This window comes from Halomonas urmiana (genome assembly GCF_005780185.1).
GTDB lineage: Bacteria > Pseudomonadota > Gammaproteobacteria > Pseudomonadales > Halomonadaceae > Halomonas > Halomonas urmiana.
Genome location: NZ_VBUI01000023.1, coordinates 1 through 55,418 on the forward strand (window position 1 = coordinate 1; position 55,418 = coordinate 55,418).

52 protein-coding genes and 1 pseudogene (1 of these 53 running past the window's edge) are annotated in these 55,418 nt (G+C 67.2%); 42 read left to right on the forward strand and 11 right to left on the reverse strand.

Features of this window, described 5'->3' with window-relative positions; translation table 11 throughout:
- Window positions 1–80: 80 nt before the first annotated feature.
- A complete protein-coding gene (locus FEI13_RS14330; protein ID WP_138182205.1) occupies window positions 81–914 on the reverse strand; it encodes a sulfurtransferase in 834 nt (277 codons plus the stop codon).
- A 77-nt stretch (window positions 915–991) separates the two neighbouring features.
- On the reverse strand, window positions 992–2,038 hold the full coding sequence (rsgA, locus tag FEI13_RS14335; RefSeq protein WP_138182206.1) for a small ribosomal subunit biogenesis GTPase RsgA: 1,047 nt from the start codon (window positions 2,036–2,038) through the stop codon (window positions 992–994).
- Between the two features lie 86 nt (window positions 2,039–2,124).
- Between rsgA and orn the strand changes: the two genes are divergently transcribed.
- Window positions 2,125–2,727: an oligoribonuclease gene (gene orn, locus FEI13_RS14340; RefSeq protein WP_138182207.1), complete on the forward strand. Its 603-nt coding sequence runs from the start codon at window positions 2,125–2,127 to the stop codon at window positions 2,725–2,727.
- A 109-nt stretch (window positions 2,728–2,836) separates the two neighbouring features.
- Here orn and queG read toward each other — a convergent pair whose 3' ends face one another.
- Window positions 2,837–3,940: a tRNA epoxyqueuosine(34) reductase QueG gene (gene queG / locus FEI13_RS14345; RefSeq protein WP_138182208.1), complete on the reverse strand. Its 1,104-nt coding sequence runs from the start codon at window positions 3,938–3,940 to the stop codon at window positions 2,837–2,839.
- A gap of 99 nt (window positions 3,941–4,039) precedes the next feature.
- On the opposite strand from queG, the gene FEI13_RS14350 reads away from it, so the two are divergent.
- The 11 genes from FEI13_RS14350 (at window position 4,040) to FEI13_RS14400 (ending at window position 17,426) form a co-directional block, all read left to right on the forward strand.
- Window positions 4,040–5,575: an NAD(P)H-hydrate dehydratase gene (locus FEI13_RS14350; protein WP_138182209.1), complete on the forward strand. Its 1,536-nt coding sequence runs from the start codon at window positions 4,040–4,042 to the stop codon at window positions 5,573–5,575.
- A complete protein-coding gene (tsaE, locus tag FEI13_RS14355; RefSeq protein ID WP_138182210.1) occupies window positions 5,556–6,059 on the forward strand; it encodes a tRNA (adenosine(37)-N6)-threonylcarbamoyltransferase complex ATPase subunit type 1 TsaE in 504 nt (167 codons plus the stop codon). The genes FEI13_RS14350 and tsaE overlap by 20 nt, the downstream gene beginning before the upstream one ends.
- Window positions 6,056–7,516: an N-acetylmuramoyl-L-alanine amidase gene (locus tag FEI13_RS14360; RefSeq protein WP_138182211.1), complete on the forward strand. Its 1,461-nt coding sequence runs from the start codon at window positions 6,056–6,058 to the stop codon at window positions 7,514–7,516. Before tsaE ends, FEI13_RS14360 begins: the two co-directional genes overlap by 4 nt.
- 139 nt (window positions 7,517–7,655) lie before the next feature.
- Window positions 7,656–9,644: a DNA mismatch repair endonuclease MutL gene (mutL, locus tag FEI13_RS14365; RefSeq protein ID WP_138182212.1), complete on the forward strand. Its 1,989-nt coding sequence runs from the start codon at window positions 7,656–7,658 to the stop codon at window positions 9,642–9,644.
- A 155-nt stretch (window positions 9,645–9,799) separates the two neighbouring features.
- The gene (miaA, locus tag FEI13_RS14370; RefSeq protein ID WP_138182213.1) at window positions 9,800–10,738 is read left to right on the forward strand and encodes a tRNA (adenosine(37)-N6)-dimethylallyltransferase MiaA; all 939 of its coding nucleotides are present in this window, start codon (window positions 9,800–9,802) and stop codon (window positions 10,736–10,738) included.
- A 123-nt stretch (window positions 10,739–10,861) separates the two neighbouring features.
- Window positions 10,862–11,113 carry an RNA chaperone Hfq gene (gene hfq / locus FEI13_RS14375; RefSeq protein WP_089847152.1) on the forward strand — a complete coding sequence of 84 codons (252 nt, stop codon included), beginning with the start codon at window positions 10,862–10,864 and terminating at the stop codon, window positions 11,111–11,113.
- An 8-nt stretch (window positions 11,114–11,121) separates the two neighbouring features.
- Window positions 11,122–12,438: a ribosome rescue GTPase HflX gene (gene hflX, locus FEI13_RS14380; RefSeq protein ID WP_138182214.1), complete on the forward strand. Its 1,317-nt coding sequence runs from the start codon at window positions 11,122–11,124 to the stop codon at window positions 12,436–12,438.
- A 144-nt stretch (window positions 12,439–12,582) separates the two neighbouring features.
- Window positions 12,583–13,794, forward strand: a complete 1,212-nt coding sequence (gene hflK, locus FEI13_RS14385) for an FtsH protease activity modulator HflK (protein ID WP_138182215.1) — start codon at window positions 12,583–12,585, stop codon at window positions 13,792–13,794.
- 2 nt (window positions 13,795–13,796) lie between these two features.
- Complete coding sequence (gene hflC / locus FEI13_RS14390; protein WP_138182264.1) at window positions 13,797–14,678, forward strand: protease modulator HflC; 882 nt, start codon at window positions 13,797–13,799, stop codon at window positions 14,676–14,678.
- 183 nt (window positions 14,679–14,861) lie between these two features.
- On the forward strand, window positions 14,862–16,058 hold the full coding sequence (locus FEI13_RS14395) for an ATP phosphoribosyltransferase regulatory subunit (protein ID WP_138182216.1): 1,197 nt from the start codon (window positions 14,862–14,864) through the stop codon (window positions 16,056–16,058).
- A 72-nt stretch (window positions 16,059–16,130) separates the two neighbouring features.
- A complete protein-coding gene (locus FEI13_RS14400; protein ID WP_138182217.1) occupies window positions 16,131–17,426 on the forward strand; it encodes an adenylosuccinate synthase in 1,296 nt (431 codons plus the stop codon).
- Window positions 17,427–17,507: 81 nt separating this feature from the next.
- On the opposite strand, the gene cobO is transcribed toward FEI13_RS14400, so the two are convergent.
- Together cobO and FEI13_RS14410 are read right to left on the reverse strand one after the other, a co-directional pair.
- Window positions 17,508–18,107 (reverse strand): cob(I)yrinic acid a,c-diamide adenosyltransferase, encoded by a 600-nt coding sequence (cobO, locus tag FEI13_RS14405; RefSeq protein WP_138182218.1) that lies wholly within the window; start codon window positions 18,105–18,107, stop codon window positions 17,508–17,510.
- A 65-nt stretch (window positions 18,108–18,172) separates the two neighbouring features.
- Window positions 18,173–19,681 carry a RimK family protein gene (locus FEI13_RS14410; protein WP_138182219.1) on the reverse strand — a complete coding sequence of 503 codons (1,509 nt, stop codon included), beginning with the start codon at window positions 19,679–19,681 and terminating at the stop codon, window positions 18,173–18,175.
- Window positions 19,682–19,849: 168 nt separating this feature from the next.
- On the opposite strand from FEI13_RS14410, the gene FEI13_RS14415 reads away from it, so the two are divergent.
- From FEI13_RS14415 to pepN, 4 genes are all read left to right on the forward strand, one after another.
- Window positions 19,850–20,350, forward strand: coding sequence for a GNAT family N-acetyltransferase (locus FEI13_RS14415; RefSeq protein WP_138182220.1), 501 nt, complete (start codon window positions 19,850–19,852; stop codon window positions 20,348–20,350).
- Window positions 20,351–20,398: 48 nt separating this feature from the next.
- The gene (locus tag FEI13_RS14420; protein WP_138182221.1) at window positions 20,399–20,884 is read left to right on the forward strand and encodes a YajQ family cyclic di-GMP-binding protein; all 486 of its coding nucleotides are present in this window, start codon (window positions 20,399–20,401) and stop codon (window positions 20,882–20,884) included.
- 130 nt (window positions 20,885–21,014) lie between these two features.
- A complete protein-coding gene (locus tag FEI13_RS14425; protein ID WP_338035089.1) occupies window positions 21,015–21,413 on the forward strand; it encodes a YbaN family protein in 399 nt (132 codons plus the stop codon).
- Window positions 21,414–21,485: 72 nt separating this feature from the next.
- The gene (pepN, locus tag FEI13_RS14430) at window positions 21,486–24,119 is read left to right on the forward strand and encodes an aminopeptidase N (protein ID WP_138182222.1); all 2,634 of its coding nucleotides are present in this window, start codon (window positions 21,486–21,488) and stop codon (window positions 24,117–24,119) included.
- A gap of 131 nt (window positions 24,120–24,250) precedes the next feature.
- Here pepN and FEI13_RS14435 read toward each other — a convergent pair whose 3' ends face one another.
- Entirely contained in the window at window positions 24,251–24,538 is a 288-nt protein-coding gene (locus FEI13_RS14435) for a hypothetical protein (protein WP_138182223.1), read from the reverse strand.
- A 109-nt stretch (window positions 24,539–24,647) separates the two neighbouring features.
- Entirely contained in the window at window positions 24,648–26,246 is a 1,599-nt protein-coding gene (locus FEI13_RS14440; protein WP_193555745.1) for a cation:proton antiporter family protein, read from the reverse strand.
- Between the two features lie 204 nt (window positions 26,247–26,450).
- On the opposite strand from FEI13_RS14440, the gene yegS reads away from it, so the two are divergent.
- From yegS to FEI13_RS14460, 4 genes and pseudogenes are all read left to right on the forward strand, one after another.
- A complete protein-coding gene (yegS, locus tag FEI13_RS14445) occupies window positions 26,451–27,353 on the forward strand; it encodes a lipid kinase YegS (RefSeq protein WP_138182224.1) in 903 nt (300 codons plus the stop codon).
- Window positions 27,354–27,435: 82 nt separating this feature from the next.
- Window positions 27,436–27,708, forward strand: a pseudogene (locus FEI13_RS14450) (LemA family protein); the annotation flags it as partial.
- Between the two features lie 279 nt (window positions 27,709–27,987).
- Window positions 27,988–28,416: a VOC family protein gene (locus FEI13_RS14455; RefSeq protein WP_138182226.1), complete on the forward strand. Its 429-nt coding sequence runs from the start codon at window positions 27,988–27,990 to the stop codon at window positions 28,414–28,416.
- 70 nt (window positions 28,417–28,486) lie between these two features.
- A complete protein-coding gene (locus FEI13_RS14460; RefSeq protein WP_138182227.1) occupies window positions 28,487–29,221 on the forward strand; it encodes a putative sodium/potassium/calcium exchanger in 735 nt (244 codons plus the stop codon).
- 113 nt (window positions 29,222–29,334) lie between these two features.
- On the opposite strand, the gene FEI13_RS14465 is transcribed toward FEI13_RS14460, so the two are convergent.
- Entirely contained in the window at window positions 29,335–29,541 is a 207-nt protein-coding gene (locus tag FEI13_RS14465; RefSeq protein WP_040187864.1) for a cold-shock protein, read from the reverse strand.
- Between the two features lie 302 nt (window positions 29,542–29,843).
- Between FEI13_RS14465 and FEI13_RS14470 the strand changes: the two genes are divergently transcribed.
- Window positions 29,844–30,269: an NINE protein gene (locus FEI13_RS14470; protein WP_138182228.1), complete on the forward strand. Its 426-nt coding sequence runs from the start codon at window positions 29,844–29,846 to the stop codon at window positions 30,267–30,269.
- A 63-nt stretch (window positions 30,270–30,332) separates the two neighbouring features.
- Complete coding sequence (locus tag FEI13_RS14475) at window positions 30,333–30,977, forward strand: LysE family translocator (RefSeq protein WP_138182229.1); 645 nt, start codon at window positions 30,333–30,335, stop codon at window positions 30,975–30,977.
- A gap of 161 nt (window positions 30,978–31,138) precedes the next feature.
- Here FEI13_RS14475 and FEI13_RS14485 read toward each other — a convergent pair whose 3' ends face one another.
- Window positions 31,139–33,079, reverse strand: a complete 1,941-nt coding sequence (locus FEI13_RS14485) for a transglycosylase SLT domain-containing protein (RefSeq protein WP_138182230.1) — start codon at window positions 33,077–33,079, stop codon at window positions 31,139–31,141.
- A 158-nt stretch (window positions 33,080–33,237) separates the two neighbouring features.
- Here FEI13_RS14485 and FEI13_RS14490 point away from each other — a divergent pair, with 158 nt between their 5' ends.
- The 4 genes from FEI13_RS14490 (at window position 33,238) to htpG (ending at window position 36,644) form a co-directional block, all read left to right on the forward strand.
- The gene (locus tag FEI13_RS14490; RefSeq protein WP_138182231.1) at window positions 33,238–33,606 is read left to right on the forward strand and encodes a YkvA family protein; all 369 of its coding nucleotides are present in this window, start codon (window positions 33,238–33,240) and stop codon (window positions 33,604–33,606) included.
- Window positions 33,607–33,651: 45 nt separating this feature from the next.
- The gene (locus FEI13_RS14495) at window positions 33,652–34,176 is read left to right on the forward strand and encodes a PaaI family thioesterase (RefSeq protein WP_138182232.1); all 525 of its coding nucleotides are present in this window, start codon (window positions 33,652–33,654) and stop codon (window positions 34,174–34,176) included.
- The gene (locus FEI13_RS14500; protein ID WP_138182233.1) at window positions 34,169–34,651 is read left to right on the forward strand and encodes a PaaI family thioesterase; all 483 of its coding nucleotides are present in this window, start codon (window positions 34,169–34,171) and stop codon (window positions 34,649–34,651) included. Before FEI13_RS14495 ends, FEI13_RS14500 begins: the two co-directional genes overlap by 8 nt.
- 88 nt (window positions 34,652–34,739) lie before the next feature.
- Window positions 34,740–36,644: a molecular chaperone HtpG gene (htpG, locus tag FEI13_RS14505; RefSeq protein ID WP_138182234.1), complete on the forward strand. Its 1,905-nt coding sequence runs from the start codon at window positions 34,740–34,742 to the stop codon at window positions 36,642–36,644.
- Window positions 36,645–36,722: 78 nt separating this feature from the next.
- Here htpG and FEI13_RS14510 read toward each other — a convergent pair whose 3' ends face one another.
- Window positions 36,723–37,448: a GntR family transcriptional regulator gene (locus FEI13_RS14510; RefSeq protein ID WP_138182235.1), complete on the reverse strand. Its 726-nt coding sequence runs from the start codon at window positions 37,446–37,448 to the stop codon at window positions 36,723–36,725.
- Between the two features lie 219 nt (window positions 37,449–37,667).
- Between FEI13_RS14510 and FEI13_RS14515 the strand changes: the two genes are divergently transcribed.
- The 7 genes from FEI13_RS14515 to FEI13_RS14545 all read left to right on the forward strand — a co-directional run bounded on the left by FEI13_RS14515 (window position 37,668) and on the right by FEI13_RS14545 (window position 44,306).
- On the forward strand, window positions 37,668–37,952 hold the full coding sequence (locus FEI13_RS14515) for a UxaA family hydrolase (protein WP_138182236.1): 285 nt from the start codon (window positions 37,668–37,670) through the stop codon (window positions 37,950–37,952).
- 3 nt (window positions 37,953–37,955) lie between these two features.
- Window positions 37,956–39,125, forward strand: coding sequence for a UxaA family hydrolase (locus FEI13_RS14520; RefSeq protein ID WP_138182237.1), 1,170 nt, complete (start codon window positions 37,956–37,958; stop codon window positions 39,123–39,125).
- Window positions 39,126–39,285: 160 nt separating this feature from the next.
- Window positions 39,286–40,251 (forward strand): tripartite tricarboxylate transporter substrate binding protein, encoded by a 966-nt coding sequence (locus tag FEI13_RS14525; protein WP_138182238.1) that lies wholly within the window; start codon window positions 39,286–39,288, stop codon window positions 40,249–40,251.
- 17 nt (window positions 40,252–40,268) lie between these two features.
- The gene (locus tag FEI13_RS14530) at window positions 40,269–41,798 is read left to right on the forward strand and encodes a tripartite tricarboxylate transporter permease (RefSeq protein ID WP_138182239.1); all 1,530 of its coding nucleotides are present in this window, start codon (window positions 40,269–40,271) and stop codon (window positions 41,796–41,798) included.
- Window positions 41,795–42,280 carry a tripartite tricarboxylate transporter TctB family protein gene (locus FEI13_RS14535; RefSeq protein WP_138182240.1) on the forward strand — a complete coding sequence of 162 codons (486 nt, stop codon included), beginning with the start codon at window positions 41,795–41,797 and terminating at the stop codon, window positions 42,278–42,280. The genes FEI13_RS14530 and FEI13_RS14535 overlap by 4 nt, the downstream gene beginning before the upstream one ends.
- A 77-nt stretch (window positions 42,281–42,357) precedes the next feature.
- Window positions 42,358–43,305, forward strand: coding sequence for a hydroxyacid dehydrogenase (locus FEI13_RS14540; RefSeq protein ID WP_138182241.1), 948 nt, complete (start codon window positions 42,358–42,360; stop codon window positions 43,303–43,305).
- The gene (locus FEI13_RS14545) at window positions 43,302–44,306 is read left to right on the forward strand and encodes an Ldh family oxidoreductase (protein ID WP_240036536.1); all 1,005 of its coding nucleotides are present in this window, start codon (window positions 43,302–43,304) and stop codon (window positions 44,304–44,306) included. The genes FEI13_RS14540 and FEI13_RS14545 overlap by 4 nt, the downstream gene beginning before the upstream one ends.
- Before the next feature lie 4 nt (window positions 44,307–44,310).
- Here FEI13_RS14545 and FEI13_RS14550 read toward each other — a convergent pair whose 3' ends face one another.
- Entirely contained in the window at window positions 44,311–45,339 is a 1,029-nt protein-coding gene (locus FEI13_RS14550) for a LacI family DNA-binding transcriptional regulator (protein WP_158294554.1), read from the reverse strand.
- A gap of 242 nt (window positions 45,340–45,581) precedes the next feature.
- On the opposite strand from FEI13_RS14550, the gene FEI13_RS14555 reads away from it, so the two are divergent.
- The 9 genes from FEI13_RS14555 to FEI13_RS14595 form a co-directional block, all read left to right on the forward strand.
- Window positions 45,582–45,803, forward strand: coding sequence for a hypothetical protein (locus tag FEI13_RS14555; RefSeq protein WP_138182243.1), 222 nt, complete (start codon window positions 45,582–45,584; stop codon window positions 45,801–45,803).
- 46 nt (window positions 45,804–45,849) lie between these two features.
- Window positions 45,850–47,034: a TRAP transporter substrate-binding protein gene (locus FEI13_RS14560; RefSeq protein WP_138182244.1), complete on the forward strand. Its 1,185-nt coding sequence runs from the start codon at window positions 45,850–45,852 to the stop codon at window positions 47,032–47,034.
- Window positions 47,006–47,569 (forward strand): TRAP transporter small permease, encoded by a 564-nt coding sequence (locus FEI13_RS14565; protein ID WP_138182245.1) that lies wholly within the window; start codon window positions 47,006–47,008, stop codon window positions 47,567–47,569. Before FEI13_RS14560 ends, FEI13_RS14565 begins: the two co-directional genes overlap by 29 nt.
- 11 nt (window positions 47,570–47,580) lie before the next feature.
- A complete protein-coding gene (locus FEI13_RS14570) occupies window positions 47,581–48,888 on the forward strand; it encodes a TRAP transporter large permease (RefSeq protein ID WP_166462138.1) in 1,308 nt (435 codons plus the stop codon).
- Window positions 48,889–49,136: 248 nt separating this feature from the next.
- The gene (gene hisD / locus FEI13_RS14575; RefSeq protein WP_138182246.1) at window positions 49,137–50,450 is read left to right on the forward strand and encodes a histidinol dehydrogenase; all 1,314 of its coding nucleotides are present in this window, start codon (window positions 49,137–49,139) and stop codon (window positions 50,448–50,450) included.
- Window position 50,451: 1 nt separating this feature from the next.
- Window positions 50,452–51,213: an SDR family NAD(P)-dependent oxidoreductase gene (locus FEI13_RS14580; protein ID WP_138182247.1), complete on the forward strand. Its 762-nt coding sequence runs from the start codon at window positions 50,452–50,454 to the stop codon at window positions 51,211–51,213.
- A 21-nt stretch (window positions 51,214–51,234) separates the two neighbouring features.
- Window positions 51,235–52,221, forward strand: a complete 987-nt coding sequence (locus FEI13_RS14585; RefSeq protein ID WP_138182248.1) for an alcohol dehydrogenase catalytic domain-containing protein — start codon at window positions 51,235–51,237, stop codon at window positions 52,219–52,221.
- 676 nt (window positions 52,222–52,897) lie between these two features.
- A complete protein-coding gene (locus tag FEI13_RS14590; RefSeq protein WP_138182249.1) occupies window positions 52,898–54,469 on the forward strand; it encodes a Re/Si-specific NAD(P)(+) transhydrogenase subunit alpha in 1,572 nt (523 codons plus the stop codon).
- 16 nt (window positions 54,470–54,485) lie between these two features.
- Window positions 54,486–55,418, forward strand: the 5' portion of a protein-coding gene (locus FEI13_RS14595; RefSeq protein WP_138182250.1) for an NAD(P)(+) transhydrogenase (Re/Si-specific) subunit beta. The gene runs 510 nt beyond the window's last position; the window shows 933 of its 1,443 coding nt (coding positions 1–933); the start codon lies at window positions 54,486–54,488; its stop codon lies beyond the right edge, outside the window.

Genomic DNA, 55,418 nt, shown 5'->3' on the forward strand with positions numbered 1-55,418 from the left:
AGCTTCCAGCTTCCAGCTTCCAGCTTCCAGCTTCCAGCTTCCAGCTTCCAGCTTCCAGCTTCCAGCTTCCAGCTTACGGCCTACGGCTTCTCAATCGGGGTGTCGTCGCGGTTGCCCCACTCCTGCCAGGAGCCGGCGTAGCCGCGAATCTTCTCGAAGCCCAGCGCCTTGCCCACGAGCCAGGTGAAGCCGCTGCGGTGGTGGCTCTGGCAGTGGGTGACCACCTCCATGTCCGGGGTCAGCCCCAGGGTCTCGAGTTCGGTGATGAGTTCGGCATAGTCGCGGATGCGCAGCCCGCGCTCCCGGTCCATGGCGTCGGTCCACTCCATGTTGACCGCCCCGGGCATGTGGCCCAGGCGACGGTTGTTGCCCTTCTCGCCGTCGTACTCGGCCCGCGAGCGGGCATCCCAGATCGCGAAGCCCTTCTCGCCGAGGCGCTCCTCGAGCGCGACGCGGTCGATGGCCACCTCGGGATGTAGGATCTCGGCCTGGTAGTCGCTGGGCTCGGGCGCTCGCGTCTGGGTGGAGAGGGGCTGGCCGGCCTCGCGCCAGGCGTGGAGGCCGCCATTGAGGTAGGAGTAGCGGGTATGGCCGATCAGCTCCAGGGTCCACAGCAGGCGCCCGGCCCAGCCGCCGCCCTCGTCGTCGTAGGCCACCACGTGGGTGTCGCGGGTCAGGCCGAGAGACGAGAACAGCCGCGAGAGCGCCTCGATCGAGGGCACCTCGTTGGGCACTTCGCCTTCGCCGCGCATCAGCAGGCGATGGTCCAGGAAGATGGCGCCGGGTACATGCCCCTCGCCATGGCTCTCGGCCCGCAGGGGTACGTCGATGATCAGCAGCGACGGCTCGTCGAGTTGTGCGGCCAGCTGGTCGGGCTCGACGATCAGCGGGAGCAGGTTGTCTTCGGAACTCATGGCACACTCTCCTTGAGGTTGGCTCCTCGATGCAGGCGCCTGCGTCTCTCGGCAGTCGCCAGAACTTGCCTCTGGCGTCAGCTTGCTTCGAGGCTTTCGAGGATGCGTCGGTAGCTGGCGAAGCGTTCGGGATGGATCTCGCCCCGCTCCACGGCGGCGAGCAGGGCGCAACCCGGCTCCTGGCGGTGGCGGCAGTCGCGAAAGCGACAGCGCCCCAGCACGTCGCGAAACTCGATGAAGCCCTCGGTGACCTGCTGTTCGTCCAGGTGGGTCAGGCCGAACTCGCGGATCCCCGGCGAATCGATCAGCTCGCCGCGCCCGGCCTCGGCAGATGTCCCGTCATCCGGAGCGGGCAGGGCGTAGAGGCGCGCAGTGGTGGTGGTGTGGGTGCCCTTGCGCGTGTCCTTGGACAGCGCGCCGATGCGCAACTCCTCATCCGGCAGCAGGCGGTCGATCAGCGACGACTTGCCCACGCCGCTCTGGCCGACGAATACCGAGGTGCGCCCTGCCAGCCGCGCGTACAGATCCGAGAGGCCGTCCTCGCGCGCGGTGGTGGAGGTGACCACCGGGTAGCCCAGCGCCTCGTAGCGCGACAGCAGTGCCCGTAGCTCGCCGCCGTGTTCCGGCAGCAGGTCGATCTTGTTGAGCACCAGCACCGGGGCGATGCCGGTGGCCTCGGCGGCCACCAGGTAGCGATCGATCAGGTTGGCATGGGGCGCCGGTTCCACCGCGAAGACGACCAGGATCTGATCGATGTTGGCGGCCACCGGCTTCAACTGGCCGCGGGGGTCGGGGCGTTCCAGCACGCTCGACCGCTCGCCGCGGGCCACCACCACGCCGTCGCGGGCGTCGTGGGCGGCGCGCCAGATCACCCGGTCGCCGGTGACCAGCCCCTCGAGGTTGGCGCGCAGGTGGCAGCGCACGGCCTCGCCGCCCTCGTCGGGGCGCACGTCCAGGGTGCGGCCGAAGTGGGCGATCACGCGGCCGTTCTGTTCTGGTCCGTACTCGCCGGCGGCCAGCTTGTCGCTGTCCTGGGCGTCGCGGCGATCGGCGCGAAGGGCGCGCTCGGCCTGGACCTTCTCGATGCGCCAGCGCTGCTGGCGGCTCAACTTGCGTTTGCTCATGGGGGCCCGAAGCTCGCTACAATAGGGCGCATTGTACTCACCCAAGGCGCCCGCTGTCGTCAGCCAACGCCCCGCAAGGATGTCCCATGACCGAGCATGCCACGCCCACCACCGCCGATGCGCGCCGCCAGCGCCTGATCTGGATCGACCTGGAGATGACCGGGCTCGACCCGAACCGCGAGCGGATCATCGAGATCGCCACCCTGGTCACCGATGCGGACCTCAATACGGTCGCCGAGGGCCCGGTGATCGCAGTGCACCAGCCCGACGCGCTGCTGGACGCCATGGACGAGTGGAACACCCGCACCCACGGCGCCTCGGGGCTGGTGCAGCGGGTCAAGGAGAGCCGGGTCGACACCGCCGAGGCCGAGCGGCGCACCCTCGAGTTCCTCGCCGCCCAAGTCGAGGCCGGTGCCTCGCCGATGTGCGGCAACAGCATCCACCAGGATCGCCGCTTCCTGGAGCGGGAGATGCCCGAGCTGCTGGCCTTCTTCCACTATCGCAACCTCGACGTCTCCACCCTCAAGGAGATCGCCAAGCGCTGGAATCCGGGCGCCCTGGCGGGCTTCCAGAAGCGCAACGTGCATCTCGCCATGGACGATATCCGCGAGTCCATCGCCGAACTGGCGCATTACCGCGAGACCTTCCTGCGCCTGGCGGAGGACGACCGGACTTCGTCCGGAGCTTGAAGCTATAAGCTGTAAGCTTTAAGAAAACCCCCTGCGAAGAGCGAACAAGGGGGCAGCGTCCTGGCTTACGGCTTACGGCTTACGGCTTACGGCTTACGGCTTACGGCTTTCAGCTTGCGGCGATCAGCCGCTGGCGCTTCTCGCGCTGGCGGGCCAGGGCCCAGCGGACGTGCTCGCGGACCAGGTCGGAGGGGTAGGGCAGGCGGGCCATCAGCGCGGCCTCCACCGCCCGGCTCCAGGGCGCGTTGCCGAGCCCCACGGCCAAGTTGCGTAGCCAGCGCTCGTAGCCGATGCGCCGGATCGGGTTGCCGGCGGTCTTCTCCAGGAACTCCTCCTCGCTCCAGGCGAACAGCGAGACGAGGCTCGCCCGATCCAGGTCGTGACGGGGCGCGAAGTCCGGCTCCTGGCTGACCCGGGCGAAGCGGGTGAAGGGGCAGACCAGCTGGCAGTCGTCGCAGCCGAACACCCGATTGCCCATGGCCTCGCGGTAGCGCTCCGGGATGGCCCCGAAGAGCTCGATGGTGAGATAGGAGATGCAGGCCCGGGCATCGACGACCTTGTCCTCGACGATGGCCCCGGTAGGACAGGCGGTGCGACAGGCGCTGCAGCTGCCGCAGTGATCGGCCTCGAAGGGCGCATCCACCGGCAGCGGCAGGTCGGTGTAGAGCTCGCCGAGGAAGAACAGCGAGCCGGCCCGCGGGTTGAGCAGCATGGCGTTCTTGCCGAACCAGCCGAGACCGGCCTTGCGCGCCAGGGCGCGCTCCATGACCGGGGCAGAGTCGACGAAGGCGCGGTAGCCGAAGGCGCCGACCTCGGCCTCGATCCACTTGGCGAGCGTCGCCAGCCGCTTGCGCATCAGCTTGTGATAGTCGCGTCCGGTGGCGTAGCGGGAGACATAGGCCAGCGACGGTCGACCGAGCACCTTGGTGGTCTCCACCTCGGCGGGCAGGTAGTCCAGGCGCACGCTGATCACCCGCCGGGTGCCGGGCACCAGCTCCGCCGGGCGGGTGCGCTTGGTGCCGTGTTTGGCCATGAAGCCCATCTCGCCGTGGTGGCCGGCGGCCAGCCAGGCCTCGAGATGGGCCTCGTCTTCGGCCAGGTCGACGTCGGTGATGCCCAGCTGCTGGAAGCCGAGCTCGCGGCCCCAGGTCTTGATCCTCTCGGCGAGGGCGGCCATGTCGGGGTCGTCACCCGCGGGGGACACTGGGCTCATGATCGAGAAAACACCATGCAGATCGGCCCCGCGACTTGGCGTGGGGCACAGAGAATTTACACTCGGTATGGTAAAGCATCCCGAACGAGGAGACACCGCATGACCGGGTCAGCCGAACCTCCCATGCCGACGCTGCGGCCGCTCTATCGCGCCGAGCAAGTCCGCGAGCTCGATCGGCGCACCATCGAGGGGGGCATCGCGGGCTTCGCCCTGATGCAGCGCGCGGCCGCGGCCGCTTGGCAGGAGCTGCGGGCGCGCTGGCCCGCCGCGCGCTCGCTCAGCGTGCTGTGCGGCGGTGGCAACAACGGCGGCGACGGCCACGTGCTGGCGGCGCTGGCCGCCGCCGAGGGGCTCGCCGTGCAGCGTATTCTGCTCAAGCCGGTGGAGGCGTTGACCGGCGACGCCCGCCGCGCCGCCGACATGGCCACGGAGGCCGGGGTGGCGGCCGCGCCCTGGCAGGCGGATATTCCCCTCGAGGGCGAGGTGGTGGTCGATGCCCTGCTCGGCACCGGGCTCGGCGGCGAGGTGCGCGGGGCGGCTCGCGAGGCGATCGAGGCCGTGAACGCCAGCGGCCTACCGGTGCTGGCCATCGACATCCCCTCGGGGCTCGACGCCGACACCGGGGCGCGGCTCGGGGTCGCGATTCGGGCGACGCGCACCGTGACCTTCATCGCCGACAAGCTCGGGCTCTATACCGGCGCGGCCCCGGCGCATGTCGGCGAGCCGGTGTTCTGCGCCCTCGGCGTGGACGCCGAGGGCGCGGCCGATCTCGTCCCCGCCGCTCGCCGGCTGGAGGCCGGGCTGATCGCGGCCTGGCTGCCGCCTCGGCCGCGCGACGCCCACAAGGGCGACTGCGGCCATGCCCTGGTACTTGGCGGGGCACCGGGCTTCGGCGGGGCGGCGCTACTCGCCGCCGAGGCCTGCGCACGGCTGGGGGCCGGCAAGGTGAGCCTGGCCACTGCGCCCGAGCACGTCACCGCGAGCCTGGTGCGCCGCCCCGAGGTGATGGTCCACGGCGTGCGCGGCGGCGGTGATCTCGCCACCCTGCCGGAGCGTGCCGACGTGCTGGTGGTCGGGCCGGGCTTGGGGCAGGGCAGCTGGGGGCAGGGCATGCTGCAGGCGGCCCTGGCGGCGTCGCGGCCGCTGGTGGTGGATGCCGATGGCCTCAACCTGCTGGCCACGCGGTTCAGTGGCCGGCAGCGTGACGACTGGATCCTCACCCCGCACCCCGGCGAGGCGGCACGCCTGCTCGGCCGTTCTGCCGGCGAGGTGGAGGCCGACCGGCCCGCCGCGGCCAGGGCGTTGCAGCACCGCTACGGTGGCGTGGTGGTGCTCAAGGGCGCCGGCACCCTGGTCGCCGGCCCTGCGGGGCTCGCCGTCTGTCCCTACGGCAACCCGGGCATGGCCAGCGGCGGCATGGGCGATGCGCTCTCCGGCATCCTCGGGGCGCTGCTGGCCCAGGGACTCGATCTCGAGGTGGCGGCACGGCTGGGCGTGCTGGTGCATGCCCTGGCCGCCGACAGGGCGGCGCGAACGGGTGGCGAGCGTGGCCTGCTGGCCGGCGATCTGGCATCCTGTGCGCGAATTCTGGTCAACCCGACGATGGGCGAGAACGATGCTGCTGCGACTCGATGACGAAGACCGCCAGGTCGCCTTCGGCGCCTGCCTGGGGCGAGCCCTCGAAGGCCACGGTCGCGTGCACCTGACCGGCGAACTGGGCGCCGGCAAGACGACCCTGACCCGCGGCATCCTGCGCGCCTATGGACACGTCGGCGCGGTCAAGAGCCCGACCTACACCCTGGTGGAGCCCTATGAGCTCAAGGGTGTGCTCGTGCATCACTTCGACCTCTATCGCCTGGGCGACCCCGAGGAGCTGGAGTTCATCGGCGGCCGCGACCTGCTCGCCGAAGACGCGCTCTGTGTGATCGAATGGCCGGAGCGCGGCGAGGGCTGGCTGCCCACGCCGGACCTGGAGGTGCGCCTGCGCCTGGCCGACGAGGGGCGCGAGGCGATCCTCGAGGCGCGCAGCCCCCATGGCCGGGCGGTCCTCGAGCGGCTGGCGGGCATGTCCGAACTGGCGAGCGATCTAATGAACAGGGAAGGCAACACGGCATCATGAGGCCCACGATACCCGCAAGGCGGCTGCTGGTCGGCCTCGGCATGCTGGGGCTCGGCCTGGCCGGAGGCCTGGCCCAGGCCGCCAGCATTGACAACCTGCGCCTGTGGGCGGCACCCGACCATGCGCGCCTGGTCTTCGATCTCTCCTCCCCGGCCGAGGCCAACGTCTTCAGTCTCGACAATCCGCGGCGCCTGGTGATCGACCTGGACGACAGCCGGCTCAATACCCGCGTCGACGCGCTGGATCTCGAGGGAAGCGCCATCAGCACCCTGCGTACCGGCGTGCGCGATGGCAATGGCCTGAGGGTGGTGCTGGAGCTCGAGCGGGAGATCGAGCCGCGGCACTTCACCTTGGCCCCAAATGATCAGTACGGCCACCGCCTGGTGGTCGACCTGGAGTACCCCGGCGAGAGCGCCGTGGAGGATCCCATCGATCCCATCGAGACGATGATCCGTGAGCAGGAGATCGCCGCCCAGCGCGCGCGCAGCAAGGCGGTGGTCGAGGGCAGGAACCCCGCCGAGGTCGCCGCGCCCGACGTGCTCGAGCCGGCTGCGCCGCATCCCCGGCGCGATATCATCATCGCCGTCGACGCCGGCCACGGCGGCGAGGACCCCGGGGCGATCGGCCCCTCGGGTACCCGCGAGAAGGACATCGTGCTGGAGATGGCCCAGCGTCTCGCTCGCAAGGTCAACGCCACCGAGGGCTTCCGCGCGGTGATGATCCGCGACGGCGATTACTACGTCGGGCTGCGTCAGCGCACCCGTATCGCCCGCGAGCAGAAGGCCGACCTCTTCGTCTCGATCCACGCCGACGCCTTCAACAGCCCGCGGCCCAACGGCAGCTCCGTCTATGCGCTGTCGCAGCGCGGCGCCACCTCCGAGACCGCCCAGTGGCTGGCCGCCAGTGAGAACGAGGCCGACCTGATCGGCGGCGTCGACGGCAGCCTCTCGCTGGACGACAAGGACGAGGTGTTGCGGGGCGTGCTGCTCGACCTGACCATGACCGCGACCCTCAACGACTCGCTGACCATCGGCGGCCAGGTGCTGGATCGCCTGGAGCGAGTCAACCGGCTGCACAAGTCGCGGGTGGAGCAGGCCGGCTTCGTGGTCCTCAAGTCGCCGGATATTCCCTCGCTGCTGGTCGAGACCGGTTTCATCTCCAATCCGGACGAGGAGCGCCGGCTGCGCGACGGGGGCTATCAGCAGCGGATGGTCGACGCCATCTTCGGCGGCGTCCGTGGCCACTTCCAGCGCAACCCGCCGCCGGCCAGCCTGCTGGCCTGGCAGCGGGATAATGGCCGCAGCACCGCGGGCAATGAGTACCGCATCCAGCCCGGCGACACCCTCTCGGAGATCGCCGCACGACACGGCGTGCCGGTGGCCCAGATCCGCCAGGCCAACGAGCTCAATGGCGACGTGATCCGGGTCGGGCAGGTACTGCGCATCCCCCGATCCTGACCCCTTCGGGGAGCTGTAAGCTATAAGCGCTAAGCTGTAAGAAGAGCCCTTGCATTCAGCAAGGTTAATGGCAGCGTTTGGGCTTACGGCTTACGGCTTACGGCTTACGGCTTACGGCTTACGGCTTTCATGGAGTGACATGTCAGAGAAGCGACACATCCAGATCCTCGCCCCCCGCCTGGCGAACCAGATCGCCGCCGGCGAGGTGGTCGAACGCCCCGCCTCGGTGGTCAAGGAGCTGGTGGAGAACGCCATCGATGCCGGTAGCCGCCGCGTCGAGGTCGAGCTCGAGAGCGGCGGCGCCCGGCTGATCCGGGTGCGCGACGACGGCAGCGGCATCGCCGAGGATGACCTGCCGCTGGCGCTGTCGCGGCATGCCACCAGCAAGATCCTCTCCCTGGAGGAGCTCGAGGGGGTGGCGAGCCTGGGCTTTCGCGGCGAGGCGCTGGCCTCCATCAGCTCGGTCTCGCGCCTGGAGCTGGTCTCCAACGTCGACGAGGACCCCCGCGGCGGCTGGCGCGTGGTCGCCGAGGGGCGCCGCATGGAGCCTCGTGTCTCCCCGGCGCCGCATCCGCGCGGCACCTCGGTGACGGTGCGCGATCTCTTCTTCAACACGCCGGCGCGGCGCAATTTCCTGCGCACCGAGAAGACCGAGTTCGGCCACGTCGAGGAGGCCTTCCGGCGCCAGGCGCTGTCGCGCTTCGATATCGGCTGGATGCTGCGCCACAACCAGAAGACGCTCCACCAGCTGCCGCCGGGCGACGACCCGGTCACCCGGGAGCGGCGCCTCGGCGCCCTGCTCGGCAAGGGCTTCCTGGAGAACGCCCTGCATCTCGATCTCGAGGTCGGCGGGCTACGGCTGTGGGGCTGGGTCGGCCTGCCGACCCACTCGCGTGCCCAGGCCGACCAACAGTACTTCTTCGTCAACGGCCGCGTGGTGCGCGACCGCCTGGTGGCTCACGCCATCCGCCAGGCCTATCGCGACGTGCTCTTCCACGGCCGCCATCCGGTATTCGTGCTCTACCTGGAGGTCGACCCGCGGGTGGTGGACGTCAACGTCCATCCGACCAAGCACGAGGTGCGCTTCCGCGATGGGCGCATGGTTCACGACTTCCTGTTCTCGAGCCTGCATCGGGCGCTGGCCGAGGCGAGGCCCGGCGAGCGCGACGAGGCGCACGGCGTGGAAGCGGAGCCGGGCCAGAGCGGATCAGCGGGTGCAGATGCCGCTCGCGGCGTGCGCGAGGCCGCGCCGGCCTGGCAGCAGCAGCCCATGGCGCTGCCCGGTCACGGCGCCGGTAGGGGGGACAGCAGCGGTGACGGGCGAGAGGGCGTGACGCCCGCCCGCGTCCGGGCCTTCATGGAGGGCTACCGCGCGCTGCATCCCGAGCACGAGGAGACCCTGCTGACCCCGCAGCCCACCGCGCCGGCTCCCGGCGGCAGCGCCGCCGACGTGGCCCTCGACGAGCGCCGCGCCGCCCAGGCGGAGCGTGCTCCGCGGCCGGCGATGCCCGAGGAGGACACCACCCGGGCGCCGCCGCTGGGCTACGCCGTGGCCCAGCTGCACGGCGTCTACATCCTCTCCCAGACCGAGCGCGGCCTGGTGGTGGTGGATATGCACGCCGCCCACGAGCGCATCGTCTACGAGCGCATGAAGTCGCAGGTGCACGGCGAGGCCGGCGACGGCGTCGGGCTGCAGGCCCAGCCGCTGCTGGTGCCGGTGTCGCTGGCCGCGACCCCGGCAGAAGTCGCGACCGCCGAGGCCGAGCGGGAGGCCTTCTCGCGCCTCGGCGTGGAGCTCGATGCGGCCGGCCCCGAGACCCTGCTGGTGCGCCAGGTGCCGGTGCTGCTGGCCGATGCCGACGTGGAGCCGTTGGTGCGCGATATGCTCGCCGATCTGGAGCGCTACGGGCGTTCCGACCGGGTCGAGGCGCGTATCAACGAGCTGCTGGCGACCATGGCCTGCCACGGCAGCGTGCGCGCCAATCGCCAGCTCGGCCTCGAGGAGATGAATGCGCTGCTGCGCGACATGGAGCGCACCGAGCGCAGCGGCCAGTGCAATCACGGCCGCCCCACCTGGACCGAGATGAGCATGAAGGAACTCGACCGCCTCTTCCTGAGGGGGCAGTGAACTTCGATGTACTGAACCGGACTGTTTTATGAGAGACGCCGGGGACAGGTCGTAGAGGAGGTCCGATTCCAGGGATGGAATCGGTAGCGTCCAAGGAGGGATTCACAGCGCCTCCTCGCAGACCTGTCGCCGGATTCGTCTCTTCTGGAGCCCGAATGCCTGACGACCGCCCCCCCGCCATCCTGCTGATGGGCCCCACCGCCGCCGGCAAGACCGACCTCGCCATCGAGCTTCACGAGCGGCTCGGCTGCGAGCTGATCAGCGTCGACTCGGCGATGGTCTATCGCGGCCTCGACATTGGCAGCGCCAAGCCCGAGTCCGAGGAGCTTTCGCGCGCGCCGCACCGGCTGATCGACATCCGCGATCCGGCCGAGCCCTACTCGGCAGCCGATTTCCGTGAGGATGCCCTGCGCGAGATGCATGCCATCACCGCCGCCGGCCGGATGCCGCTGCTGGTCGGCGGCACCATGATGTACTTCAAGCACCTGCTCGAGGGCGTGGCCAACCTGCCGGCCGCCGATCCGGCGGTGCGTGCCGAGCTCGAGCGTCAGGTGGCCGAGCGGGGCCTGGCATCGCTTCACGAGGAGCTCGCCCGGGTCGATCCGGTCTCGGCGGCGCGCATCCACCCCAACGACCCCCAGCGCCTGACGCGGGCGCTGGAGGTCCATCGTCTCGCCGGACGCTCGCTCAGCGCGCTGTGGGATGAGCAGCATCAGGAAACCTTTCCCTTTCGTACGTTGTCGATAGGCCTCGCGCCGGGCGATCGCGGCATACTGCATGAGCGGATCGCCCAGCGCTTCAGGGCCATGCTCGACGCTGGGCTGATCGAGGAGGTCGCCGCGCTGAAGGGGCGCGGCGATCTCGCGGCCTCGCTGCCGTCGATGAAGAGCGTGGGCTATCGTCAGGTATGGTCCTATCTCGAGGGCGAGATCGACCGCGCCGAGCTCGAGCGGCTCGGCATCATCGCGACCCGCCAGCTGGCCAAGCGCCAGCTGACCTGGATGCGCAGCTGGCCGGGGCTCGAGTGGGTCGACAGCCTGGGCCCCGACCCGCTGGGCGAGGTGCTGAAACTGGTGCGCGAATTCGGCACTTAGCGTAAGATGGCGCTCTCGGTGGCCGGGTAAACAGGCCCCTCAGGGTATTCAGCGTTGCCCCCTGGCCGGAGCGACCATGACAGACATAACATCAACCCCCAGAGACACTTCAGGGAGAGCAACATGTCCAAAGGGCAGTCCCTTCAAGATCCGTACCTGAACATCCTGCGCAAGGAGCGCATTCCGGTATCGATTTTCCTGGTCAACGGCATCAAGCTGCAGGGCCAGATCGAGTCCTTCGATCAGTTCGTCATCCTGCTGCGCAACACGGTCAGCCAGATGGTCTACAAGCATGCTATTTCCACCGTGGTGCCGTCGCGCAACGTGCGCCTGCCGGCCCCGGACGCCGGCGCGCCGTCGGACACTGATGCGTGAGGTACTGATTGTTTTTTGAACGCCCCGACGCCGGTGAGATGGCGGTCCTCGTCCATGTGGATTTCCAGGACGAGCAGGAGCGCGAGGACGCGGGAGAGTTCCTCGAGCTGGTTCGCTCGGCCGGCGCCACGCCGGCCACGCTGCTCACCGGCAGCCGCAAGCGCCCCGACTCGCGTACCTTCGTCGGGTCGGGCAAGCTCGAGGAGCTGCGCGAGGCGAAGGCCGTCCATCAGGCCGAACTGGTGATCTTCAATCACGCGCTCAGCCCCTCCCAGGAACGCAACCTCGAGCGCGAGCTCAAGTGCCGGGTGATCGACCGTACCGGCCTGATTCTCGATATCTTCGCCCAGCGCGCCCGCACCCATGAGGGCAAGCTGCAGGTGGAGCTGGCCCAGCTCGAGTACATGTCGACCCGGCTGGTGCGCGGCTGGACCCACCTGGAGCGCCAGAAGGGCGGCATCGGCCTGCGCGGGCCGGGCGAGACCCAGCTCGAGACCGACCGCCGCCTGCTGCGGGCGCGCATCAAGGCGATCCACAAGCGGCTCGACAAGGTGCGTAGCCAGCGCAGCCAGAATCGTCGGGCCCGCTCCCGGGCCGAGATCCCCAGCGTGTCGCTGGTCGGCTATACCAATGCCGGCAAGTCCACGCTCTTCAACGCCCTGACCACCGCCGAGGTCTATGCGGCCGACCAGCTCTTCGCTACCCTCGACCCGACGCTCAGGCGCGTGGAGATCGAGGACGTCGGCCCGGTGGTGCTCGCCGATACCGTGGGCTTCATCCGTCACCTGCCCCACAAGCTGGTCGAGGCCTTCCGCGCGACCCTGCAGGAGGCCGCGGAGGCGAGCCTGCTGGTCCACGTGATCGATGCCGCCGACCCCGACCGCGAGCTCAACGTCGGCCAGGTCGAGGCGGTGCTCGAGGAGATCGGGGCTCGTGATTTGCCGACGCTCAAGGTGATGAACAAGATCGACCTGCTCGACAGTGCCCCGCGCATCGAGCGCGACGGCGAGGGGCACCCCGAGGTGGTGTGGGTTTCGGCACAGCAGGGCAAGGGACTCGAGCTCCTGGAGCAGGCGCTCTCCGAGTGCCTGGCCGAGGACATCATCGAGCTCGAACTGGCCCTGGCCCCCGAGCAGGGCAAGTTGCGTGCCGGGCTACATGAGCTGGGGGCGGTGCGCGAGGAGCGTTTCGACGACCAGGGACACAGCCTGCTGACGGTGCGCCTGCCGCGGCGCGACTTCCTGCAGCTGATGGCGCGCCTGGGCGAGCGGGCCGACGACTACCTGCCGACGACCCTGCAGGAGAAGCCGGTCTGGGAAGCGTGAGGCAGGCGGGGCAGGACACCTCGCCGCGACCACAACATCATAACAGGGACGCCGGGCACGGCCGGGCGGCACCCGAAGGATCGCAACGGACGCCCGTCGCCAGTTGTCTTGTCGACGGGACGCAACGCAGAGTGGAGACGACGAATGGCCTGGAATGAGCCTGGTGGTGGCAACCAGCACGACCCCTGGAGCGGTGGGGGACGTGGTGGCAACGGAGGCGGCAAGGGCGGCGGCAATCAGGGGCCGCCCGACCTCGATGAGGCCCTGAAGAAGTTTCAGGACAAACTCAACAACATGCTGGGCGGCCGCGGCGGAAAGCGCGGCGGCGCCGGAGGCAAGGGCGGCGGTGGCAAGCCACGCAACGCCTTCACCCTGCCTGGCCTGCTGATCGTGGTGGTACTGGCCATCTGGGCGGCCTCCGGGTTCTACCTGGTCGATCAGTCCGAGCGCGGCGTGGTGCTGCGCTTCGGCAAGTTCCAGGAAGTGGTCACTCCGGGTCTGCAGTGGAACCCGCCGCTGATCGATGACGTGCGGATGGTCAACGTGACTCGCGTGCGCTCGCTGACCCAGACCCAGTCGATGCTGACCCAGGACGAGAACATCGTCTCGGTCGAGATCTCGGCCCAGTACCAGGTCGCCGATCCCCGCTCCTACGTGCTCAACGTGCGCAACCCCGAGCTCAGCCTCGAGAACGCCCTGGACAGCGCGCTGCGCCACGTGGTCGGCGGTACCGACATGATCGATATCCTGACCTCCGGGCGTGAGATTCTCGGCAGCTCCGTGGCGAGCCGCCTGCAGTCCTACCTGGACAGCTACGGAACGGGCATCTTGCTGCAGACTCTCAACGTCGAGTCCACCGCGCCGCCCGATCCGGTGCAGGACGCCTTCGACGACGTCATCCGCGCCCGCGAAGACCGTCAGCGCACCATCAACCAGGCGCTGGCCTACGCCAATGCCGTGATCCCGGCGGCTCAGGGGCAGGCCCAGCGCCTGGTCGAGCAGGGTCAGGGCTATCGCGAATCGGTAGTCGCCGAGGCCGAGGGCCAGGCCAGCCGCTTCAGCGCCCTCCTGACCCAGTACCAGGATGATCCCGCGATCATGCGCGAGCGCCTCTACCTCGACACCATGTCCGAGGTCTACGGCGAGACCGCCAAGGTGATGGTGGATGTGTCCGAGAACAGCCCGCTGATGGTGCTGCCGCTCGACCGTCTCGGCAGCGCCGGCAGCTCGGGCGCCAGCGCCCAGGGCAGCGATGAGGGGCTGGATCCGCGGGTCCTCGAGCGCCTCGGTAGTAGCCAGTCGTCGAGCAGCAGCAACAGCAGCAACAGCAATGGCATCCGCAGGGAGGGCCGTTAATGATGATCAATAATCGATCCCTGCTCGTCGTGGGCGGCCTGGCCGCCATCGCCTGGCTGGCCAGCAACAGCCTCTACGTGGTGGACGAGACCGAGCGTGCGGTGAAGCTGCGCTTCGGCGAGATCATCGAGGAGGACATCCAGCCCGGCCTGCACGTCAAGGTGCCGATCACCCAGACCGTGCGCACCTTCGATACCCGGGTGCTGACGCTGGATACCGATCCCAGCCGTTACCTGACCCTCGAGCAGAAGGCGGTGATCGTCGATTCCTACGTCCAGTGGCAGGTGATCAATCCGACGCGCTACTACGAGGCGACCTCCGGCGACGAGCTGCAGGCGGTGCGCCTGATCCAGCCGCGGGTCGACGAGAGCCTGCGTAACGAGTTCGGTCGCCTGAACCTGCAGCAGATCATCTCGGAGAAGCGTGATGACCTGATGACGGGGCCCACTGAGGAACTGAACGCGCTGATGCGCGACGAACTCGGCGTGGCGATCCTCGATATTCGCGTCAAGCGCATCGACCTGCCCGAGGACGTCTCCTCGGCGGTCTATGACCGCATGCGCTCCGAGCGTGAGCGCCAGGCCAGCGAATGGCGGGCCCAGGGTCGGGAGGAGTCCGAGCGGATCCGCGCCAATGCCGATCGCCGGCGCTCGGTGCTGCTCGCCCAGGCGCGTGCTCGCTCCGAGACGCTGCGCGGTGAGGGCGATGCCGAGGCGGCGGCCATCTTCTCCGAGGCCTACGGCAAGGACGAGGAGTTCTTCAGCTTCTGGCGCAGCCTCGATGCCTATCGCCAGAGCTTCGAGGGCGACGGCAACATGCTGGTGCTGGACCCCTCCAGCGACTTCTTCCAGTACCTCAAGAGTCCGGCCGCGACGGACCAGTGAGCCGGGCGGCGGGCGGTGCGCCGCCCGCCGGTCGGGGTTCAACCGGCCTGCAAACGTGATAGAATCCATCAACCGGGCGTGGCCCGGTTTTTTTGTGGCCTCTCCCCGGCGCCCACTCGCCGATCCGCCTCGCGCGACCCGGGAATCGCCGAAGGCCCACCATCGTCTAGCAGGATGAACGACATGACCATCGCTGACCGCTGGCTGCTCCCCGACGGCATGGACGAGGTACTGCCGCCCCAGGCCAGTCGCATGGAGGAGCTGCGCCGAGCGCTGCTCGACCTCTATCACCGCTGGGGCTACGATCAGGTGATGCCCCCCCCCGTGGAGTTCCTGGATTCCCTGCTGACCGGCACCGGGACCGACCTCGATCTGCAGACCTTCAAGCTCACCGATCAGATGACCGGCCGCATGATGGGCGTCAGCGCCGACGTCACGCCCCAGGTCGCGCGCATGGACGCCCACTCCCTGCGTCGCCAGGGGCCGGTCCGGCTCTGCTACTGCACCAACGTGCTGCGCGCCAAGGCCGACCAGTACCAGGGTGGCCGCAGCCCGGTGCAGGTCGGCGTGGAGCTGTTTGGTCATGCGGGCCTCGAGGCCGACCTGGAGATCCTGCGCCTGGCCCTGGCGAGCCTCGAGACGGCCGGCGCCAAGGAGATCCACCTGGCCTTGGGTCACATCGGGATCTATCGCAGCCTGGTCGAGGCCGCCGGCCTCGACGCCGACCAGGAACGTGCGCTGTTCGATGCCCTGGCGCTGAAATCGCCGGGCGAGCTCGCGGCGCGCGTCGAGGAGAGCGTGCACGACCCGGGCCTCGCGGCGATGTTCCTCGCCCTGGGCGACCTGCACGGCGGACGCGAGGTGCTGGAGGCGGCCCGCGAGGCCTTCGAGGAGGCGCCCCAGCCCGTGGGCGCGGCCCTGGATCAGCTGCGGGCCCTGGTCGATGGCGTGTTCGCCGAGTACCCCGGGGTCGAGCCCTACTTCGACCTGGCCGAGCTGCGTGGCTATCAGTACCACACCGGCATGATGTTCGCCGCCTACGTGCCGCACTATGGCCAGGCGCTGGCCAAGGGCGGGCGCTACGACGATACCGGCCGCGCCTTCGGTCGGGCCCGGCCGGCCACCGGCTTCTCCATGGACCTGAAGCTGCTGGCCACCCTGGCCCCCGGTGCGCCTGAGCCCGACGGCATCTGGGCGCCGGCCGAAGGGGAGGGGCTCGCCGACGCCCTGCAGGCGCTGCGCCAGCAGGGCGAGCGGGTCGTCCAGGCGCTGCCCGGGCAGCGCACCGGTCCGGCGGAGCACCGCTGCGATCGCCGGCTGGAGCGTATCGACGGTCGCTGGGAGCCACGCTTCCTCGAGACCCCACAGGACCGCGCCTGACGGCCAGCGGTCAATGACCTCGGCCCTGGGCCTTTTCAAGGGCGCGGTGCCGCAACGAGAGACGAGAGCACAATGGGCAAGAATGTAGTCGTACTGGGTACCCAGTGGGGTGACGAAGGCAAGGGCAAGGTGGTCGACCTGCTCACCGAATCCGCGTCGGCGGTGGTGCGCTTCCAGGGCGGTCACAACGCCGGGCACACCCTGGTGATCGACGGCGAGAAGACCGTGCTGCACCTGATCCCCTCCGGGATCCTGCGCGAGGACAAGCTCTGCGTGATCGGCAACGGCGTGGTGCTGTCGCCCGAGGCGCTGATGAAGGAGATCCGCGAGCTCGAGGACAAGGGAGTGCCGGTGCGCGAGCGCCTGCGCCTGTCGCCCTCCTGCCCGCTGATCCTGCCCTACCACGTGCGCCTGGATCAGGCTCGCGAGAAGGATCGCGGCATCGCCAAGATCGGCACCACCGGTCGCGGCATCGGGCCGGCCTACGAGGACAAGGTCGCGCGTCGCGGCCTGCGCCTGGGCGACATGCTGCACCGCGAGCGCTTCGCCTCCAAGCTGGGCGAGGTGCTGCAGTATCACAACTTCGTGCTCAAGGAGTACCACCGCGAGGAGCCGGTGGACTTCCAGCAGGTCTTCGACGAGGCCATGGCCATGGCCGAGGAACTGCGCCCGATGGTCTGCGACGCCGTCTCGCTGGTCCACGACATGCGCCGCGCCGGCGAGAACATCCTCTTCGAGGGCGCCCAGGGCTCGCTGCTGGACATCGACCACGGCACCTACCCCTACGTGACCAGCTCCAACACCACCGCCGGCGGCACCGCCACCGGTTCCGGCGTGGGGCCGCTCTATCTGGACTACGTGCTGGGCATCACCAAGGCCTACACCACTCGCGTCGGCTCCGGCCCCTTCCCGACCGAGCTGTTCGACGACCACGGCCGCCACCTGGCCGAGAAGGGCCACGAGTTCGGCGCCACCACCGGGCGCGCGCGCCGCTGTGGCTGGTTCGATGCCGTGGCGCTGCGTCATGCGGTGCAGATCAACTCGGTCTCCGGGATCTGTCTGACCAAGCTCGACGTGCTCGACGGCCTGGAGAACATCCGCGTCTGCGTGGGCTATCGCAGCAAGGATGGCGAGGTGCTCGACACTCCCGTGGACTCCGAGGGTTACGAAGCCATCGAGCCGGTCTACGAGGACCTGCCGGGCTGGAGCGAGTCGACCCTCGGCGTCAAACGCGTCGAGGACCTGCCGGCCAACGCCCGCGCCTACATCAGCTTCCTCGAGGAGAGGGTCGGCACCTCCATCGACATCATCTCCACCGGCCCGGACCGCAACGAGACCATCGTGCTGCGCAATCCGTTCGGCGGCTGATCGCGACCGCGCACCGACGGCAAGACGCGAAGGCCGGCCCTGGGGGCCGGCCTTCGCGCATTCAGTCGGCGGAGGAGGGCGTCAGTAATCGATGCCGCGGCGCGCCTGGAGGCCGCTGTTGAAGGCGTGTCGAACCTCGGTCATCTCGGTGACGGTATCGGCCATGGCGACGAGCTCCCGGTGGGCGTTGCGCCCGGTGACGATCACCGTCTGCTCGGCGGGGCGGTTCGCCAGCGCCGCCTTCACGGTGGCGATGTCCAGATAGCCGAACTTGAGCATGTAGGTGATCTCGTCGAGCACCACTAGGTAGACGTCGGGGTCGGTGAGCATGCGCTCGGCCTCGGCCCACACCTCCTGGCAGGCGCGGGTGTCGGCGTCGCGGTCCTGGGTGTCCCAGGTGAAGCCGGTGGCCATGATCGCGACCTCGAGATGCTCGTCCTCGGCCAGCCGTTCGCGCTCGCCGCACTCCCAGAGCCCCTTGATGAACTGCACCACCCCGACCCGGTAGCCGTAGCCCAGGGCCCGGGTCACGGTGCCCCAGGCGGCCGTGGTCTTGCCCTTGCCGTTGCCGGTGAAGACCATTAACAGCCCGCGCTGCTCGGTCGCCTCGGCGACCTTCTCGTCGACCCGGGTCTTGAGTTTCTGCATCGCCTGCTGGTGGCGGGTATCGCGATCGTTCATCGAGGCTCCGTGACGTGTACAAGGCTTGTCGAGGAGTGGCAGCATACGCCAGAACGCGTCGTGCGTCAGCCTTCGAGGCTGGCACGCTGACCTATCCGGGCTTCCATGCGCGCCAGGAAGACGGCCATGATCCGCTCATAGAGAGCCCGGCCAAGCATGGCATCCTCGATGCCGGCATCCACGTTGGGGTTGTCGTTGACCTCGATCACCACGACCCGCTCGCCGGCCTGCTTGATATCGACCCCATAGAAGCCGTCGCCGATCAGCCGGGTGGCACGCAGTGCCGCCTTGATAACGGCTGGCGGCACCTCGGCGGGATCGTGGGTGGTGAAGCCGCCGCTCTTCACTCGGCCGCCGGAGTGGTCGTAGATCTGCCAGTGGCCTCGGGCCATGTAGTAGCGGCTGGCGAACAGCACCTGGCCGTCGAGCACGCCGATCCGCCAGTCGAACGCAGTGGGCAGCCACTCCTGAAGCAGCAGTAGGGCCGAGGTGGCGAAGAGCCGCTCAGATTCGCGCGCGAGCTCTTCCAGGGACGCCACCTTGACGATGCCCCGGGAGAAGGCGCCGTCGGGAATCTTCAGTACTAGCGGGAAACCCAGGCCTGCAACCCGCTCGGCCAGCGGTCGGCGATCACCGCGCTTGAGTAAGATGCCCTCCGGTGCCGGCACGCCCCTGGCCCGCAGCAGGGCGTGCAGGTAGACCTTGTTGGTGCAGCGCAGGATGTCGCGGGGCGCATCGATCACCACCAGCCCCTCGTGTTCCGCGCGTCGGGCCATGCGATAGGTGTGGTGATCCAGCGCGGTGGTCTCACGAATGAACAGGCCGTCGAACTCGGCGAGGCGTCCGGCGTCGCGGCGGGTGATCAGCGAAACGTCGATGCCCTGTCGGCGCCCTGCACGAATGAACGCCTTCAGCGCCCCGCGGTTACTCGGCGGCAGCGCCTCCTCGGGATCGACCAGGATCGCCAGGTCGAAGCGGTAGCGGCGGCGCGCCTGGGGAGTGCGCCATACCCGGCGCGAGTGGCGATTGAGGGCCGTCGCGAACAGGTCCTGCTCGTCGGCGGTCAGCTCGCGCAGGCGCAGGGGCTTCAGGCGCGCCAGCCGCCAGGCGCCGTGGCGGCGCACCAGGCGCGCCTCGAGCAGCGGACAGGGCAGGCGTTCGAAGAGCTTGCGCGCCAGCCTCGCGAGGCCGGGCTCCCGGCAGTCGCCGAATAGCACCCGCAGGGTCAGTCGGTCGCCGCACAAAGCACCCTGGCGCCTCAGGTCGTCAAGCAGGGCATCCAGGCCATCGAGCTGCAGGTCGACCAGCGCCTTGCGCCCGAGTGCATTGAGCGTCTCCACCGCAGGCAAGACGCGATGTCCCCGCGCCTGGGCCAGCAGCGATACGTAGTAGCCGGTACCTAGATCGTCGAGCTCGCCGCACAGGTTGATCACGCGGGTGGTGCGGTTCGGCTCATCGGCAAGCCGGTGCTGTCGGTCCTGGGCGAGGAAGTCGTCGGCGGTGATCACATCCTCGGAGGGGAAGTAGGGGCGCCAGTCTTCCAGGCGGTCGACGACGATGCGCAGCGGACACATGTCAGGCTTCCAGGCAGGGCGGCGAGGTGCCGCCGGAATGCGGCCAGCATGCGCCTGAGGCCAGGCGCCGACAAGCGCCGCGATGGGTGAAAAGATTTCATGGTCGACGCCGATGACATCGACATTGGCCATGATCACAATCGTTGCCAGGACCTCTGGAGACTCGAGATGACCGTCACCCTGCGCCAGGCCAACAGCCATGACCTGGATGCTCTCTATCGGCTGGAACAGGTGGCCTTCAGCGGCGATCGCTTCAGCCGTCGTCAGCTCTGGCACCTGCTCAACCGTGCCCATGCCGTCACCCTGGTCGCGGAACGCAAGGACGCGGCCGAAGGGAACCAGCGCCTGCTCGGCTACGGCATCCTGCTGTTTCGCCGCGGCAGCCGCCGCGCTCGACTCTATTCCTTCTGCGTGCATCCCGAGGGGCGCGGCAGAGGCCTCGGCCGGCGCCTGCTGGTGGCACTGGAGGCCGAGGCGCGCGTGCGGGAGGCCGAGGTGCTCGGCCTGGAAGTGCGTGCCGACAATGCCGTGGCGCTCGGGCTCTATCGACGCATGGGCTTCTACCCGGAGCGCTGGCTGGGCGATTACTACGTGGACGGCTGCGGTGGCTGGCAGATGGCCAAGCCGCTGGAGGTCTTTCTGGAAGCCGCGCCCCGGCGCGCAGGCTGATAGAATCGTCTTCTTTCTTTCATCTTCCATGACCCGCAGGACATCGCCATGCCCTCCTTCGACATCGTCTCCGAATTCGACAAGCACGAAGCCAGCAACGCCGTGGATCAGGCCAATCGCGAGATCCAGTCTCGCTTCGACTTCAAGGGCGTCACCGCGAGCTTCGAGCTCAGCGGCGACACCGTGACCCTCGAGGCCGAGGTCGACTTCCAGCTCAAGCAGATGCTCGACGTGCTGCGCAACAAGCTGATCGCGCGGGGGATCGACGCCCGCTGCATGGACGTCGAGGAGCCGGTGCTGTCCGGGGTGCGTGCCCGTCAGGAGGTGGCGCTCAAGCAGGGCCTCGACCAGAAGGAAGCCAAGGACATCGCCAAGCGGATCAAGGAGAGCAAGCTCAAGGTGCAGGCCCAGATCCAGGGCGAGAAGGTGCGTGTCACCGGCAAGAAGCGCGACGATCTCCAGGCCGTCATGGCGCTGCTGCGCGCGGAGGGCGGCCCCGACCTGCCGCTGCAGTTCGACAACTTTCGTGACTGACCCTCGGACGGATCGTCGCGACGAATCGGGCGATTGATCGGGCGGCATGATCCCGGTCATCCCGATGGCGTCCATAGGCGTTCGCGATTGGCACCGGGCGGCGAAATGCTCTTCAATGAGAGGCATGCCGATGAACGGGAGTGAGCGCCAGATGCCGACCCTGCAACGTCTCGCCTTCCTGGGCCTGGCCTGGATCAGCTTCGGGGTGGGCGTGGTCGGCGCCTTCCTGCCCCTGCTGCCGACCACCTGCTTCATGCTACTGGCGGTCTGGGCGGCCTCCAAGGGCTCGCCGCGCTTCGCCGCCTGGATTCGCGAACACCCCCGCTTCGGTCCCGCCATCACCGCCTGGGAAGCCGAGCGGGCGATTCCCCGCCATGCCAAGCGGCTCGCCGCGGCGATGCTCGCCGTGTCGATGCTGGTGCTGGCCCTCACCGTCAGTATGCTGTGGCTGAAGCTCGCGCTCATCGCGGGGCTGTCGCTGGTCACCGCCTGGGTCCTGTCGCGTCCCGAGCCCATCTCGGCACGCTGAGCGCCCGGCTTTGAGCTTCGGGCACGGCGGGCCGTACAATGGATCGCAATTACCGACAGGAGCCCTTCCTAGATGTCAGAACCGCAGCCGATCTACCTGAGTGACTACCGTCCGCCCGCCTACCGCGTGACCCGCACCGAGCTGACCTTCGACCTCGATCCCGCCGCCACCCGGGTCAAGGCGCGCCTGCACGTCGAGCGCCACCCCGAACACGAGGCCGGCGTGCCTCTCGAACTCGACGGCGAGCAGCTCAACCTCAAGGCCATCGCCATCGACGGACAGGCGCTTGGCGAGGACGAGTACGCGGTCGGCGAGGCGGGGATGGTCGTGCACCGGGTGCCCCAGGCCTTCCTGCTCGACACCGAGGTGGAGGTCGCGCCCGATGCCAATACGGCGCTGTCGGGGCTCTATCGCTCCAGTGGCATGTACTGTACCCAGTGCGAGGCTGAGGGCTTTCGGCGCATCACCTTCTACCCGGATCGCCCGGACGTCATGGCGACCTTCTCCACCACGGTGATCGGCGATGCCGCGACCCTGCCGGTGCTGCTCTCCAACGGCAATCCGGTGGAGCGCGGCACGCTGCCCGGCGGTCGCCACTTCGTCACCTGGGAGGACCCGCATCCCAAGCCCAGCTACCTGTTCGCGCTGGTGGCCGGCGACCTCGAGAAGGTCGAGGATCGCTTCACCACCATGAGCGGACGCGAGGTGACCCTGCAGATCTGGGTCGAGGAGGAGAACCTCGACAAGACCGACCACGCCATGGCCTCGCTGCAGCGCGCCATGGCCTGGGACGAGCAGGCCTATGGCCGCGAGTACGACCTCGATCTCTTCATGATCGTCGCGGTCAACGACTTCAACATGGGCGCCATGGAGAACAAGGGGCTCAACATCTTCAACTCGGCGGCGGTGCTGACCCACCCCCACACCGCCACCGATGCCGCCTTCCAGCGCGTCGAGGGCATCGTCGCCCACGAGTACTTCCACAACTGGTCCGGCAACCGCGTCACCTGCCGCGACTGGTTCCAGCTCTCCCTCAAGGAGGGCTTCACGGTCTTCCGCGATCAGTGCTTCTCGGCCGATACCAACTCGGCACCGGTCAAGCGCATCGAGGACGTCTCCTTCTTCCGCACCGCCCAGTTCGCCGAGGATGCCGGCCCCACCGCCCACCCGGTGCGCCCGGACCACTATATCGAGATCGGCAACTTCTACACCCTGACCATCTACGAGAAGGGCGCCGAGATCGTGCGCATGCTTTCGAACCTGGTGGGGGAGGAGGCCTTCCGCCGCGGCAGCGATCTCTACTTCTCGCGCTTCGACGGCCAGGCGGTGACCATCGAGGACTTCGTCGACTGCATGGCCGAGGCCTCGGGCGAGGACCTCGGCCAGTTCCTGCGCTGGTACTCCCAGGCGGGCACCCCCGAGATCGACGCTCATGGCGAGTACGACTACGCCAATGCCGAGTACCGGCTGGTGCTGCGCCAGCGCACCCCGGCCACCCCCGGCCAGGCCGAGAAGCAGGCCCTGCACATCCCGGTGCGCCTGGGCCTGGTGGGCACCAAGTCCGGCCGCGACCTGCCGCTGACCCTGGACGGTGAGGCGCTCGGCACCGATGCGGTGATCCATCTGCGTGAGGATGAGCAGGAGTTCCTCTTCACCGAGGTCAGCGAGGCCCCGGTGCCGTCGCTCGCGCGCGGCTTCTCGGCGCCGGTCAAGCTGAACTTCCCCTATGGCCGCGAGGACCTGGCCTTCCTGCAGGCCCACGACTCCGACGGCTTCAATCGCTGGGACGCCGGCCAGCGCCTGGCGCTGCTGGCCCTGGACGACCTGATCGCCGCCCACCGCAACGGGGTCGAGAAGGTGATGGACCCGCGGGTGGTCGAGGCCTTCCGCGCCGTGCTGGCGGCTCGTATCGACGACAAGGCGGTGCTGGCCCAGATGCTGACGCTGCCCTCGGAGGCCTACATCGCCGAGCAGCAGCCGCTGGTCGACGTCGACGCCATCCACGCCGCCCGCACCTTCGTCAAGCAGTCGCTGACGATGGCCCTGCGCGATGACTTCCTGCGGCTCTACGAGGAGAACCGCTCAGAGGTACCCTACGCACCGGAGCCCGAGCAGATCGCCGCGCGCAGCCTCAAGAATGTGGCGCTCTCGTATCTCATGGCCATCGAGGATGAGGCGGGACTCGAGTTCGCCCAGGCGCAGTTCGCGGCCGACCACAACATGACCGACGTGCGCCATGCCCTGACGCTGCTGGTGCACGGCTCGCGCGGCGACATCGCCGACCCGGCGCTGAAGGCCTTCGGCGAGAAGTGGGCCCATGATCCGTTGGTGATGGATCAGTGGTTCAGCCTTCAGGTGACGCGCCCCCAGGCGGACGTGCTGGATCGCGTGAAGTTCCTGATGGCGCATCCGGCTTTCTCATTGAAGAATCCCAACCGGGTGCGCGCACTGATCGGCGCCTTCGCCAACCAGAACCCGGTCAACTTCCACCGAGCCGATGGCGCGGGCTACCGGCTGCTGGCCGACACCGTGATCGAGCTCAACCGGCTCAATCCGGAGATCGCCGCGCGGCTGATCACGCCGCTGACCCGCTGGGCCCGCTTCGACGAGGCGCGACAGGAACTGATGAAGGCCGAGCTCGAGCGCATCCGCGCCGAGGAGCTCTCGCCCAACGTCTATGAGGTGGTGGAGAAGGCGCTCGCCTGAGGGCCGCTTCCTGCCTGGACCTGACGGCCAGAAGACCACGGTCCGGAACCCCTCGACCGGAAACGACAGGTCGGAAACGACGGCGCCGCCCGAGAGGGCGGCGCCGTCGTTGGTGGGGGAGGACGAGGGCGTCAGTGGATCAGCCAGCTCAGCACCGTCGCCCCCAGCAGCCACCAGACGAGCATAATGATGAAGGCGCCGCGCAGCAGGGCGGCCACCCCCTTCCACAAGAGCCACAGGCCGAACGCCAGTACCAGCAGGCTGATCAGGGTGATCGGGATGCCCAGCGAGTTGGACAGCCCCTGCATGAAGCTGCCGGCCGCCTCGTCGAGGCCGGAAAAGAATCCGGTCAGGCTCGCGACGATGAAGCGGATGAACTCGCCGAAGGCGCTGCCGATGAAGCTGAAGACGTCGTCCATGGGGATGCGATCCGGTGTGGGGGCCACGGCGTGCCGGCCGGGCCCTGACATCAAGCGATGGAGGAAGTATCGCGACAAGCGGCCCGCCCTGACAAGCCGGGCGCGTCATTCATCCCAGCTGGCTCGCCCGGGAGACCACGCCGGACTCCTCGGCGGCACTGTCGGCCAGCGCTCGGCCGGCCTCGTCGTAGACGTGGAAGACGGCATTGGCCCCCAGCTCGCGGATCGGCTCGATCTCCTCGGGATATTCGACCACGGCGGTGATCCGCCCCGGAAACTCGCGAGAGCGCAGCTGCTTGAGGGCGAAGAGGTTGCCCGCATGGTGCGGCATCGCCAGCACCACCATCTGTACGTCGCGAGACATCAACAGCTTGTCCCAGAAGTCGGAGTCCACGGCATCGCCCTCGAGGATATTGAAGCCGCGGCTGCTCAAGGTCTTGACGCTCTGGGGGTTGCTGTCGATGCCTAGCACGCGCAGGCCGTACTCCTTCTGCAGGCGGCGATAGACGCTGCGGCCGATGCGCCCCATGCCGAGCACCACCGCCTCGGCGTCACCGACCTCGATGGGACGGTCGCTGGGCGAGAGCTCGCCGACGCTGATCCGGGGCAGCCGCGGTTCCAGCCAGCGGTAGACGCGCTCGCTCAAGCCGTTGAGGACGGCCGACAGCCCGAAGCTGAGCGCCACGGCCAGGGAGATCACCACCAGCCAGTCCCCCGAGAGCCAGCCGCTGGAGACCGCGATGGCGCCGACGATCAGGCCGAACTCCGAATAGTTGGTCAGGCTGAGGGTGGCCAGCACCGAGGTGCGATGGCGCATCTTGAAGCGCATGAAGACCGCTTGATAGATCACGCTCTTCAGCGGCAGGATCAGCACCAGCAGCAGGGCGGCGCCGAGCATCTCGACACTCGGCATGGCCGTCAGCCCAATGCTCAGGAAGAAGCCCACCAGCAACAGCTCCTTGAGGCTGAATAGCGAGCGCGCCAGGGTCTGGGCGGCGGGGTGGGGGGACAGCAGCAGGCCGATGATCAGCGCGCCGAGATCGCCCTTCACGCCGACGGCGTCGAACAACGCGTAGCCCAGTACCAGCGCCAGCAGCATGCCGAACAGCATCTGCATCTCGCCGTGGCCCAGCCGGTCCAGCAGGGCGCGCAGGGCGGGAGCCAGGGGGATCAGCAGCACCAGTCCCAGGGCCCAGGGGCTCGGCAGCTCGCCGGTGGAGGCGGTGATGAAGAGCACCGCGAAGATGTCCTGCATGATCAACACGCCGATGGCCAGACGGCCGTAGGCGGTCTGAGTCTCGCTGCGCTTCTCCAACACCTTGACCACGAAGACAGTGCTCGAGAAGGAGAGCGCGAAGCCGAGCAGGGCCAGGGTGGACCAGCCGGTGTCGGCCAGCAGCGAGAGGCCCAGCCACTTGATCAGGGCGAGCAGCATCACCATCACGAGGGTCGAGGCCAGCATGTGCAGCGTGGCGCCGCCCCAGACGTCGCGGCGCAGCAGGGTGCGCACGTCCAGCTTCAGGCCGATGCTGAACAGCAGCAGCACGACCCCGATGTTGGCCAGGGTCTCGAGCAGCGGGGTCTTGTCGAAGCCCAGCGCGTTGAGCACGAAGCCGCCGGCGAGAAAGCCCACCATGGGCGGCAGTCGCAGCAGCATCGCGGACATGCCGCCGAGGAAGGCCGTGAGAAGAAAGGCCGGTTCGATCATGCACACTCCCTGTTCTGCAATCTTCGGCAAGACGGATAGTGTAGGGAAGTCGTAAGGTGAATGGCATTCATGATTTGGGGTATGCCCATCGGCGATGACGCGGTCGTGACAGGTCGGCGGCGCGACGAGCCAGAACGCGAATAGAATAGGGAGCGAAAGGACAGGGTGAGTCGGGAAAGGGTGAACCGGGCAAGAGGAGGGCGCATGGCCAGACTGATTCTCAATGGCAAGTCGGCGCAGCTGCCGGAGGTGCGTGAGGCGGTCTTTAGCCGGCGGGCAGCAGGCGATGCCCTCGAGGTACGCGCCACCTGGGAGGCTGGCGACGCCGAGCGCATGGCGGAGCAGGCCGCACACGACGGCGTCGATCGAGTGATCGCCGGCGGCGGCGACGGCACGCTCAACGAGGTGGTCAACGGCCTGATGCGCGTGCCCCGTGAACGTCGCCCGGTGCTCGGCATCCTGCCCCTGGGCAGTGCCAACGATTTCGTCACCTCACTGGACCTGCCGCTGGCCTGCGAACCGGCCCTCGAGGCGGCCCTGAGCCTGCCGGCGCACCGCGTCGACGTGCCCCGCCTGGACGACTGGCACTTCCTGAACATGGCCACCGCCGGCTTCGGGGCCGAGATCACCTGGTCCACGCCCAAGGGCTTGAAGCGTCTCCTCGGCGGCGGGGCCTACTCGCTGATCGGGGCCGTCAAGGCCTGGCGCATCAACCACTATGCCGGGCGGATTCGCTGGCAGGATGGCGAACGCCGGGTCGAGGTCTGCCTGCTGGCCGTCGGCAACGGCCGCCAGTCGGGCGGGGGGCATGTGCTGACCCCGCAGGCGACGCTGGACGATGGGCGCCTCGACGTGCTGATCCTGCACGACATCGGCTCCGTGACCCAGCTGCGCGCCATGCGTCACGAGCTCGAGACGCGCCCCGCCCGCGGCACCCACGTCGATACCCTACGGGTCGACTGGCTCGCCTTCGAGGCCGACGAGGAGGTACCGCTCACCCTGGATGGCGAGCCCGCCCGGCGGCAGGGCTTCACGGTAACGATCGATCCCGCGGCACTGTGGCTGGCGGTGTCGCCGACGTGCCCGCTGCTCTCTCGGCCGGCATGAGGCTACTATGAACGCTCGAACATGAGAGACGTGGCAACCGCCCTCGGGCGGACCGATTCCGGTGACAAGGGAAGACGACATCATGAGCCTCTCGCTGATCATCCCCGTAGTCTTGCTGGGCACCCTGCTGGTCTATGGGGTGGCCATCCATAATCGCCTGGTGGCCCTGAAGAACCGCTACCAGAACGCCTTCGCCCAGATCGCGGTGCAGCTCAAGCGCCGTCACGACCTGATTCCCAACCTGGTCGAGACCGCGAAGGCCTACATGCGCCATGAGCGGGAAACCCTGCAGGCGGTGACCGAGGCGCGCAAGGCCGCCGAGGTGGGGCTCCAGCACGCCGCGGCCCGGCCCGGGCCACGGATCTCGATTGGGCCATGGCTCGACTGGTGCGCCTGGTCCCGTCCGAGCGGGCCCCGCTGCTGGCGGCCATGAGCTGCTGCGTGGCCCACGATGGCCGGATCGAGCCCGAGGAGGCGGAGCTGCTGAGCGCGGTGGCCTGGACCCTGGGGTGCCCGCTGCCGAGTCCGTCGCGCCCACCCGGTGAGAGGGGAGGCGAGTCGGCTGGCGAGTCGGCCGATGAGACGGCATGATGAGGGATCGCTTGCCCATCTTTGATCAGCGGAGGACGTCGCGATGCTCACCCCCTTCCACCTGGCCGTTCAGGTCCGTGACCTCGACGAGGCCCGGCGTTTCTACGGCGACCTGCTGGGCTGTCCGGAGGGTCGCTCCAGTGATACCTGGATCGACTTCAACCTCTATGGCCACCAGTTCGTCTGCCACCTGAACCCGGCGCTGGGCGAGCGGGGCCTCGACGATCACCGCAATCCGGTCGATGGCCACGGCGTACCGGTCCCGCATTTCGGCGTGGTGCTGGAGATGGCCGACTGGGAGGCCCTGGTCGATCGACTCACCGCGGCGGGCGTGCGGTTCGAGATCGAGCCCTACCTGCGCTTTCGCGGCGAGCCGGGCGAGCAGGCCACCATGTTCTTCCGTGATCCCAGCGGCAATGCCATCGAGTTCAAGGCCTTCCGCGACATCGCCGGCCAGCTGTTCGCCACCTGAGGCATCACGCCGCCTTGCGAGAGCAGGGGCGCTCTGGTGCAATGTCGTCCCTTTCGTCAGGAGCAAGAAAATGGCAATGAAACCCCGGATGCCGCTGGTCGCAGCCATGGCGCTGGCCGTGGGACTCGCCGGTTGCGGCAACGGCGACGACGAGCCTGCTCCAGCCGAGGTCGAGGAAACACAGGAAGAAGCTGCTCAGCCGGTCTCCGAGGCGGATGAGGAGCCGTCGGCCGACGAGGCCGAGTCGCCCGTGGAGTCGGAGCCTGCCGCCGCACCGGATGAGGCGGATGGCAATCTCGAGGCTGAGGGCGAAGTGGACCTCGAGGCGGAGGGGGAGGTGGACGCCGAGGCCGAGACCCTTGGAGAGTCACCGGCCGATACCCTGGACGAGGACGCGGCCCTGCCCGGGGAGACGACCCGCTCCGATGTCGATGCCATCATCGAGGAGACCGAGCGGCGCTTCGAGGAAGCCAGCCGTCGCATCGACGAGCAGTTCGAGAGCGCCGAGGAGGGGACGCCCGACTTGGAGCCCATGGAAGAGTCGGCCGAGTTCGAACCCATGGAGTCGCCCGAGTTAGAGTCAGATACCGGCCTCGACGAGGCGCCGGGCGGCGACCTTGACGAGCGTGAGGCGTTGCCCGGGGAGAGCACCAGCTCGGATATCGACGCGATACTCGAGGAAACCGAGAGGCGCTTCGAGGAGGCGAGTCGCCAGATCGAGGAGCAGTTCCAGGAGGCCGAACGTCAGGCGCCGGACACCTCTTCCGAGCTCGATATCGAGTCCGGTCCTGTCGAGGAAGATTGAACCACGCTTGCCTGAAGGTCACCGCCAACGAAAAAGGCCCACCAGATAGGTGGGCCTTTCTCTATGACGCTCGGACGGCGCTGCCGGCCGGTCGTCTCCGGGTCAACCGAGGATCAGTCGGCGGCGCGGATGTTGGAGGCCTGAAGGCCTTTCTTGCCCTGGGTCACTTCGAAGGTGACTTTCTGGCCGTCCTGCAGGGACTTGAAGCCTTCAGCCTGAATTTCGGAGAAGTGAGCGAACAGGTCATCACCGCCGTCGTCCGGAGAGATGAAGCCGTAGCCCTTGGTGTCGTTGAACCACTTGACAGTGCCAGTTGCCATTGTCGATTTCCTTAACTAACTAAATAATGGTGCTGGGCCAGGGAGGGTCGACCTCGCCATGGACCCGTAATACGTGGGCAGGACAAGAAGCAAGTGCGCACCGGGTATATCGAAGGAATCGAAGTACTACTGACGACTTTTCTGCTTGCTGACCAACGCAACGGATAGTGCTACAGCGCCAGGGTTGCGTCAACACAGTGTCGCAGGGAGACTGGCGCTGCCGCCCGCAAAAACACTGTAGATGGAAAGCCCGTGAGCGTCCAGCCTCCATCTCGCCCCCTTCATCACCGAAAGAGAGCCCCATGACCCATCCGTACCTCGCTTCCAGCGACACCCACAGCAAGGTGGTCGGCTACCTGCTGTGGCTGTTCGGCTTCCTCGGCGCCCACCGCTTCTACTATGGCAAGCCGGTCACCGGTACCCTCTGGTTCTTCACCCTCGGGCTGCTCGGCATCGGCTGGCTGATCGATCTGTTCCTGATCCCGTCCATGGACCGCCAGGCGGACCTGCGTTTCCAGGCCGGCCCGACCAACTACACCCTGGCCTGGCTGCTGCTGACCTTCCTGGGAGTGTTCGGCATCCACCGCTTTTACCTCGGCAAGTGGCTGACCGGCATCCTCTACCTGCTGACCTTCGGCCTCTGCGGGCTCGGGGTGCTCTACGATTTCTGGACCCTTAACGACCAGATCTCCATGCGCCATGCCCGCCGCGGCATCTTCAACGGCTGACCGCCGGGTGCTTTTCTACCGTGGAAGGCGAGGGTGCCTTCAGGATTCCCGCTCGGAGGACGCATGTTGATCGACGCTCAGTTCTGGCCGTTCCTGGTGGCCATCACCCTGCTCAGCATGAGCCCCGGGGTGGATACCCTGCTGGTGATCCGCAACACCGCGCGGGGCGGCTGGCGCGACGGCGTGGCCACCAGCCTGGCCATCTGCTGTGGCCTCTTCGTGCACGCCACGGTCTCGGCGCTCGGCATCTCGCTGATCCTGCTGCAATCGGCCTGGGCCTTCGGCGTGCTCAAGCTGGCGGGGGCCGCCTATCTGGTGTGGCTGGGCGTGGCGAGCCTGCTGGCCGCCCGGCGGGGTCAGGGCCTTCCCGTGGCCGGCGTCAGCACGGAGCGTCGGCCCGTGCCGCTGTGGCGGCCGGTGCGCGAGGGGCTGCTCTCCAACGTGCTGAACCCCAAGACGGTGGTCTTCTACATGGCCTTCCTGCCGCAGTTCATCGCCCCGGGGGATCCCGCGCTCGCCAAGTCGTTGTGGCTGGCCGGCGTGCACTTCGTGGTGGCCAACCTGTGGCAGATCGGCATCGTGGCGATGGTGGGCAGCGCCGGACAGTGGCTTTCGAGCGCGGCGTTCACGCGCTGGCTCCACGGCCTGACTGGTGCCGTGCTGGTCGGCTTCGGTATCAAGCTGGCGCTGACGCGCCCGCCCGCCTAAACCGGACTTCGTCCGGAGCTGTAAGCCTTAAGCTTGAAGCTGGAAGACAAACCTTGACCCCAAAGCGGGTGACATCATGCTGCCTTCCAGCTTCCAGCTTCCAGCTTCCAGCTTCCAGCTTCCAGCTTCCAGCTTCCAGCTTCCAGCTTCCAGCTTCCAGCTCAGTTGCTGGCCAGCAGTGAGCGATCGTAGCGCACCGAGGTCTCCGCCGGGGTCAGCAGCGACACGCCGGTGCTGTCGCCGCCGTTGGCCAGGCTCTCGAAGATCACGCGATAGGCGAGCACGGCCTGCACGTAGTCGCGGGTCTCGCGGAAGGGGATGCTCTCGACAAAGAGGTCGAACTCCTGTGGGGCGTCACGCAGCCAGCGGTCGACCCGGTGGGGGCCGGCATTATAGGCCGCCGTGGCCGCCAGGCGATTGCCCCGGTAGCGGTCGAGCATGTCGCGGATGTAGGTGCTGCCGAGACGGATATTGACCGCAGGGTCGAGCACGCCGTAAGGCCCTGGGTCGTTCATGCCGAGCTGCCGGCTGACCTGGGTGGCGGTGCCCGGCATCAGCTGCATCAGGCCGCGTGCCCCGGCCGGCGATAGCGCATCGGGATTGTAGGCGCTTTCGCGCCGGGCGATGCCCATCAGCAGGTAGGGGTCGACGCGGGTCTGCCGGCCCCAGTGCAGGAAGTGGTCGCGATAGGCCTCGGGGAAACGCCACGCCAGGTCATCCCACAGCTTGCCGGCGATGGTGGTCTGCACCAATCGGGCCTGCCAGCCGCGCCGCTGGGCATAGTCGGCGAGCAGGCGGGCCTGCTCTTCTGTGCCGCGCGCGGCGGCGGCATACCACTCGCTGGCGGCGAGCCCCGGCTCGCCGATGCGTAGTAGGGCTTCGGTGCGGCGCACGGCCGGCCACTGTGCCACCGCCTGGCGAGTCGCCTCGTCGATCCGATGGCGTGCCTGATTGAGGGCGTAGGGACGATCGAGGCGGTCGGCGGCGGCGAAGCCGAAGAAGTTGCGCTCATCGGCGGCTCGGGCGTAGGCCTCGCGCGCCTGGCCGTCGTTGCCCTGCTGCTGCTGTGCCCGCGCCAGCCAGTACTGCCAGCGGCTCTCGCCGCGCTGCGTCTCGTCCATCCGGTCGATCCACGCGATGACCCCGGCCCAGTCGCGATCGCCAAGCGCCGTCCTGACCCGCAGTTCGAGCAGATCGTCGTCGTCGCGTCGCGTCAGCAGGTCGTCGACCCAGCCGAGGTTCTGGTCGACGTCGCGGACCATGGAGTAGAAGGCCAGATCGTGCTCGATCGCGCGGCGATGGCGCGCCTGGAGGGAGAGGTGGGGGGCGAGCTTGCGCCAGGCCTCCAGGGCGGCCTCGGTATCCGCCCGGGTGAAGCCGTGCATGGCGGCGGCATACAGCGCGCTGGTGCCGCGGCACTCCGGCCCGAGGCAGGCGGGCGTGCGGGTGACGGCGGAGAAGTCCTGCTTCAATACGGTCATGGCCGTGCGGCCATTCTGCCACTCCCGGCCGAGCATGCGGCCGAGGTAGTCGGCGAGCCCCGTCTCGCCGGCCTGCCAGGCCAGGGTCATGCGCTCCCAGATCGCCTCCTGATCGATCTCCCCCTGTGCCCGCAGGGTGTCGAAGAGGGTATCGCAAGCATCCGGCTGCGAACGGCCGACCCGCCACAGCTCGCGTCCTCCCTCGGCGGCCGCCTGCAGGTCGGCGCCGAGCTGGGCGGTGTAGTAGTGGCAGCGACGATCGGTGCCTGCAGGCACGCCGTTGGCCACTGCTCGCAGGCTTTCGTAGCGTCCCGCCTCGCCATACTGCTCGATGGCCTGGCCGCGCAGCCACTCCCCTAGCGGGGTATCGTCGTGGCGCTCGATGAAGCTCAGCACCGCCTCGGGCTCGGCGCCGGGTAGGCGGGCCTTGAGGCGGTGGTAGTCGACATAGCCGGCCAGCACGTGATCCTCGATGGCGCGCTGATCGATCTTCTGCCACTGCTGGCTGCGCGCGGCCTGCAGGGCATCCTGCATGGCGCGGTCACTGCCCTGGGCGAGCAGCGGCAGGCAGCAGAGGGCGGCGGCGATCAGGGGCTTGCAGTGACCGAATGACGGGAGCATGGGGGACCTCTTGCGGTTCGCGATCGGCGGTCGGCCATGGTGGCCGATGGCGGCGGCCTTGAGTAGTGTCGCCGTAGCCCGACAGGCGACGGCTGTCGGGCGCCGCGGGGATATTCTATCGTGTAGCGGGATTCGTGCGGGGCGGCAAGGAGAGAAAGATGGCCAGATTCAGCGGTGGAGGGCCGGTGGAGCGCCTGCGGCGACGCTCCCGGGTGCTGGGCCAGATGGGCCGCGCCCTGCGGCTCTTCCTGCCCATGACCCGCGACGTGCTGCTGCGTCGCTATCGTCCGGTGCCCTGGGGCGCCTTCCTGTGGATGCTGGTGGCGCTTTCGTACCTGATCTTGCCTCTCGACCTGATACCCGATGTCCTGCTGCTGCTCGGCTTGGTCGACGACGTGGTGATCGTCGGCTGGTTGCTGACCCGGGTCGATCGTCACCTGGCGGGGTATCGCGTCTGGCGGGAGAACCGAGAAGGGGCGGGCGCGCCCCCCGGCGAAGGTCGACGCGACGACGAGCACCTGCCCTGATACGATCGTTTGAATCTTTCTCGATAGGCGTCCCACGAGGTCCGTATGCCCCCCGATCATCCCCCCGGCGCCGCCGACTGGCGACGCGCCCTGGCGCGTTTCGTCGCGGTTATCCCCCACACGCGCGCACTCGAGCTCGAGGTGCTCGAGGCCGGCCCCGAGGGCGTGCGCCTGCGCCTGCCCTGGCACGATGACCTGCTCGGTGACGCCGCCCGGGGACTGGTGCATGGCGGGGTGCTGACCATGCTGCTCGATACCGCCTGCGGCGCAGCGGTGCTGCCGGCGCTGCCGGCGCCAGAGGTCTGCCCGACCCTCGATCTGCGCATCGATCACTACCGGCCGGGCGTGGCCGGGCAGGCGATCATCGCCGAGGCGCGGGTGGTGCGGGTCACCACCTCGGTGGTCTTCACCGAAGGCACGCTTCGCCAGCAGGCGGGACCGCTGGCGCGAGGCATCGGCAACTTCGTGCGCCTGGGGCCGCGCAATACGCCGCCGGGTTTCGCCGAGGCGCTGTTCGCCGATGCGACGCTCGACGAGGCCCCTTTCGAGGAGAGAAACGACCATGCGTGAAGGGTTCCACGACGTCGAATGGCTGGCGCGCACTCGCGCCGAGGGCGACGTCCAGGCGTGGCTGTCGCTGATCCCCTATGCCCGCCGCATCGGCGTCACGGCCGAGGCGGACCCGGACGGCGAGGGCCTGCTGTTTCGCCTCGATCCCCGCGAGGAGAACGTCGGCAACGTCCTGCTGCCGGCGCTGCATGGCGGAGTGGTGGCCGCCTTCATGGAGACTGCCGCGACCCTGGACCTGATGCTGGCCGCTCGTGAACCGCGCCTGCCGCGCATCGTCGATCTCTCCATCGACTACCTGCGCACCGCTCGGGTCATGCCGACCCTGGCCCGCTGTACCCTGCTGCGCGAGGGGCGGCGCCTGGGCAACGTCCAGGTCACGGCCTGGCAGGAGCGTGAGGCGCTGCCGGTGGCCACCGCACGCCTGCACTTCGTGCTCGGTGCCCCCTCCGCTCATCAGCATGACGGGGGTGCTTGAAAAGCCAGCGACGGGCCCCATATCGACGACAGTTCCATATCGGTGGCGTCGCCACCATTGTCATGTCAATTAAAGGGGTCCGAGCCACATGACCACTGCCACCCATGAAGAAACCCTCGGCTTCCAGACCGAGGTCAAGCAGCTGCTGCACCTGATGATCCACTCCCTGTATTCCAACCGGGAGATCTTCCTGCGCGAGCTGATCTCCAATGGCGCCGACGCCTGCGACAAGCTGCGCTATCAGGCGCTGGACAACGATGCGCTCTATGAAGGCGACAGCGAGCTGCGCATCGAGATCGAGCACGACGCCGAGGCGGGTACCGTCACCGTGCGCGACAATGGCATCGGCATGAACCGCAACGAAGTGATCGAGAACCTCGGCACCATCGCCAGAAGCGGCACCGCCGAGTTCCTCAAGCAGCTCTCCGGCGAGCAGCAGAAGGATGCCCGGCTGATCGGCCAGTTCGGCGTCGGCTTCTACTCCGGCTTCATCGTCGCCGACGACATCACCGTGCGCACCCGCAAGGCGGGCACCGCGCAGGGCGACGGCGTCGAGTGGCACTCCAAGGGCGAGGGCGAGTTCACCGTCGCCGACATCGAGCGCGAGACCCACGGCACCGAGATCGTCCTGCACCTCAAGGAGGATGCCCGCGAGTTCGCCGACGATTTCCGTCTGCAGAGCCTGGTGCGCAAGTACTCCGACCACATCGAGGTGCCGGTGCGCATGCCCAAGGTCGAGACCGCTCGCGACGAGGACGGCAACGAGATCGAGGGCAGCGAGACCACCACCTGGGAGACCGTCAACGAGGCCACCGCACTCTGGGTGCGCCCCAAAAGCGAGCTCACCGACGACGAGTACAAGGCCTTCTACAAGCATGTGGCCCATGACTTCAGCGATCCGCTGACCTGGAGCCACAACAAGGTCGAGGGCAAGCTCGAGTACGTAAGCCTGCTCTACGTGCCCGGCCGGGCCCCCTTCGATCTCTACGAGCGGGACGGCGCTCGCGGGGTGAAGCTCTACGTGCAGCGCGTCTTCATCATGGACGACGCCGAGCAGTTCCTGCCGCTCTACCTGCGCTTCATCAAGGGCGTGCTGGATACCCGGGACCTGTCGCTGAACGTCTCCCGCGAGCTGCTGCAGCAGGACCCGCAGGTCGAGAAGATCAAGAGCGCCCTGACCAAGCGCTCGCTGGACATGCTCAAGAAGCTCGCCAAGGATCCCGAGGCCTACCAGACCTTCTGGAACACCTTCGGCAGCGTGCTCAAGGAAGGCCCGGCGGAGGATCACGCCAATCGCGAGAAGATCGCCGCCCTGCTGCGCTTCTCCAGCACCCATACTGACAGTGCCATCCAGGACCAGTCGCTGGCCGACTATGTCTCGCGCATGAAGGAGGGCCAGGAGAAGGTCTACTACATCGTTGCCGATAGCTTCAACGCGGCCAAGTCGAGCCCCCATCTCGAGGTCTTCCGCAAGAAGGGCATCGAGGTGCTGCTGCTCCACGACCGCATCGACGAGTGGCTGATGAGTCACCTCACCGAGTTCGAGGGCAAGAGTCTGGTCGACGTCGCCAAGGGCGATCTCGACCTCGGTGAGATCGAGGACGAGGAGGAGAAGAAGGCGCAGGAGGAGACCGCCAAGGCCAAGCAGGAGCTGGTCAAGCGCGTCAAGGAGGCCCTGGGCGATGAGGTCCAGGAGGTCAAGGTGACGCATCGCCTCACCGATTCCCCGGCCTGCGTGGTGCTGCCCGAGCACGAGATGGGCTTCCAGATGCGCCGCATCATGGAGGCCGCCGGCCAGGCGATGCCCGAGGTCAAGCCGATCCTCGAGCTCAACCCCGAGCATGCCCTGGTGGCCCGCCTCGAGGGCGTCGAAGGCGACGGCTTCGAAGACCTGGCGCGCATCCTGCTCGATCAGGCGATCATCGCCGAGGGCGGCCATCTCGACGACCCTGCCGCTTACGTCAAGCGTCTCAATGCCCTGTTGAGCGCCTGACCTTCCCGCCCGAGACGCCATCCGCGGATGGCGTCACCCACGTGCCGCCGGCCGCCCCCCTGGGCGGCCGGCGTGCGTTCAGAGCTCGTTGAAGTAGCAGTGATGCTGGGTCTCGCAGCGCGAGATCCGGAGCTCCAGCGGCTCGCCCTGGAGGTTTCGGGCCACCCGACGGATCTCCAGCAGCGGCGAGCCCAACGCTACGCCCAGCTGCTTCTGCTCTGGCGGGCCCGCCGCCACGGCGAAGAGGCGCTCCTCCGCCTTGGCCACGCTCTGCCCGAAACGTTGCTGATAGAGCTGGTAGAGGGTGTTCGGCAGCGTTTCTGGCTCTTTCTCCAGTGCCGGGAAACGGGCTGCGGAAACTACCAGTTCCTCCAGCAGTGCGGGCACGCCTTCCAGCTCCCGTACCCGCCGGATATGCACCACTTCCGCTTCCACCTCGAGTTCCAGCGTCTCGGCCTCTTCCACCGTGGCCGGTCGGGACTGGCGTAACAGCACCCGGGAGATGGGCATCGAGCGGGTACCGTCGAGCCGCGTGAGGTGAAAAAACTGGAACAGCGAGCGATCGTTGTCGTGAGTCGCGACCACGGTGCCCTTTCCTTGGTAACGGATCACCACGTGATCGCTGGCCAGGTCATCCAGCGCCTTGCGCAGCGTGCCCACACTGACGCCGTACTCCTGGGAGAGCGCGGACTCGCTAGGGATGAAGGTGCCGGGGGGCCAGTCTCCCGAAACGATACGTGACAGCAGCGCCTCCTTGATCTGCTGGTAGAGCGGGCGATAGCTGGGCGTCTGAGAGTCATTCATGTGCGGTTCCTTAGGTTCAATCACGTAGCGGCATTCGGGCCCCTCGAATGCCAGAGTCTCTGAACATGATACCAAAAAAACATATAGAGGACTTGACGGTCGTGTATCATGTGTCATATACATGAGTTGAAGCTTCGCAGCAGTCAGTCCATCAGGAGGCCTGTGTCCAGGCTGTCATCGAGATAACACCCATAACCTCGCAAGTGGAGAGGAGACATCATGAGCATCGACTTCGTAGTACATGATGCCGACGACAGTGTCGGCGTCGCGGTGGTCGAGGGAATTCAGGCCGGTCAGGAACTGACCGGCTGGGTCATGCAGGAGGATCAGACCATCACTTGCACGGTGAGCGATCCCATTCCCATCGGTCACAAGCTCGCCATCCGCGATCTGTCGGAGGGAGACGCCGTGATGAAGTACAGCGTCGACATCGGTCGCGTGATCAAGCCCATCAAGAAGGGTGAGCACCTGCACGTCCACAACGTCAAAACCAAGAGGTGGTAAAAGATGGAAATCAAGGGTCGCAAGTTTCTGGGCTATCGTCGCGAAAATGGCCGGGTCGGGGTTCGGAACCACGTCATCGTGCTGCCGGTCGACGACATTTCCAACGCTGCCGCCGAGGCCGTCGCCAACAACATCAAGGGTACCCTGGCGCTGCCGCATCCCTATGGTCGCCTGCAGTTCGGCGCTGACCTGGACCTGCATTTCCGTACCCTGATCGGCATCGGCTGCAATCCCAACGTCGCCGCGGTCATCGTCATCGGCATCGAGCCGGGCTGGACCGGTAAGGTCGTCGACGGCATCAAGGCCACCGGCAAGCCGGTCGAGGGTTTCTGGATCGAGCAGAACGGGGATCACAACACCATCTGCGCCGCCTCCAAGAAGGCTCGCGAATTCGTGCAGCATGCCAGTGAGCTGCAGCGAGAGGAGTGCGACGTCGACGAGCTGTGGGTCTCCACCAAGTGCGGTGAGTCCGATACCACCTCGGGCTGCGGCGCCAACCCCACCGTCGGTGCGGCATTCGACAAGCTGTATGAGGCGGGCTGCACGCTGGTGTTCGGCGAGACCTCGGAGCTGACCGGGGGCGAGCATCTCGTCGCCGAGCGTTGTGCCACTCCGGAAGTTCGCGAGCAGTTCCAGGCCATGTTCGATCGCTACAGCGACATGATCGATCGTCACAAGACCAGCGATCTCTCCGAGTCACAGCCCACCAAGGGCAACATCGAGGGGGGGCTGACCACCATCGAGGAGAAGGCGCTGGGCAACATCCAGAAGATCGGCAAGCGCTGCCGGGTCGACGGGGTGCTGGACAAGGCCGAGCATCCCGACAAGCCGGGCCTGTGGTTCATGGACTCCTCCTCCGCGGCCGCCGAGATGGTGACGCTGTGTGCCGCCTCGGGCTACGTGGTGCACTTCTTCCCCACCGGCCAGGGCAACGTGATCGGCAACCCGATCCTGCCGGTGATCAAGATCTGCGCCAACCCGCGCACCGTGCGCACCATGGGCGAGCACATCGATGTCGACGTCTCACACCTGCTCAAGCGCGAGATCAATATGGAAGAGGCCGGCGACCAGCTGCTCGAGATGATGCTGCGCACCGCCAACGGTCGGCATACCTCAGCCGAGGCCCTGGGGCATCGTGAGTTCGTGCTGACCCGTCTCTACGAAAGTGCCTGATATGATCGCGACGCCCCCACCCGACGGTGGGGGCTTTTTGCCTATGTAACACCTACCGCGAGAGGAGGGGCTGTTTTTATCAGGCGTTGGGTTCGTGACGACCCCGACGACCCACAGCAGGCAAGCTCAGCACGACAACGACAATATCTGGAGATACGCCATGCGAATTTCTCGCTCCATCGCCCTGGCCACGGGCTTCGGAATCACCATCGCCGCCGGCGTCACTACGCTGGCCGCCGCAGACGACTTTCCCAGCAAGGACGTCCAGTATGTGATCCCCTTCGGCCCCGGCGGTGAGTCCGATATCAGTGCCCGGCTGCAGCAGAAGTATTTCGAGGAGATCACCGGCGAACAGCTGGTCGTGCAGTACATGCCCGGCGGTGGCGGAGCCGTGGGTTGGTCCCAGCTCTCCGACATGTCCGCAGATGGCTACACCATCATGGGCTCTAACCTGCCGCATATCATCCTCAAGCCCATGGGCAAGGACGTCGGCTTCCAGACCGCCGATCTCAACAACTTCTTCTATTTCCACTACTCCCCCGACGCCATCCTGGTCCGCAACGATAGCCCCTTCGAGACCCTCGACGACTTGATCCAGGCCGCCGAGGAGGCTCCCGGCGCGGTGACGCTATCCGGCAGCGGCACCTACAGCGCCAACGACGTGGCCAACACTCGCTTCCAGCAGCTGGCCGACGTCACCACCACCTATATTCCCTTCAAGGGCACCGGGGCCGCGGTGACGGCACTGCTCGGTGGCCAGGTTCAGGCCGAATGGGGCTACACCACGGTGGCGGCCAACCACCAGGACAAGGTCCGCATGCTGGCCGTGGCCGCCGAGGAACGCCATCCACTGTTCCCCGACGTGCCCACCTTCCAGGAGCTCGGCTATGACATGGTGGGCGGTGCCTATCGCGGCATGGCGGTGCCGGAGGGAACCCCCGAGGAGATCCAGCAGCGGCTCTCCGACATCTTCCAGCAGATCAACGAGAATCCCGAGTTCCAGCAGAAGATGCAGGATCTCGGCTTCGTGCTGATGGACGTCCCACTGGGCGAGATGGATGACTTCATGGCGGAGCAGCATCGCGTCTACGAGGCCACCGCGCGTGAACTCGGCCTGATCGACTGATTCGGGGAGGAGCTGCAATGGATATGCTCAGCTATGCCCTGGGGGCCCTGTCGCCGGTGAACCTGGGGTTGGCCCTGCTCGGCGTGGCCTCGGGAATCATCATCGGGGCCTTGCCGGGACTCTCGGCTACCATGGCCGTAGCGGTGCTGGTGCCGGTGACCTTCGGCATGGCCCCGGAATCGGCGCTGATCATGCTGGGGGCTATCTATACCGGGGCGATCTATGGCGGCTCCTATGCCGCCATTTTAGTCAACACGCCGGGGACCCCCTCGGCGATCGCCACGACCTTCGATGGCTATCCCATGGCCAAGCGAGGGGATGGCGATCTGGCGGTGACCCTGTCGACGCTGGCTTCCGTGGTGGGCGGATTGGTCGGCGTACTGGCTCTGTTGACCCTGGCGCCGCTGCTGGCCCAGGTCGCCCTGAGTTTCGGTCCGGTGGAGTACTTCTGGCTGGCGATCTTCGGGCTGACGCTCATCTCGGCGCTGTCCGAGGGCTCGACGCTCAAGGGCTTCATGGGCGCCGGCTTCGGGCTGCTACTCTCGACTGTCGGTGTAGCCGTGGTGGGCGGCGATATCCGCTACACATTCGGCTCCCAGGTGCTGCTGGGCGGCATCGAGACGGTATCGGCGCTGATCGGCCTGTACTGCATCCCGGTGCTGATCGACCTGGTGGCAACGCCTGAGGCCCACCTGAAGGTCGACGAGGAGCAACGGGGCATTCGTCTGCGCGAAGGCCTGGCGCATGCCTGGCTAGGCAAGCTCAACCTGCTGCGTTCGGCCACCATCGGCACGGGGGTGGCCATCCTGCCCGGCGCCGGGGGCTCCATCGCCAGCCTGGTGTCCTATTCCGAGGCGCGACGTGCCTCCCGAGATTCCGCGAGCTTCGGCAAGGGCAATCCCCAGGGGGTGCTGGCCACCGAGGCCGCCAACAATGCCACGGTGGGTGGCGGCTTCATTCCAACCCTGGTGCTGGGCATCCCCGGCACTCCGCCCGATGCGGTCATCCTGGGCGCCTTGCTGGTGCAGGGGTTCCGCACGGGACCGGAGCTGTTCACCACTAATGCCAACATCACCTATACCTTCGTGGCCGGCCTCTTCCTGGCCACCATCCTGCTGCTGCCACTTGGACTGCTGATCGGCCGCTACGCCTTCAAGTCGATCATCACCATTCCCAAGGCGCTGCTGGTGCCGACCATCGCCTTCATGACCGTGATCGGCACCTATGCCATCCGCAACAGCATCAGCGACGTCATCATCATGCTGACCCTCGGGGTGGTGGGGTGGCTGCTCAACCGCTACGGCTTCCGGCCGTCGCCCATCGTGCTGGGACTGATCCTGGGGCCCATCGCCGAACAGGGCTTCGTCCAGGGCTTCCTGATGGGGCGTGCCAGTGGTTCCTATGCCACGACCTTCTTCGGCGGGCCCATCTCGCTGACGATCATCGCCCTGTCGCTGCTCAGTGTCTTCTACCCCTTGATCAAGGCGCGACGGGCCCGGCGGCGCGGCCATGACGGTGGGGATTCCCACCAGGAGACTTCCTCATGACGGATGCGACCCGCAAGGTCCAGGCGGCCTGCTCGGCCCGCGCCGAGTTCCTGTTGCCGCTGCTGTTCATCGCCATGAGCGCGCTGTGCATCTGGCAGGGCCGGGATATGAGCCAGCTTGGCGCTGTCTTTCCCACCACCATCGCTGCGGTGACCTTGGCCGCCGGCGTGCTGCGCTTGGGGCAGTTGGCCCTGCGCGGAGTGTTCAGCAACGCCGCGCGCCAGCGGGGCTCGACCCCGCGCCGGGTGCTGCTGGTGCTCGCCATGACCGCCTGGGCGCTGGTCATGCCCTGGGCCGGCTTCCTGTTAGCGGGGCTGGCGAGCTTCGTCACCCTGATGCTGATCGCCCAGCACGAGCCCTGGACGCCGCGCCGGCTGTTGGGGCACCTGATCACCGGTGCCGTGTTGGTGGCCTTTTTCTACGGGCTCTTCGCGGTGCTGCTCAATGTCCCGCTACCGGTGGGCAAATGGTGGATGGGCTAAAGGAAAGGGCCGTTGCTACGGCCAGCATCACAACAACCGATACCGGGACGCATTCGTTGAAGAGGAGGGGAGTTCCCATGGTCAAGATCGTGATTTCTGAATTCATGGACGAGGGGGCCGCCGCAAGCCTCGAGGACCGCTTCGAAGTGATCTTCGACAGTGGCCTGGTGGAGGATCGCCGGGCGCTGCTTGCAGCAGTGGCCGAGGCCGACGCTATCATCGTGCGCAACCGCACCCAAGTGGATGCCGAGCTGCTGGCCGCCGCGCCGCATCTGAAGGTGGTGGGGCGCTTGGGCGTGGGGCTCGACAACATCGACTTGGCCGCCTGCGAGGCCCGGGGCGTGACGGTCAAGCCGGCCCATGGCGGCAACGGAAGCTCGGTGGCGGAGTACGTGCTGACGGGTGCCCTGATGCTGCGTCGCCGAGCTTACTTCGCCAGCCAGGCCATGCAGTCGGGAGAGTGGCCGCGCCAGGCGCTGATCGGCCGCGAGGTGGCCGGCAGCACCCTCGGGCTGGTGGGCTTCGGCGCCATCGCCCGGGAGACCGCACGACGTGCCTTGGCCCTGGATATGCGGGTGGCGGCCTTCGATCCTCACCTGGCGGCGGATGCTCCGGAGTGGGCCGGGGTGAACCGTCACGAGAACCTGGACGCATTGGTCGCATCCGCTGACGTGGTCAGCCTCCACGTCCCCTTGACCGAGGCGACCCATCACCTCATCGATGCCGCGGCCCTGGCCAGGATGAAGTCCGATGCCGTGCTGATCAACGCCGCCCGGGGGGGGATCGTCGACGAGGTCGCCCTGGCAGTGGTGCTGCGCCAGGGGCGCCTGGCCGGTGCCATGCTGGACGTCTTCGAACAGGAACCGCTGCCGGCTGGCTCTGCGCTCGTGGGAGTGCCGAACCTGATCCTCACGCCGCATATCGCCGGGGTGACCGAGGAATCCAATGCCCGCATCAGCCAAATGACCGCCGACAATGTTCGTGCGGTACTCATGCATCAGAAGACGACGGAGGAACAGGTATGAACGATGCCGCTGACATGACCGAAGAGGCGGCGCGAAGCCTGTCGATGGCGGCGATGCGCGCCCGTGGCTTCGGCGAGTCCGAGGCCGCGGCCACCGTCGAGGCACTACTGGATGCCGAGCGCGATGGCCTGCCATCCCATGGCCTGTCGCGACTGCCGTTCTATCTCGATCAGGCCGCCAGCGGCAAGGTGAGGGCCACGGCGATACCCCTTGTGGAGGTCGATGGCGCCGTGGTGCGGGTCGATGCGGGTCATGGCCTGGCCTTCCCGGCGGTGGCCGAGGGGCTGGCGGCCGGATTATGCCAAGTGCGTGAGAGTGGCCTGGTGGCCATCTCCATCGCCCGCTCGCATCACTTCGGCGTGGCGGGGGCCCCGGTCGAGGCCGCGGCGCGTCAGGGGCTGATGGCCATGGCGTTCAGCAATGCGCCCGCGGCCATGGCCCCCTGGGGCGGCAATCGGCCGCTGTACGGCACCAACCCCATCGCCTTCGCCTGTCCGCGGCGGGACGCCGAGCCGTTGCTGATCGACCTGTCGCTGTCCAGGGTGGCCCGCGGCAAGGTGATGCTGGCCAAGAAACAGGGCCAGCCGATTCCCGACGACTGGGCTCTGGATATCGAGGGGCGGCCGACCACCGACGCCGACGCCGCCTTGGCCGGCAGCATGATCCCAGCGGGCGACGCCAAGGGGGCCGCCCTGGCGCTGATGGTGGAGCTGCTTACCGCGGGGCTCGCCGGCAGCCACTTCGGCTTTCAGGCCAGTTCCTTCTTCGATGCCGAGGGCGAGGCCCCTAGCATCGCCCAACTGATCCTGCTGTTCGACCCGGCCCGCTTCTCGAGTGGCTTTCTCGAGCATGCCGAGACGCTGTTCGCGGCAATGCAGGACCAGCCCGGCGTCAGGCTACCTGGCGAGCGGCGCTACCGGCTGCGCCGCGAGGGGGGCGGCCAGTTGACGTTGCCCACGGCCCTGGTGGCCGCCCTCGAGGCCCACGCGGAAATAGGCTGAGGCGCTAGGAGGCCGGCGGCACGGGGCCGGTCGACTGTCTGAGCACCAGGGGGGCATCCAGAAGACGGCGATGGGGTGGCGTATTGCCCCCGATGCTGGCGATAAGCGTATCGGCCACCTGGCGGCCGATCTCGTTCGCTGGCACGGCGATCGTGGTCAGGGGCGGAGACATGAAGCGTGCCTGGGGCAGATCGTCGAAGCCGGTGACCGAGAGCTCCTCAGGAATGCTGACGCCGGCCCGCTGGGCGGCCAGCAAGACGCCGAAGGCGAGGGTGTCGTTGCCGCAGAGGATCGCCGTGGGTGGTTCTTCGAGCCCCATCAGGGTCTCGAAGGCCTGCGCCCCCTCGGCGATGCCGTAGTTCACCGTGACGGTGTATTCCGGCGGCAGGTCACGGCCCGCTGCTGCGATCGCCTGTCGGAACCCCTCCAGCCGGGCTCGGGCCCGGTCGTTGCCGTCGGTGGGTGCCGTGATGACAGCGAGACGGTGGTGCCCCAGCATCAGGAGGTGATGCGCTAGGTGGCGTGCCGGTGCGGTATTGTCGAAGCCGATACAGGGCCACTTCGGGTCGTCCTTTGCGTGCCAGCTGGTCAGGAAGGGCAGGTGGCGTCGCTCGAGGAGAGTCTTCACCGCGGGTCGGTGATCATGGCCGATAAGGACGACGCCATCGACTCCTTGCTGAACCAGGGTCCTCAGGGCCTGGAGCTCGTCGTCCAGGTCGTAACGATAGGTGGCGATCAACAATCGGCAGTCATGACGCTTCAGGCGTTGCTCCAGGCTGTCGATCATGGCGCTGAAGATGGGGTTGTCCAGCGTCGGTACCAGGGCGCCGATGGCGCCGATGCGGCGGGACGCCAGAGCTCGAGCGGTGCCATCGGGGACATAGCCGAGCTGGTCGATGGCGGCTTCGACGCGCCGTCGCAACCGCTCGCTGACATGGGGAGCCCGGTTGAGGACCCGCGACACCGAGGCCGTCGAAACCCCGGCCTCAAGGGCCACATCTTGGAGCAGAGTGCGGGATATCTGCTTGCTCATGAGCGCTTCGGCCTTCTGTTGTGGCTCGTCGGCGGGGAGGGCATTCGGCGAGGCATTTTTTTCTGGACAAGTCATCTAGAGGAGTCTAGCTTGGAGTCATGGGTTGTAAGCGCTTACAAGTTGCTTGCCGTCAGTATAGGCCCCCGTGGGGGATCGGCAAGCAGGCGCCGCACCCTGACCGGTTGAGGCGCGCGGGGCCTCGCCGGGCATACGACAACAATACACCGCGGGAGGCACGCAACATGCCGGATTCACCTCGCAAGGCAAGCGGGTCCCTGGGTGGCCTGATATGGCTGGCCCTCGGTCTGTTCGCTCTCTTCTTCCTCAACGTCGTCATGCAACGCTTCTTCCCGGGGATATACGACATTGCGCCGGCTCTGGAAGCGGTACTGCTGGTGGTCGCAACCGCCTTCTTCATCTCCGGATGTCTAAGGCTCGAATCACGACAATCCTCCCCGCCATGACCCTGAGTCTGGCCAAACATTAACAACAATCCTGAGGAGCAAGCTCATGTCACCTTTCAAGACACCGTTTTTTCAAGACCTCGATACCACTGGTGAGCCCTCTCGGCCTGAGCGCCGACAGTTCATGGGTGCCGTGGCTCGCTACGGCTTCAGTGCCGCAGTGATCGGTGCCGTCGGTGGCACCCTGTTCTCCGAGCAGGCCATGGCCCAGACGTCCCAGGAGGAGAGCGAGCGCGCCGCCGCCGCCGAGGTCACCCTGACGATGGCCACCGGCTACACCCTGGGGGCGTCTCGGGCCTATCCGATCATGCAGCTCAACTTCAAGGAGAACCTGCAGAACTTCACCGGCGGGCGGCTCTACGTGAAGTTGGCGCCGGGTGGTCAGCTTGGAGCCGGCGGTGACCTCGTCAGCAAGGTGCAGAACGGCACCATCGCCATCGCGCAGCACTCCATCTCCAACCTTTCACCGTTCGCCCCCGAAGTCGACCTGATCAACATCCCCTATTGGTGCGGCGATAATCAGCGCCTGGTCAACCTGGTCACCTCCAAGCGCTGGCGCGAGGTGGTCCATCACAAGGTGGAAGAGCGTGGCTTCAAGGTGCTGAACTACATCTGCATCGATCCGCGTACCGTGGCGGTGCGTAATGGCCTTCGCGACGGTCCGGTGAAGACCCCGGAGGACATCAAGGGGATCAAGTTCCGGGTGCCATCCTCGGAGATCCTGCAGAAGGTCTATCGACTGGCCGGGGCCAACCCCACCCCGGTGGCCTGGGGCGAGACCACCTCTGCGATTCAGCAGGGCGTCGCCGATGCCCTTGATCCCAGCGTTCAGGCGTTGCTGGTGTTTGGCTTCACCGACGTCCTGGCCAGCATCTCCACCATCCAGTCGGTACCCGATGCCCAGGTCTATACCTGCAACAAGAAATGGTTCGATGCACAGTCCGCCGCGATCCAGGAAGGCATCCTGCAGGCCGCTGACGTCACCTTCCGCGAGAACCTGGCCAAGGTGCCGGCAGCGCGGGCCTATGCCTACCACCAGATGCGCCAGGCCGGGGTCGAGATCTATTCGCCAACCGACGATGAGCTCGCCCAGTGGAAGGCCATCTGCGGTCACCAGCTTCCGGCCTGGGAAGACACCAAGCGTGAGCTGGCCGGGTCGCTTGAGGTGTTCGACGAGCTCTTGGCCGCTACGGAGGTGTCGAATGGCTACTTCGTCGACAACAACTCCTAAGAAGGAGGCTTGGCGTGCTTTCCGTCTGCGCTGCGACCGTATCGATCGCAAGAGCGAACGCTGGCTGCTGCTGACGTTTTATGCGCTGATCATCTTGACGGTTGCCATCGAGGTCATCCGCCGATTCTTGCTGGACTATTCCTCCGTATGGGGGGAGGAACTGGCTCGCTACGCCTTCATCTACCTCGCCTGGATCGCCGCAGCTGCGGCGGTCCGTGACCGCGCCCACATTCGTATCGACGTGCTGGTCAATCTCGGCGGCCCGAAGATGAAGCGACTGGGCTGGTGGCTCTCGGACATTGCCACTCTGGTGCTGGCGGTATGGGCGTTGTGGCTGTCGATCTCACCGGTGCTGACATCGTTGAACTTCGGTTCGGTGACCCCCGGGCTGCGCCTCTCTCAGGCTATTTTCCTTATGGCGATACCGATTGGCTTCCTGCTGGTAGCGTCCCGGGTGGTCCAGACGATGCTGGGAGATATCCGTCGCATGCGCCGTGGTGAGCCTCCCTTTGATGGCCACAAGTTGTTCGACTGAGGAGGTCCGCTATGGAATTTATGACTATTGGGCAGGCTGCCGCAGACCTGGGCTGGACCTTCTATGCGCCCCTGGCGGTCCTGGTCGGATTGATCGTATTCGGCGTGCCCATCTGGGTAGCCATCGGCCTCGGGACCTTGGGCATGCTGACGATGACCGAGACCCTGCCATTGTCGGTGTTCGGCGAGTCGTTGTTCGAAGGCATCAACGCCTTCGCGTTGATCGCTGTGCCGCTGTTCATCCTGACCGGGGATGCACTGGTGCGCTCGGGGCTCTCGGACAAGTTGCTCGACGTGGCCGAGGCGAGCGTCGGGGGAATGCGCACCGGACTTGGTAGCTCCACCACGCTTGGCTGCGGTTTCTTCGCCTGCATCTCCGGCTCCGACGCCGCCGGGGCGGCAGCGGTTGGGCGCATGACCATTCATCGCCTGGTGGAACGCGGTTATCCCCTTCCAGCGGCCTGTGCGTTGGTGGCGTCTGGTGCCTGTACGGGCATCCTGATCCCGCCATCTATCGCCTATATCGTGATGGGACTGGTACTGGGCATGTCGGTATCGACTCTGTTCCTGGCCGCCGCCATTCCTGGGGTGCTGGTGATGCTGTCGGTGATGACCACCAACGTGGTGCTCAATCGCCTGTATGGCTTCGAGGGTGATCGGGCGCCTTTTTCCTGGCGTCGTTGGGGGGCCACGGTATGGGATGCGCGCTGGGCACTGTTCGTGCCGGTGGTGATCCTAGGAGGCATCTACTCCGGGATTTTCACCCCGACCGAGGCGGCTTCGGTGGCCGTGGTGGTAGTGGTGCTGATAGGCCTCCATCAGGGACGCCTGAGTCTCGGTGATATACCACGAATGCTGGAATCCTCGGCACGGGTGTGCGGCGTCATCGTGCCGATCATCGCCGTATCGTTGCCCCTGGCCCAGACGCTGGCCAGCCTCGACATTCCCCAGACGTTGGTGAGCGGTATCGGTGGGCTGACCGACTCTTCAACGGTGGTCATTTTACTGATGATCGGCATCCTGGTCCTGGCGGGCTGCGTGATGGAAACTACGCCCAACATCGTGATTCTGTCGCCTCTGCTTCTGCCGCTGGCTCTACAGGCGGGCATGAACGAGTTCCATTTCGCCATCCTGATGGTGACCACCCTGGGGCTGGGTTTCATCACGCCACCGCTGGGGCTCAACCTCTTCGTGGTGTCGGGGCTGACACGCTGCTCGGTATTGGCCATCGCGCGTTATGCCTTCCCCTTCGTGCTGGGCATGTTGCTGGTGGTGCTGCTGATCGCCTTCGTGCCTTGGCTATCGACCTGGTGGCTGTAGGCCCCCGATGAGGAGCACAGCATTCAAGGGCCATCTTGAATGATCAGTTGGAAATGTAAGCGCTTACATAAATGAAGTATAGAGATTGATGCAGTACCAGGGGCGCAACAAGAGATGTTGCAGCCGGTGCGCTCCCCGTCACTCCAGGGGAAGGGCGCCAGCCTTAGGGACCGCCCCACCGTGTAATCCGGGGCCATTCGGGCTCTGGTAATCCAATGATAGGCAACCCAAGCCAGAGGAAGACACAAATGACAATCCACTACTACAAGAAGGCCGAGAAGAACGCGTCCACCGGCTACGACCAGACCCAGGAGACCGTCTCCCGCATGCTGGCCGAGATCGAGGCCGAGGGAGAGAGCAAGGCGAAGGAATACTGCCGCACCCTGGATGGCTGGGAAGGTGACGTGGTGGTCGGACGCGAGCAGATCGAGGCGGCCAAGGCCAAGGTGCCCGAGCAGCTCAAGCAGGACATCCACTTCGCCTACGAGCGGGTGAGCCGCTTCGCCGCCGCCCAGCGTGACAGCATCGGTGAATTCGAGACCGAGCTGTCGCCGGGGCTGTTCGCCGGCCAGAAGCTGATCCCGATGGAGACCGCCGGCTGCTACGTGCCCGGCGGGCGCTATGCGCATATCGCCTCGGCGATCATGAGCGTAGCCACGGCCAAGGTGGCCGGCGTCAAGAATGTCGTGGCCTGCTCGGTGCCGCGCGACGAGCAGGGTATCCATCCGGCGATCCTTTATGCCATGGACCTGGCCGGGGCCGACACCATCCTGCAGATGGGGGGGGTGCAGGGCATCGCTTCCATGGCTTTCGGGCTCTTTACCGGCAAGCCGGCCGATATCCTGGTCGGCCCGGGTAACCGTTTCGTGGCCGAGGCCAAGCGTCAGCTCTTCGGTCGCTGCGGCATCGATATGTTCGCGGGCCCGACCGAGATCGGCATCATCGCCGACCAGGACGCGGATCCCGAAATCGTCGCCGCCGACCTGGTGGGCCAGGCCGAGCACGGGCCGGATTCGCCTGTCTGGTTGTTCACCACCTCGCGTGAGCTGGCCGATACCGTCTCCGGGCTCATGCCGGGGCTGATCGAGGCTCTGCCGGAGACCCAGAGCAAGGCGGCGGATGCGGCCTGGCGCGATTACGGCGAGATCATCGTCTGCGACACCCGGGAGGAAGTCGTCGAGGTCAGCGATCGCTATGCCTCCGAGCATCTGGAATTGCAGGTCGCCGATCTCGACTGGTGGATCGAGCGGCTCAACAGCTACGGGTCGTTGTTTGTCGGCGAGGAGGCCACCGTGGCTTTCGGTGACAAGTGTTCCGGGACCAACCACATCCTGCCCACCAAGGGAGCGGCCCGCTACACCGGGGGCCTGTGCGCCCAGAAGTTCCTCAAGATCGTGAGCTATCAGCGTCAGAACCGCGAGGCCACCCGCAGCGTGGCGGCGGCCACCGCTCGCCTATCGCGCTGCGAAGGCATGGAAGGGCATGCGCGCACCGGTGACGTCCGCCTGGCCAAGTACTACCCGGACGAGACCTTCGACCTGGTAATCCCCGAGGAGGTGTGAGATGCAGCCAGTCTTCGATCTCGACGGCCAGGTGGCGCTGGTCACCGGCGGCAGCAGCGGCCTGGGTCGGGCCATGGCTGCGGCTCTGGCCGCGGCGGGTGCCCGGGTGGTGGTGGCTGCCCGTCGTCGTGAGGCCCTGGAGGAGAGTGTGTCGGCCATCGAGGCACAGGGCGGCCAGGCGGCCGCCCTCGTTGCCGACCTCGCCGATCCGCAGGCCCTGGACGAGGCGGCTCGCCGGGCGGCCGAGCCCTTCGGCACGGTGACCATCCTGGTCAACGCCGCCGGCGTCAACCTGCGCCAGCCCATCGAGGAGGTCGATCTGGCGTCCTGGCAGCTGACTCTGCAGCTGCATCTGGGGACACCTTTCTTCCTGTCCCGGGCGCTGGTGCCAGGCATGCGCGAGAAGGGCTATGGGCGCATCATCAACCTGGCTTCACTGCAGTCACAGCGTGCCTTCCCCGACAGTGCGCCCTACGGAGCCGGCAAGGGCGGCATCGTCCAGCTGACCCGCGCCATGGCCGAGGCCTGGTCCCGCCACGGCATCAATGCCAATGCGATCGCCCCAGGCTTCTTTCCCACCGAACTGACGGCGCCGGTGTTCGACGACCCGGCCTCGGCCGAGGCCCTGGCCGGGCGCACCGCCATCGGCCGCAACGGCACCCAGGAGGACATCGCCGGGCCCACGGTGTTCCTGGCCTCACCTGCTGCCGGCTACGTGACCGGGCAGACCCTCTATGTCGATGGCGGCTTCACCGCTAAGTGACGCCCCTGCAAGGAGATCCTCATGCAAGCACTCTATTACGTCGGGCCCGAGCGGCTCGAACTACGCGAGACCGAGGAGGCGCCACTGGTCGAGGGCGAGTCTCGGGTCCGCATCCAGGCCACCGGCATCTGCGGGTCCGATCTGCACGCCTTCCACGGCCATGATCCGCGCCGCCAGCCGCCGCTGATCCTCGGCCATGAGGCCGCCGGCGAGGTGGTGGAGGGGGCCCTGGCCGGCAAGCGCGTGACCATGAACCCGCTGATCGTCTGCGGCCACTGTGACTACTGTCTCGAGGGGCGCCAGAACCTCTGCAGCAATCGCACCATGATCGGCATGACCCGCCCCGGGAGCTTCGCCGAGACACTGACCATCCCCGATCACTGCCTGATCGAGCTGCCCGATTCCCTGCCCGCCGTGGCGGCGGCACTGACCGAGCCGGCGGCCACCGCGCTTCACGGCATCAACCGGCTCGAGCGATTCCTGTCCAGGCCGCTCTCCGAGGCTCGGGTACTGGTGATCGGTGCCGGCGCCGTGGGTCTGCTGGTCGGGCTGATCCTGCGCCACAAGGGAGTGCGCCACCTGCAACTCGCCGACACCAATCCGCTTCGCCGGCGCACCGCCGAGCAGGCCGGGCTTGAGGTCTTCGACCCGCGGGACGACTCGCCCGAGGCGGACAGCTACGAGGCCGTCTTCGATTGTGTCGGGGCGGCCCCTACACGGGACATGGCCGTTGGGGCCGTGCGTCCCGGCGGGGCCATCATGCACCTCGGGCTGCAGGACAACGAGGGAGGGCTCGATGTCCGGGCCATCACCCTCAAGGAGGTGACCTTCCTCGGCGCCTACACCTATACGCCATCCGACCTGCGGGCTACCGTCGACCTGCTGGATTCTCAGGCCCTGGGGCCTCTCGACTGGGTGGAGGTGCGCCGACTCGATGAAGGGGCCGCCGCGTTCGCCGAACTCGTCGCGGGTCAAACCTCGGCGGCCAAAGTCATCCTGGAGCCCTGATGTGCCCGTGTCATCCCCGATGGGGCAGGCCCAGCATTGGAGCGCCTCGGCGGTGGTCCCGCCGGGGGCGCGCCTGCCCCTCGCGCGGGTCGACGACCTGGAGATCGGCCCGAGCTATCCTGGTGGTGGGCTGTCAGCCGGTGATCCCGGTGGCCCTTGACCCCCTGTGCTGCGGCCGTGATGCTCGGCGGCCGGGGAACCTGGTGGACCGTGTTATCGAGCGCGACACCTTGGCGTCGAGGGATGCCGTCAGCAGCTGATCGATTGCTCCGCCGTTATGATGGCAGGGCGAGTATGGCATGCTCTCGCACGTCCGCAGGGCTATCGCAGTTACGAAAGCTGAGGGGCGCTGGGGGCAAGCCGACGAGGAGGTCCTACGCCAGGGGTGAGGAAGATCCTTCCGAACGGGCTGGCCATGGAGGGCCAGCACCGGTCCTGCAAGCGGAGCAGGATGCGAGAGCGAAGCAGGGCGTCGGTAGCGCCCAAGGAAGGGTTCACAGCGCCTCCGGAGGGCCGGCCCCGCTCAAAGGCTTGCCCCCAGATCAGCCCCGAGCGATGGGAGCTATCTGCGATAGCCCTGCGGACGTCCGTTCGGCTGTTGTGCATTGCGGCATGCTCAGGTATGAATATCCGGTCTAACCCATGCAAGATTCCAATAACTAGCGGGAGATCCAACGTGAAGATTGGTGCACCCAAGGAGCTCGCCAAGGGTGAGGCGCGTGTCGCGCTGACCCCCGACAGCGCGAAGTTCATCCAGAAACTTGGACACGACTGCCTCATCGAGACCGGTGCCGGCGCGGCGGCGGGCTTCGACGACGCCGCCTACCGCGATGCCGGCGTCACCGTGGTCGACGGCGCCGAGGCGCTGTGGACCGATGCCGAGGTGGTGATCAAGGTCCGCGAGCCCCTCGAGGAGGAGGCCGAGCGCCTGCGCGAGGGCCAGACCCTGATCAGCTTCTTCTGGCCGGCCCAGAACGAGGAGATGCTGGAGGCATGCCGGGCCAAGGGCGCTACCGTGGTGGCGATGGACATGGTGCCGCGCATCTCGCGGGCCCAGAAGATGGATGCGCTGTCGTCCATGGCCAACATCGCCGGCTACCGGGCGGTGATCGAGGCGGGCAACAACTTCGGACGCTTCTTCACCGGCCAGGTGACCGCGGCCGGCAAGGTCCCGCCCGCCAAGGTGCTGGTGATTGGCGCCGGCGTGGCGGGGCTTTCCGCCATCGGCACGGCCACCAGCCTCGGCGCCGTGGTGCGCGCCTTCGATGTGCGACCCGAGGTCTCGGAGCAGATCGAGTCCATGGGCGCCGAGTTCCTGTTCCTCGACTTCGAGGACAGCCAGGACGGCTCCGAGAGCGGTGGCTACGCGGCCCCCTCCAGCCCCGAATTCCGCGAGAAGCAGCTCGAGTGCTTCCGTGAGCAGGCGCCGGACGTCGATATCGTCATCACCACGGCGCTGATTCCCGGCAAGCCCGCGCCCAAGCTGTGGCTGGAGGACATGGTCGCGGCCATGAAGCCCGGCTCGGTGATCATCGACCTGGCGGCCGAGAAGGGCGGCAACTGCGACCTGACCCGGGCGGACGAGAAGGTGGTCTCCGACAATGGCGTGACGGTGGTCGGCTACACCGACTTCCCCTCGCGCATGGCGACCCAGTCCTCGCTGCTCTATTCCACCAACGTCCGCCACATGCTGACCGATCTCACCCCCGAGAAGGAGGGCGTGATCGACCACAACATGGAGGATGACGTCATCCGCGGCGCCACGGTCACCCACCAGGGCGAGGTCACCTTCCCGCCGCCGCCGCCCAAGGTGAAGGCCATCGGCGCGGCCAAGCCCAAGCCCAAGGAGAAGGAGCCGACGCCGGAGGAGAAAAAGGCCGCCGAACACGCCGCCTTCAAGGCGCAGACCAAGCGCCAGGTGACCCTGCTGGCGGTCGGCGGCGCGCTGATGATGCTGCTCGGCCAGGTGGCTCCGCCCTCCTTCATGCAGCATTTCATCGTCTTCGTGCTGGCCTGCTTCGTCGGTTTCCAGGTGATCTGGGGCGTCAGCCACTCGCTGCATACCCCGTTGATGGCGGTAACCAATGCCATCTCCGGCATCATCATCCTGGGCGCGATCCTGCAGATCGGCTCGGGCAGCGTCGTGGTGGGCGTGCTGGCGGCGATCTCGGTACTGATCGCATCCATCAATATCGTGGGTGGCTTCCTGGTGACACGCCGGATGCTGGCCATGTTCCAGAAATCCTGAGCGGCGGAGAGACGACATGTTGGGTCAAGGATTCGTATCTGCCGCGGCGATCGCGGCAAGTGTATTGTTCATCCTCTCGCTGGGGGGGCTGAGTAACCAGGAGAAGGCCAAGCGCGCCGTCTGGTACGGCATCGTCGGCATGGCCGTGGCGGTGTTCTTCACCGCCTTCGGACCGGGCATCGGCGGCTACTGGTGGATGATCCCGATGATGGCCATCGGCGCGGGGATCGGCGTCTACGTGGCCGGCAAGGTCGAGATGACCGAGATGCCGCAGCTGGTGGCCGCGCTGCATAGCTTCGTCGGCCTGGCCGCGGTGTTCGTGGCCTGGAACGCCGACCTGGAACGGCGCCGGGTGATGGCGGCCCGCGCCATCGAGGCTACGTCCCAGGAGTTCTCGGCGTTCGCCGCCCTGGTGGCCGAGAAGACCCCGGCCGAGCTGACCTTCCTGCAGGTCGAGGTGGTGCTGGGCATCTTCATCGGCGCGGTGACCTTCACCGGGTCGGTGATCGCCTTCGGCAAGCTGGCCGGCAAGATCGACGGCAAGCCTCGCCAGTTGCCCGGCGGCCACCTGCTGAACGCCGCCGCGGCTGGACTGTCCGTGGTGCTGGCCATGCTCTACCTCAACGGGGCGGGCTTTTGGACCCTGCTGGTGCTGGCGGGCCTGGCGTTCTTCATCGGCTATCACCTGATCATGGGCATCGGCGGCGCCGACATGCCGGTGGTGGTGTCGATGCTCAACAGCTACTCAGGCTGGGCCGCGGCGGCGATCGGCTTCACGCTCTCCAACGACCTGCTGATCGTCGTCGGCGCATTGGTGGGCTCCTCCGGTGCGATCCTGTCGTACATCATGTGCAAGGCGATGAACCGCAACTTCGTCAACGTGATCCTGGGCGGCTTCGGCGGCAGCCAGGGCCCCGCGGCGGAGATCGAGGGCGAGCAGGTGGCCATC

What these genes read in the sequence shown, in the direction of transcription:
- FEI13_RS14330 (WP_138182205.1), bottom strand. Translation starts at nt 914, where the DNA reads ATGAGTTCCGAAGACAACCTGCTCCCGCTGATCGTCGAGCCCGACCAG.
- rsgA (WP_138182206.1), bottom strand. Translation starts at nt 2,038, where the DNA reads ATGAGCAAACGCAAGTTGAGCCGCCAGCAGCGCTGGCGCATCGAGAAG.
- orn (WP_138182207.1), top strand. Translation starts at nt 2,125, where the DNA reads ATGACCGAGCATGCCACGCCCACCACCGCCGATGCGCGCCGCCAGCGC.
- queG (WP_138182208.1), bottom strand. Translation starts at nt 3,940, where the DNA reads ATGAGCCCAGTGTCCCCCGCGGGTGACGACCCCGACATGGCCGCCCTC.
- FEI13_RS14350 (WP_138182209.1), top strand. Translation starts at nt 4,040, where the DNA reads ATGACCGGGTCAGCCGAACCTCCCATGCCGACGCTGCGGCCGCTCTAT.
- tsaE (WP_138182210.1), top strand. Translation starts at nt 5,556, where the DNA reads ATGCTGCTGCGACTCGATGACGAAGACCGCCAGGTCGCCTTCGGCGCC.
- FEI13_RS14360 (WP_138182211.1), top strand. Translation starts at nt 6,056, where the DNA reads ATGAGGCCCACGATACCCGCAAGGCGGCTGCTGGTCGGCCTCGGCATG.
- mutL (WP_138182212.1), top strand. Translation starts at nt 7,656, where the DNA reads ATGTCAGAGAAGCGACACATCCAGATCCTCGCCCCCCGCCTGGCGAAC.
- miaA (WP_138182213.1), top strand. Translation starts at nt 9,800, where the DNA reads ATGCCTGACGACCGCCCCCCCGCCATCCTGCTGATGGGCCCCACCGCC.
- hfq (WP_089847152.1), top strand. Translation starts at nt 10,862, where the DNA reads ATGTCCAAAGGGCAGTCCCTTCAAGATCCGTACCTGAACATCCTGCGC.
- hflK (WP_138182215.1), top strand. Translation starts at nt 12,583, where the DNA reads ATGGCCTGGAATGAGCCTGGTGGTGGCAACCAGCACGACCCCTGGAGC.
- hflC (WP_138182264.1), top strand. Translation starts at nt 13,797, where the DNA reads ATGATCAATAATCGATCCCTGCTCGTCGTGGGCGGCCTGGCCGCCATC.
- FEI13_RS14395 (WP_138182216.1), top strand. Translation starts at nt 14,862, where the DNA reads ATGACCATCGCTGACCGCTGGCTGCTCCCCGACGGCATGGACGAGGTA.
- FEI13_RS14400 (WP_138182217.1), top strand. Translation starts at nt 16,131, where the DNA reads ATGGGCAAGAATGTAGTCGTACTGGGTACCCAGTGGGGTGACGAAGGC.
- cobO (WP_138182218.1), bottom strand. Translation starts at nt 18,107, where the DNA reads ATGAACGATCGCGATACCCGCCACCAGCAGGCGATGCAGAAACTCAAG.
- FEI13_RS14410 (WP_138182219.1), bottom strand. Translation starts at nt 19,681, where the DNA reads ATGTGTCCGCTGCGCATCGTCGTCGACCGCCTGGAAGACTGGCGCCCC.
- FEI13_RS14415 (WP_138182220.1), top strand. Translation starts at nt 19,850, where the DNA reads ATGACCGTCACCCTGCGCCAGGCCAACAGCCATGACCTGGATGCTCTC.
- FEI13_RS14420 (WP_138182221.1), top strand. Translation starts at nt 20,399, where the DNA reads ATGCCCTCCTTCGACATCGTCTCCGAATTCGACAAGCACGAAGCCAGC.
- FEI13_RS14425 (WP_338035089.1), top strand. Translation starts at nt 21,015, where the DNA reads ATGAACGGGAGTGAGCGCCAGATGCCGACCCTGCAACGTCTCGCCTTC.
- pepN (WP_138182222.1), top strand. Translation starts at nt 21,486, where the DNA reads ATGTCAGAACCGCAGCCGATCTACCTGAGTGACTACCGTCCGCCCGCC.
- FEI13_RS14435 (WP_138182223.1), bottom strand. Translation starts at nt 24,538, where the DNA reads ATGGACGACGTCTTCAGCTTCATCGGCAGCGCCTTCGGCGAGTTCATC.
- FEI13_RS14440 (WP_193555745.1), bottom strand. Translation starts at nt 26,246, where the DNA reads ATGATCGAACCGGCCTTTCTTCTCACGGCCTTCCTCGGCGGCATGTCC.
- yegS (WP_138182224.1), top strand. Translation starts at nt 26,451, where the DNA reads ATGGCCAGACTGATTCTCAATGGCAAGTCGGCGCAGCTGCCGGAGGTG.
- FEI13_RS14455 (WP_138182226.1), top strand. Translation starts at nt 27,988, where the DNA reads ATGCTCACCCCCTTCCACCTGGCCGTTCAGGTCCGTGACCTCGACGAG.
- FEI13_RS14460 (WP_138182227.1), top strand. Translation starts at nt 28,487, where the DNA reads ATGGCAATGAAACCCCGGATGCCGCTGGTCGCAGCCATGGCGCTGGCC.
- FEI13_RS14465 (WP_040187864.1), bottom strand. Translation starts at nt 29,541, where the DNA reads ATGGCAACTGGCACTGTCAAGTGGTTCAACGACACCAAGGGCTACGGC.
- FEI13_RS14470 (WP_138182228.1), top strand. Translation starts at nt 29,844, where the DNA reads ATGACCCATCCGTACCTCGCTTCCAGCGACACCCACAGCAAGGTGGTC.
- FEI13_RS14475 (WP_138182229.1), top strand. Translation starts at nt 30,333, where the DNA reads ATGTTGATCGACGCTCAGTTCTGGCCGTTCCTGGTGGCCATCACCCTG.
- FEI13_RS14485 (WP_138182230.1), bottom strand. Translation starts at nt 33,079, where the DNA reads ATGCTCCCGTCATTCGGTCACTGCAAGCCCCTGATCGCCGCCGCCCTC.
- FEI13_RS14490 (WP_138182231.1), top strand. Translation starts at nt 33,238, where the DNA reads ATGGCCAGATTCAGCGGTGGAGGGCCGGTGGAGCGCCTGCGGCGACGC.
- FEI13_RS14495 (WP_138182232.1), top strand. Translation starts at nt 33,652, where the DNA reads ATGCCCCCCGATCATCCCCCCGGCGCCGCCGACTGGCGACGCGCCCTG.
- FEI13_RS14500 (WP_138182233.1), top strand. Translation starts at nt 34,169, where the DNA reads ATGCGTGAAGGGTTCCACGACGTCGAATGGCTGGCGCGCACTCGCGCC.
- htpG (WP_138182234.1), top strand. Translation starts at nt 34,740, where the DNA reads ATGACCACTGCCACCCATGAAGAAACCCTCGGCTTCCAGACCGAGGTC.
- FEI13_RS14510 (WP_138182235.1), bottom strand. Translation starts at nt 37,448, where the DNA reads ATGAATGACTCTCAGACGCCCAGCTATCGCCCGCTCTACCAGCAGATC.
- FEI13_RS14515 (WP_138182236.1), top strand. Translation starts at nt 37,668, where the DNA reads ATGAGCATCGACTTCGTAGTACATGATGCCGACGACAGTGTCGGCGTC.
- FEI13_RS14520 (WP_138182237.1), top strand. Translation starts at nt 37,956, where the DNA reads ATGGAAATCAAGGGTCGCAAGTTTCTGGGCTATCGTCGCGAAAATGGC.
- FEI13_RS14525 (WP_138182238.1), top strand. Translation starts at nt 39,286, where the DNA reads ATGCGAATTTCTCGCTCCATCGCCCTGGCCACGGGCTTCGGAATCACC.
- FEI13_RS14530 (WP_138182239.1), top strand. Translation starts at nt 40,269, where the DNA reads ATGGATATGCTCAGCTATGCCCTGGGGGCCCTGTCGCCGGTGAACCTG.
- FEI13_RS14535 (WP_138182240.1), top strand. Translation starts at nt 41,795, where the DNA reads ATGACGGATGCGACCCGCAAGGTCCAGGCGGCCTGCTCGGCCCGCGCC.
- FEI13_RS14540 (WP_138182241.1), top strand. Translation starts at nt 42,358, where the DNA reads ATGGTCAAGATCGTGATTTCTGAATTCATGGACGAGGGGGCCGCCGCA.
- FEI13_RS14545 (WP_240036536.1), top strand. Translation starts at nt 43,302, where the DNA reads ATGAACGATGCCGCTGACATGACCGAAGAGGCGGCGCGAAGCCTGTCG.
- FEI13_RS14550 (WP_158294554.1), bottom strand. Translation starts at nt 45,339, where the DNA reads ATGAGCAAGCAGATATCCCGCACTCTGCTCCAAGATGTGGCCCTTGAG.
- FEI13_RS14555 (WP_138182243.1), top strand. Translation starts at nt 45,582, where the DNA reads ATGCCGGATTCACCTCGCAAGGCAAGCGGGTCCCTGGGTGGCCTGATA.
- FEI13_RS14560 (WP_138182244.1), top strand. Translation starts at nt 45,850, where the DNA reads ATGTCACCTTTCAAGACACCGTTTTTTCAAGACCTCGATACCACTGGT.
- FEI13_RS14565 (WP_138182245.1), top strand. Translation starts at nt 47,006, where the DNA reads ATGGCTACTTCGTCGACAACAACTCCTAAGAAGGAGGCTTGGCGTGCT.
- FEI13_RS14570 (WP_166462138.1), top strand. Translation starts at nt 47,581, where the DNA reads ATGGAATTTATGACTATTGGGCAGGCTGCCGCAGACCTGGGCTGGACC.
- hisD (WP_138182246.1), top strand. Translation starts at nt 49,137, where the DNA reads ATGACAATCCACTACTACAAGAAGGCCGAGAAGAACGCGTCCACCGGC.
- FEI13_RS14580 (WP_138182247.1), top strand. Translation starts at nt 50,452, where the DNA reads ATGCAGCCAGTCTTCGATCTCGACGGCCAGGTGGCGCTGGTCACCGGC.
- FEI13_RS14585 (WP_138182248.1), top strand. Translation starts at nt 51,235, where the DNA reads ATGCAAGCACTCTATTACGTCGGGCCCGAGCGGCTCGAACTACGCGAG.